Annotated in this window: 42 protein-coding genes and 2 pseudogenes (1 of these 44 running past the window's edge); 29 read left to right on the top strand and 15 right to left on the bottom strand. The window is 70.3% G+C overall.

The window, feature by feature from the left end; translation table 11 throughout:
* The 3 genes from CcI49_RS29760 to CcI49_RS42750 all read right to left on the bottom strand — a co-directional run.
* Positions 1–148, bottom strand: the 5' portion of a protein-coding gene (locus tag CcI49_RS29760; RefSeq protein WP_241840313.1) for a hypothetical protein. It extends 695 nt beyond the left edge of the window; the window shows 148 of its 843 coding nt (coding positions 1–148); the start codon lies at positions 146–148; its stop codon lies off the left edge, out of view.
* Positions 149–1,178: 1,030 nt separating this feature from the next.
* Complete coding sequence (locus CcI49_RS29755; protein ID WP_241840312.1) at positions 1,179–2,186, bottom strand: serine hydrolase; 1,008 nt, start codon at positions 2,184–2,186, stop codon at positions 1,179–1,181.
* 413 nt (positions 2,187–2,599) lie between these two features.
* Positions 2,600–2,743, bottom strand: a complete 144-nt coding sequence (locus CcI49_RS42750) for a hypothetical protein (RefSeq protein WP_006541121.1) — start codon at positions 2,741–2,743, stop codon at positions 2,600–2,602.
* Positions 2,744–3,206: 463 nt separating this feature from the next.
* On the opposite strand from CcI49_RS42750, the gene CcI49_RS29750 reads away from it, so the two are divergent.
* The 4 genes from CcI49_RS29750 (at position 3,207) to lysS (ending at position 9,371) form a co-directional block, all read left to right on the top strand.
* Complete coding sequence (locus CcI49_RS29750) at positions 3,207–3,674, top strand: hypothetical protein (RefSeq protein ID WP_076831980.1); 468 nt, start codon at positions 3,207–3,209, stop codon at positions 3,672–3,674.
* A gap of 307 nt (positions 3,675–3,981) precedes the next feature.
* On the top strand, positions 3,982–5,718 hold the full coding sequence (locus CcI49_RS29745; RefSeq protein ID WP_054568206.1) for an ABC transporter ATP-binding protein: 1,737 nt from the start codon (positions 3,982–3,984) through the stop codon (positions 5,716–5,718).
* Positions 5,715–7,664: an ABC transporter ATP-binding protein gene (locus CcI49_RS29740; protein ID WP_076831977.1), complete on the top strand. Its 1,950-nt coding sequence runs from the start codon at positions 5,715–5,717 to the stop codon at positions 7,662–7,664. Before CcI49_RS29745 ends, CcI49_RS29740 begins: the two co-directional genes overlap by 4 nt.
* A 171-nt stretch (positions 7,665–7,835) precedes the next feature.
* The gene (gene lysS, locus CcI49_RS29735) at positions 7,836–9,371 is read left to right on the top strand and encodes a lysine--tRNA ligase (protein WP_076831973.1); all 1,536 of its coding nucleotides are present in this window, start codon (positions 7,836–7,838) and stop codon (positions 9,369–9,371) included.
* 58 nt (positions 9,372–9,429) lie between these two features.
* Here lysS and CcI49_RS29730 read toward each other — a convergent pair whose 3' ends face one another.
* Positions 9,430–9,882, bottom strand: a complete 453-nt coding sequence (locus CcI49_RS29730) for a hypothetical protein (protein WP_131831242.1) — start codon at positions 9,880–9,882, stop codon at positions 9,430–9,432.
* 61 nt (positions 9,883–9,943) lie between these two features.
* Here CcI49_RS29730 and CcI49_RS29725 point away from each other — a divergent pair, with 61 nt between their 5' ends.
* The 4 genes from CcI49_RS29725 to CcI49_RS29710 all read left to right on the top strand — a co-directional run bounded on the left by CcI49_RS29725 (position 9,944) and on the right by CcI49_RS29710 (position 15,155).
* Positions 9,944–10,876: a hypothetical protein gene (locus CcI49_RS29725; RefSeq protein WP_054568201.1), complete on the top strand. Its 933-nt coding sequence runs from the start codon at positions 9,944–9,946 to the stop codon at positions 10,874–10,876.
* 808 nt (positions 10,877–11,684) lie between these two features.
* Positions 11,685–12,410 (top strand): class I SAM-dependent methyltransferase, encoded by a 726-nt coding sequence (locus CcI49_RS29720; RefSeq protein ID WP_241840311.1) that lies wholly within the window; start codon positions 11,685–11,687, stop codon positions 12,408–12,410.
* A gap of 121 nt (positions 12,411–12,531) precedes the next feature.
* Positions 12,532–13,353, top strand: coding sequence for an SDR family oxidoreductase (locus CcI49_RS29715; RefSeq protein WP_054568200.1), 822 nt, complete (start codon positions 12,532–12,534; stop codon positions 13,351–13,353).
* A gap of 167 nt (positions 13,354–13,520) precedes the next feature.
* Positions 13,521–15,155: a DHA2 family efflux MFS transporter permease subunit gene (locus CcI49_RS29710; RefSeq protein ID WP_241840310.1), complete on the top strand. Its 1,635-nt coding sequence runs from the start codon at positions 13,521–13,523 to the stop codon at positions 15,153–15,155.
* On the opposite strand, the gene CcI49_RS29705 is transcribed toward CcI49_RS29710, so the two are convergent.
* Positions 15,132–16,682: a hypothetical protein gene (locus CcI49_RS29705; protein WP_198955673.1), complete on the bottom strand. Its 1,551-nt coding sequence runs from the start codon at positions 16,680–16,682 to the stop codon at positions 15,132–15,134. The two genes, CcI49_RS29710 and CcI49_RS29705, sit on opposite strands and share 24 nt — an antisense overlap.
* Positions 16,679–17,191 carry a hypothetical protein gene (locus CcI49_RS29700; protein ID WP_152991492.1) on the bottom strand — a complete coding sequence of 171 codons (513 nt, stop codon included), beginning with the start codon at positions 17,189–17,191 and terminating at the stop codon, positions 16,679–16,681. Before CcI49_RS29700 ends, CcI49_RS29705 begins: the two co-directional genes overlap by 4 nt.
* Before the next feature lie 330 nt (positions 17,192–17,521).
* On the opposite strand from CcI49_RS29700, the gene CcI49_RS29695 reads away from it, so the two are divergent.
* Positions 17,522–17,890, top strand: coding sequence for a S4 domain-containing protein (locus tag CcI49_RS29695; RefSeq protein WP_054568197.1), 369 nt, complete (start codon positions 17,522–17,524; stop codon positions 17,888–17,890).
* 24 nt (positions 17,891–17,914) lie between these two features.
* Here the strand turns inward: CcI49_RS29695 and CcI49_RS29690 are convergent, their stop codons facing one another.
* Positions 17,915–18,400, bottom strand: coding sequence for an HIT domain-containing protein (locus CcI49_RS29690; protein WP_076831961.1), 486 nt, complete (start codon positions 18,398–18,400; stop codon positions 17,915–17,917).
* Positions 18,401–18,952: 552 nt separating this feature from the next.
* Between CcI49_RS29690 and CcI49_RS29685 the strand changes: the two genes are divergently transcribed.
* The 3 genes from CcI49_RS29685 to CcI49_RS29675 all read left to right on the top strand — a co-directional run bounded on the left by CcI49_RS29685 (position 18,953) and on the right by CcI49_RS29675 (position 24,325).
* Positions 18,953–21,358, top strand: coding sequence for a hypothetical protein (locus CcI49_RS29685; RefSeq protein ID WP_076831957.1), 2,406 nt, complete (start codon positions 18,953–18,955; stop codon positions 21,356–21,358).
* 206 nt (positions 21,359–21,564) lie between these two features.
* Positions 21,565–22,980, top strand: coding sequence for a glycosyltransferase family 4 protein (locus CcI49_RS29680; protein WP_054568194.1), 1,416 nt, complete (start codon positions 21,565–21,567; stop codon positions 22,978–22,980).
* A gap of 157 nt (positions 22,981–23,137) precedes the next feature.
* The gene (locus tag CcI49_RS29675; protein WP_347280148.1) at positions 23,138–24,325 is read left to right on the top strand and encodes an ABC transporter substrate-binding protein; all 1,188 of its coding nucleotides are present in this window, start codon (positions 23,138–23,140) and stop codon (positions 24,323–24,325) included.
* A gap of 91 nt (positions 24,326–24,416) precedes the next feature.
* On the opposite strand, the gene CcI49_RS29670 is transcribed toward CcI49_RS29675, so the two are convergent.
* Entirely contained in the window at positions 24,417–25,124 is a 708-nt protein-coding gene (locus CcI49_RS29670) for a DUF2599 domain-containing protein (RefSeq protein ID WP_076831954.1), read from the bottom strand.
* A 272-nt stretch (positions 25,125–25,396) separates the two neighbouring features.
* On the opposite strand from CcI49_RS29670, the gene CcI49_RS29665 reads away from it, so the two are divergent.
* The 3 genes from CcI49_RS29665 (at position 25,397) to CcI49_RS29660 (ending at position 29,202) form a co-directional block, all read left to right on the top strand.
* Positions 25,397–26,962 carry an acyl-CoA synthetase gene (locus CcI49_RS29665; RefSeq protein ID WP_076831951.1) on the top strand — a complete coding sequence of 522 codons (1,566 nt, stop codon included), beginning with the start codon at positions 25,397–25,399 and terminating at the stop codon, positions 26,960–26,962.
* Between the two features lie 360 nt (positions 26,963–27,322).
* Complete coding sequence (locus CcI49_RS42280) at positions 27,323–27,499, top strand: hypothetical protein (RefSeq protein ID WP_158230837.1); 177 nt, start codon at positions 27,323–27,325, stop codon at positions 27,497–27,499.
* Complete coding sequence (locus CcI49_RS29660; RefSeq protein WP_241840309.1) at positions 27,490–29,202, top strand: HEXXH motif domain-containing protein; 1,713 nt, start codon at positions 27,490–27,492, stop codon at positions 29,200–29,202. The genes CcI49_RS42280 and CcI49_RS29660 overlap by 10 nt, the downstream gene beginning before the upstream one ends.
* A 129-nt stretch (positions 29,203–29,331) precedes the next feature.
* Here CcI49_RS29660 and fxsT read toward each other — a convergent pair whose 3' ends face one another.
* From fxsT to CcI49_RS29640, 4 genes are all read right to left on the bottom strand, one after another.
* Entirely contained in the window at positions 29,332–34,128 is a 4,797-nt protein-coding gene (gene fxsT, locus CcI49_RS29655; protein ID WP_076831948.1) for an FxSxx-COOH system tetratricopeptide repeat protein, read from the bottom strand.
* On the bottom strand, positions 34,125–35,207 hold the full coding sequence (locus tag CcI49_RS29650; RefSeq protein WP_076831945.1) for a MoxR family ATPase: 1,083 nt from the start codon (positions 35,205–35,207) through the stop codon (positions 34,125–34,127). Before CcI49_RS29650 ends, fxsT begins: the two co-directional genes overlap by 4 nt.
* Before the next feature lie 142 nt (positions 35,208–35,349).
* A complete protein-coding gene (locus CcI49_RS29645; protein ID WP_076831942.1) occupies positions 35,350–36,942 on the bottom strand; it encodes a hypothetical protein in 1,593 nt (530 codons plus the stop codon).
* A gap of 107 nt (positions 36,943–37,049) precedes the next feature.
* Positions 37,050–37,754: an effector-associated domain EAD1-containing protein gene (locus tag CcI49_RS29640; protein ID WP_054568187.1), complete on the bottom strand. Its 705-nt coding sequence runs from the start codon at positions 37,752–37,754 to the stop codon at positions 37,050–37,052.
* Positions 37,755–38,085: 331 nt separating this feature from the next.
* On the opposite strand from CcI49_RS29640, the gene CcI49_RS29635 reads away from it, so the two are divergent.
* Positions 38,086–38,946 (top strand): Sir2 family NAD-dependent protein deacetylase, encoded by an 861-nt coding sequence (locus tag CcI49_RS29635; RefSeq protein ID WP_076832089.1) that lies wholly within the window; start codon positions 38,086–38,088, stop codon positions 38,944–38,946.
* On the opposite strand, the gene CcI49_RS29630 is transcribed toward CcI49_RS29635, so the two are convergent.
* Complete coding sequence (locus tag CcI49_RS29630) at positions 38,890–39,744, bottom strand: TetR/AcrR family transcriptional regulator (RefSeq protein WP_076831939.1); 855 nt, start codon at positions 39,742–39,744, stop codon at positions 38,890–38,892. The two genes, CcI49_RS29635 and CcI49_RS29630, sit on opposite strands and share 57 nt — an antisense overlap.
* A 230-nt stretch (positions 39,745–39,974) precedes the next feature.
* On the opposite strand from CcI49_RS29630, the gene CcI49_RS29625 reads away from it, so the two are divergent.
* The 6 genes and pseudogenes from CcI49_RS29625 to CcI49_RS29600 all read left to right on the top strand — a co-directional run bounded on the left by CcI49_RS29625 (position 39,975) and on the right by CcI49_RS29600 (position 45,896).
* Positions 39,975–40,775, top strand: coding sequence for an SDR family oxidoreductase (locus tag CcI49_RS29625; RefSeq protein ID WP_054568184.1), 801 nt, complete (start codon positions 39,975–39,977; stop codon positions 40,773–40,775).
* Positions 40,776–40,855: 80 nt separating this feature from the next.
* A pseudogene (locus CcI49_RS44570) lies at positions 40,856–41,038 on the top strand (cytochrome P450); the annotation flags it as partial.
* Positions 41,039–41,390: 352 nt separating this feature from the next.
* Positions 41,391–42,221, top strand: a complete 831-nt coding sequence (locus tag CcI49_RS29615) for a nitroreductase family protein (protein WP_241840307.1) — start codon at positions 41,391–41,393, stop codon at positions 42,219–42,221.
* Between the two features lie 62 nt (positions 42,222–42,283).
* On the top strand, positions 42,284–43,186 hold the full coding sequence (cysD, locus tag CcI49_RS29610) for a sulfate adenylyltransferase subunit CysD (RefSeq protein ID WP_054568563.1): 903 nt from the start codon (positions 42,284–42,286) through the stop codon (positions 43,184–43,186).
* A complete protein-coding gene (gene cysN / locus CcI49_RS29605) occupies positions 43,186–45,108 on the top strand; it encodes a sulfate adenylyltransferase subunit CysN (protein WP_076831932.1) in 1,923 nt (640 codons plus the stop codon). The genes cysD and cysN overlap by 1 nt, the downstream gene beginning before the upstream one ends.
* Before the next feature lie 71 nt (positions 45,109–45,179).
* Positions 45,180–45,896 carry a 3'(2'),5'-bisphosphate nucleotidase CysQ gene (locus tag CcI49_RS29600; RefSeq protein ID WP_076832086.1) on the top strand — a complete coding sequence of 239 codons (717 nt, stop codon included), beginning with the start codon at positions 45,180–45,182 and terminating at the stop codon, positions 45,894–45,896.
* Positions 45,897–45,992: 96 nt separating this feature from the next.
* Here CcI49_RS29600 and CcI49_RS42745 read toward each other — a convergent pair whose 3' ends face one another.
* Both CcI49_RS42745 and CcI49_RS29590 read right to left on the bottom strand, forming a co-directional pair.
* Positions 45,993–49,664 carry a toll/interleukin-1 receptor domain-containing protein gene (locus tag CcI49_RS42745; RefSeq protein ID WP_076831929.1) on the bottom strand — a complete coding sequence of 1,224 codons (3,672 nt, stop codon included), beginning with the start codon at positions 49,662–49,664 and terminating at the stop codon, positions 45,993–45,995.
* A 132-nt stretch (positions 49,665–49,796) separates the two neighbouring features.
* Positions 49,797–50,252 (bottom strand): helix-turn-helix domain-containing protein, encoded by a 456-nt coding sequence (locus CcI49_RS29590; RefSeq protein WP_198955671.1) that lies wholly within the window; start codon positions 50,250–50,252, stop codon positions 49,797–49,799.
* 145 nt (positions 50,253–50,397) lie between these two features.
* Between CcI49_RS29590 and CcI49_RS29585 the strand changes: the two genes are divergently transcribed.
* From CcI49_RS29585 to CcI49_RS29560, 7 genes and pseudogenes are all read left to right on the top strand, one after another.
* The gene (locus CcI49_RS29585; protein ID WP_076831925.1) at positions 50,398–51,351 is read left to right on the top strand and encodes an NmrA family NAD(P)-binding protein; all 954 of its coding nucleotides are present in this window, start codon (positions 50,398–50,400) and stop codon (positions 51,349–51,351) included.
* A gap of 99 nt (positions 51,352–51,450) precedes the next feature.
* Positions 51,451–52,572, top strand: a complete 1,122-nt coding sequence (locus CcI49_RS29580; RefSeq protein WP_235498093.1) for an NADH:flavin oxidoreductase — start codon at positions 51,451–51,453, stop codon at positions 52,570–52,572.
* A gap of 206 nt (positions 52,573–52,778) precedes the next feature.
* Positions 52,779–54,023, top strand: coding sequence for a toxic anion resistance protein (locus CcI49_RS29575; protein WP_054568178.1), 1,245 nt, complete (start codon positions 52,779–52,781; stop codon positions 54,021–54,023).
* A 47-nt stretch (positions 54,024–54,070) separates the two neighbouring features.
* Entirely contained in the window at positions 54,071–54,562 is a 492-nt protein-coding gene (locus CcI49_RS29570; RefSeq protein ID WP_054568177.1) for a hypothetical protein, read from the top strand.
* A gap of 26 nt (positions 54,563–54,588) precedes the next feature.
* Positions 54,589–55,227: pseudogene (locus CcI49_RS44565) on the top strand (TerD family protein); the annotation flags it as partial.
* A gap of 576 nt (positions 55,228–55,803) precedes the next feature.
* Entirely contained in the window at positions 55,804–56,427 is a 624-nt protein-coding gene (locus tag CcI49_RS43690) for a hypothetical protein (protein WP_241840325.1), read from the top strand.
* A gap of 117 nt (positions 56,428–56,544) precedes the next feature.
* Positions 56,545–57,671 (top strand): DUF222 domain-containing protein (locus CcI49_RS29560; protein ID WP_158230836.1); only part of this gene is annotated, 1,127 nt, incomplete at its 3' end.

Raw genomic sequence — 57,671 nt, 5'->3', positions numbered from 1 at the left:
CGGGGTCGGGGAACAGCAGGTGGACGTAAATCTCGACGACCTGCCACTYGATCGCCTTCTCGCCGCGGAACTGGCGGCTCAGGTCCCTGGTCCGCGACCTCTGGATCTTCGAGGGATCCGTGTCGGCCCAGAGCTCGCGCGCAACCATTTCGTAACTGACGCGATAGGGGTTGTTCAGCTCATTTAAGCGCGTCAGAAGAACTTTCTGTGGCCCGTCCTTGAGGTCTGCGCGCGGCCCTTTGGGGCGGGCCCCCGCGAGAGTCACCCACACCCCGTCCGGGCGAGGGGCGGCATGTCGGCCGGCGGGCGAGTTCGCGGCACTGCGCGGATCCTCTCTCTGCTTCGTTCGCCCGCGTGCTCTCGGCGCATCGGGCGGTGGGGCGGTGGGACGGGCACGTTCCCCGGCGATCCACTCTGATTGTTGCGCATGATACGGCTCGGGTGCGCCTGATGTGGACGCGCGCTGAATCTGCGCGGTTTCGTTGTACAGCGAACGATCATGCCTGGTGAAGCGTGGGCCCTTGTGCGGTCCGCGGGGCCGGTTAGCTGGTGCCGGGTCGGCCTCGTTCGCGCGGCGTGAAGTGCGACTCCTGGTCGCGTCGCCGTGTAAGCGCTCCCGCATCTCCTTTACCCCTTTTCCGAGCGGCGGCCTGTTGCCGGTGGGCTCTGGGAGACGAGGAAACTGGGTGGCGAGATGCGCGGCAAGTTCGCACAACCAGCTGACCGAGAAAACTTCGGGTCGGTCTCGGTGGGTGCCTGTGTCGCGGAAGGCCGGCGCAACCGGACTGCCCGATCATCGGCGTCGGCGCAACTGTCGCAGCTGGTCGGATCGAGACGGTGTCGTGTTGACGACGGGCGTCGTGGCGGCGGCGGCGCCGGTGCTGGACCGGCTGGTGCTGGCCGGTCCAGGGCGAGGGCCCAGGTCGCGTCGGCGGTGTCGCAGTCCCCGTGGGTTCGCCGTGGGTTCGTCGGTTCGCCGTGCCGTGGGTGCCGCCGAACCACGGCCGAAGAACGTTCTCGTGTTCCGCATCGTGATTGTGTCGGTCCTGGAACTCCGCTCCCTGCTCGGGGAGCGGCGTTCCTCGGCGCTGCTGGTCCACCTGGATCGAATGGGTGATCTTATTCATCTCACGGTACGACCGAGGTTGCCGCTGGTCCGAGTCGACGATGGGGAAGGATCAGCCGACAAGCGCTTCGGTCACGACCCGGGCCGCTTCCGCGGTGCCGAATGTCGGCGGTACTGGTCGGGCCTCGGGCGTACCCAGCCGCACCACGACTGTTCCCGACCCCGGATCGATCTGCAGGATCTGGTTTCCGAGCCCGATTGCCCAGAACATGTCCGCAGGGGCGCCCGGCACGAGACTACCGTTCTTCTTTGTCGTATCGGCCGCGGCGGAAATGTCGGAAGCCGCGAGCGGCTGGGCGAGAACACCTTCGCGATTGAGCCACCAAAGATATCCGTAGGCTGCGTTCATCTCCGTCGACGAGGCGCCGGTGGCGGCGTCGACCCAGTCGCCGGAGACAATCTGCTCGCCGTTCCAGTTTCCATGCGCCAACATAAGATACCCAAGCCTGGCGATGTCACGGCAGGTCGACTGCAGCCCCATGAAGGTCAGGGTGTTGCCGGCCGCGTCGGTCGTCATCCGGCTGTCGTCCATGCCGAGCGGTTCGAAGAGCCRCTCACGGGCGAAGTCGGTCACCTCCTCGCCGGTGGCCGTGCGCAGCACCTCCTCGAGCGTCTGGACGGCCGAGTTGTTGTAGGCCCAGACCTGCCCGGGCGCCTTCTCCTGCGGCAGCGCCACGGCGTACGCGGTCTTGTCCGGGGCCCGGATCAGATCCTGGTAGTCGATCTTCAGGCTCCACTGCCGGCCCGAGTCGTTGCTGACCAGGTCACGGATGGTCACGGCCTCGGACTCCGTGCCCTTCCACTGCGGGATCCAGGTGGCAGCGGAGTCGTCCAGCCGCAGGTCACCGTCGTCCTGGGCGATGCCGACCAGCGTGGAGGTGAGCGATTTGGTCACGGAATACACCGCGCTGGGAGTGCTCGGCGTGCTGCCCCGAAAGTACCATTCGCCAGCGATTTTCCCGTTTCGGGATACCAGTAAACAGGTTGACTTGCCCCGCTCCGCGGTGTCGGCGATCTCGTCGAGCTTTGCCGGGTCGAGACCGACCTCGGCCGGATCCACCGTCTCCCAGGTATCGCCGGGAACGGTGACCCGCTTCGTCGGCGCGGTCGCGGCCGCCGTCGGCGTACCCGGGTCGGTGGCTGTGCGACCGTCGGGTGACCCGTCACTGGTACAGCTCGCGGCCAGGACCGCGACGCACGCGGCCGTCGCAATACCGATGGCGGGGCGGAAAAGGCGTCGCATCGCTGAACCTCGCTCGGGCCGAAAGCTGCGGATCGCGGGGGTGCGACCGTATACGTCCCGATGCGGAGTGAAAACCCGGAATCCGGATCGCGGGTCCGGATTCCGGCTGACGTGATGGGTTCGTCGCGCGGTCGGAGGCGTCAGGCGGACGCCGCCGACCGCGCGACGGACGCGACGGACGCGACGGACGCGACGGACGCGATCGAACGGCGTCGCGTCGGATCATCGGATCAGCAGTGGCTCCGGTGCTTGCCGGGCGGATACGGGCAGGGCTCTCCGGGCTGGCAGCCGGCCGCGGTGGTGAGCAGCGCGAGTGATCCGGCGGCGAGGATCGCCAGAACGGTTCTGCGTAGGTTGCGGACGGAGCGCTTCATGGGTGATGCCTCTCTCAAGCCAGCCCCGATCCGGTTTTTCCTACCGGCTGCGCCGCGTGGGGGTGGTGTGCCACGCCACGATGTTCCGTGGCAGCCACGGAGGGTGCTGTTTCGAGCACTTCGTGTGGATGTCCCTGGGGCGGACGTCGCTGGAAGCGGATGTCACCCGGGCAGCCGCCCGCCCGTCCTGGATTGTGACGATCGGCGGATGTAGGTCGGCTGCGGGTGGGTATCCGTGATACTGGGTGTGTCCGGGTTGGTGGAAGTCGGGCAATCAGGTCAGGTGCTTGCGGGTTCCTCCCAAGGTGGCGGATCCGGCCGCGATGGCGGTCGTTTCTGAAGGACGATGCGAAGGTGCGCACCTGCAACCGGGGGTGCACGGTCCGCGAGGTCCGGGCGTCGCGGGCCGTGGGGAGTTCAGCGGGTCAGGACGGACTGGGGGCCGTCGAAGGAGGAAAGGTCGATGGTCAACATGAACCCAGGTGACGGCGCTTGGCAGGGAGAGCGCTTCGCGCAGGCCCGCCGGTTCGCCGGGCAGGCCCGGCAGGACCGCACGACCGGTTGGTACATCCCGCTGGCGATCACGGTGGTCGGAGCAGGTTCCTCGTTCGACGCGTTCGGGCGGGGTCTCGGCTTCCTCTACGGGTGGGGCCTGGCGATCGCGTTCGTCGCGCTGACCTGGTCCACCATCAGGGCGATTCCGATCATGATCGATGATCTCAACGTGGCGCGGGAGAGCTGGCCGCGCAAGATCACCACCCTTCTCAACACTCCGGTACGCAGCCGCGGGATCTTCCTGCTCGCGGCCGCGCTACCGATCCTCGTCGCGTTGGTGAAGACGGTGGGCTTCTACACGTTCGGCGGTCTGCTGATCGTCGGTGTGGTCCTGGCGGTGGCTCTTGGAGTCTCCTGGTTCCTCGAGCGTCGCTGACGTCGCGATCTGATCGGCCCCGGTCCCGGGCAGCCGACGCCTCCCGTTGCCGGAGGCGGGGCTGTTCGGGCCGGGGCCGACTCACTTCCTGATCCGTCCGGAACCTGCTGCTCGCCAGCCGTCGGCCGGGTCGGCCGAGCGGGCCGACGCCGGCCGGTTGAGGTCGGGTACGCCCCGTGGCCGCGAAAACGGTCGTACTCTCCGTATCGGTCGCACTCGCGGATCCGATCGACCTGCGCGTACCGGTCGTACAGTTCCAGTTGGCTGCGGTGGCCGCCGACCGGGACTATTCGCCGACGGAGATCACATGCTTGTCAGACTTCTGCGGAGTCACCTCGCCCCTTACCGGCGGCTGGTGTCCCTGCTGGTGGCGCTGCAGTTCACGGCCACGCTGGCCATGCTCTACCTGCCGACGCTGAACGCGGACATCATCGACAACGGGGTCGTCCCGGGCGATACCGGCTACATCTTCCGCCTCGGTGGGCTGATGCTCGGGGTGACGCTGGTGCAGGCCGCCTGCTCGGCCGCCGCGGTCCTGTTCGGCGCGCGCACCGCCATGGGCATCGGCCGCGACCTCCGCGCCTCGGTGTTCGCCCGGGTCCAGTCCTTCTCGGCCCGCGAGGTCGGGCGGTTCGGGGCGCCGTCGCTCATCACCCGGGCGACGAACGACGTCCAGCAGGTCCAGATGGTCGTGCTGATGGCGTTCACCATGATGATCTCGGCCCCGATCATGTGCCTGGGCGGGATCGCGCTGGCCGTGCACCAGGACGCCAAGCTCTCGCTGCTCCTCGTCGTGATCGTGCCGGTGCTGACGGCGACGGTCGTCCTGATCGTCCGGCGCATGGCGCCGCTCGGCCGCCGTATGCAGGACCGCCTCGACGAGGTGAACCGGATCCTGCGCGAGCAGATCACCGGTCTGCGGGTGATCCGCGCCTTCGTTCGGGACGGGCACGAGAAGCGGCGTTTCGCCACCGCCAACACCGAGCTCACCGACGTCTCGCTGCGCATCGGGCGCCTCATGGCGCTGATGTTCCCGCTGGTCATGGCGGTGGTGAACGTCTCCAGCATCGCGGTCATCTGGTTCGGCGCGCACCGCATCGCCAGCGGCGGCATGGAGGTCGGCGCACTGACCGCGTTCCTCAGCTATCTGATGCAGATCCTGATGGCGGTGATGATGGCGACCTTCATGTTCGCGATGCTCCCGCGGGCCGAGGTGTGCGCGGAGCGCATCCAGGAGGTCCTGGACACGCAGTCCACGCTCGCCCCGCCCGTGCGGCCCGTGCGGGAGCTGGCCGGGCGCGGCGAGCTGGAACTGCGCGACGTCGGCTTCCGCTACCCGGGCGCCGAGGAGCCGGTGCTGCGCGGAGTCGACATCACGGCCCGCCAGGGGCAGACCGTGGCGATCATCGGCAGCACCGGCAGTGGCAAGTCCACCCTGCTCGGCCTCGTTCCCAGGCTGTCGGACGTCTCCGAGGGCGCCGTCCTGATCGACGGGGTGGACGTCCGCGAGCTCGACCCGGCGCTGCTGGCCCGGGTGGTCGGGCTCGTCCCGCAGAAGCCCTATCTGTTCACCGGCACGATCGCGTCGAACCTGCGGTACGGCAACCCGGAGGCCACCGACGACGACCTGTGGTGGGCGCTCGACATCGCGCAGGCCCGGGAGTTCGTCACCGCGATGCCGGACGGGCTTGCGACCCGGGTCGCCCAGGGCGGCACCAATGTCTCCGGCGGTCAGCGCCAGCGCCTCGCGATCGCCCGGGCGCTGGTCCGGCGTCCGGAGATCTACCTGTTCGACGACTCGTTCTCGGCGCTGGACTATGCCACCGACGCCCGGCTGCGGGCCGCGCTGGCCCGGGAGACCGCCGACGCCACGAAACTGATCGTCGCCCAGCGGGTGGCGACCATCCGGGACGCCGACCAGATCATCGTCCTGGAGGACGGCGAGATTGTCGGTACCGGGACCCATCATGAGCTCCTGGCCGAGAACCCGACCTACCAGGAGATCGTCTTCTCGCAGCTGACCGAGGAGGAAGCGGCGGCATGACGCGCCCACCGGCGGGTGGACCCCGCCCGATGGTCGGCCCCGCCCGTTTCATGGGCGGCGGCGGAGAGAAGGCCGGCGACTTCGCCGCCTCGACCAGGCGGCTGCTCGGGCTGCTGAGCCGCCAGCGGGGCCTGCTGGTGCCCGCGGTCATCCTTGCCGTGATCAGCGTCGGCCTCACCGTCACCGGGCCACGGCTGCTCGGGCACGCCACCGACCTGGTGTTCGCCGGTCTGCTCAGCTCGCGGCTGCCCGCGGGCACGACGAAGGCCGAGGCGATCGCGCGGCTGCGGGCCGAGGGGCACGGCACCCAGGCCGACCTGCTCGCGTCCGTCGACGTGACCCCCGGAAAGGGAATGGACTTCACGGCGATCGGGATGGTGCTGCTGGCCGTGCTGATCGTCTACCTGGTCGCCACGGCCTGCGCCGTCGCACAGGCCCGCCTGGTGAACAAGGCCCTGCAACGCATGCTGAGCGACCTGCGGTCCGAGGTGCAGGCGAAGATCACTCGGCTGCCGCTGCGGTACTTCGACCGCAGCCAGCGCGGCGAGGTGCTCAGCCGGGTCACCAACGACATCGACAACCTGGGCCAGACCCTGCAGCAGAGCTTCTCCCAGATCCTCGCCTCGGTGCTGACCATCATCGGAGTGCTGGCGATGATGATCTGGATCTCCCCGCTGCTCGCGCTGATCGCGGTCGTCACCGTCCCGGTGTCGATCCTCGTGACCGCGCGGGTCGGCAAGCTCGCCCAGCCGCAGTTCGTGAAGCAGTGGAAGACGACCGGGCAGCTCAACGGTCACATCGAGGAGATGTACACCGGGCACATGCTGGTGCGGGCGTTCGGCCGGCAGGACGAGGCCGCCGAGATCTTCCGCGAGCACAACGAGCGGCTTTACGAGGCGAGCTGGCGGGCCCAGTCCATCTCCGGCCTCATGCAGCCGGCGATGATGTTCATCGGCAACCTGAACTACGTGCTGGTGGCGGTCGTCGGTGGCCTTCGGGTGGCCTCCGGGTCATTGTCCATCGGCGACGTCCAGGCGTTCATCCAGTACTCGCGGCAGTTCAGCCAGCCGCTGACGCAGCTGGCCAGCATGGCGAACATGGCGCAGTCCGGGGTCGCCTCGGCGGAGCGCGTCTTCGACCTGCTCGACGCCGCCGAGCAGGAGCCCGACCCGCTGGTGCCCGCCATACCGGAGCAGACCTGCGGCCGGGTCGCGTTCGAGCACGTCTCCTTCCGCTACGAGCCGGACAAGCCGCTGATCGACGACCTGTCGCTCGTCGCGGAACCAGGCCACACCGTCGCCATCGTCGGCCCGACCGGTGCCGGCAAGACCACCCTCATCAACCTGCTGATGCGGTTCTACGAGGTCACCGGCGGGCGGATCACGCTGGACGGCGCGGACATCGCGGGGATGTCCCGGGCCGACCTGCGCTCCTCCATCGGCATGGTCCTGCAGGACACCTGGCTGTTCGGCGGGACGATCGCGGAGAACATCGCCTACGGCGCCGAGGGCGCCACCCACGAGCAGGTCGTCGAGGCGGCGCGCGCCGCGCACGTCGACCGGTTCGTGCGCACCCTGCCAGACGGCTACGACACCGTGCTCGACGACGAGGGCGTCGGCGTCAGCGGCGGCGAGAAGCAGCTCATCACCATCGCCCGCGCCTTCCTCGCCGAGCCGCTGATCCTCGTCCTGGACGAGGCGACCAGCTCCGTTGACACCCGGACGGAGGTCCTCATCCAGCGGGCCATGTCCCGGCTGCGCCACGGGCGCACCGCCTTCGTCATCGCCCATCGGCTGTCCACCATTCGTGACGCCGACACAATCCTCGTCATGGAGAACGGCGCGATCGTCGAACAGGGCGACCACGCCAGCCTGCTGGCGGCGGACGGGGCGTACGCCCGGCTCTACCAGGCCCAGTTCGCGCAGGCCGTCGCGGAAGCCGGGTGAGAGCCGGGTGAGACCAGCCGCCGCGGGCACGGAACACGGGCAGGGTGGAGGCGGCCAGTAGGCTTGTGGGTGCGGGCCGTCGGCGCTCCCGCGGAGGCGTCGGGCCGTGACGACGTCCGGGTTCCCCCGGGCAGCGAACCTCTCGGAACCTCTCGCAAAAGGGTGTTGTGCATGGCGACGGACGAGTTCACAGCCGGTCCCCGTTCCGGGTATCGCACCGACTCGGTGACCGCCGCCGCCGGCGCCGCCGAGGACGGCGAGGTCGTTCGCCTCGCCGGCCGTGTCGTGCTGTGGCGGCGGATGGGCGGCCTGGTCTTCGGGCACATTCAGGACCGTGCCGGGCGCGTCCAGGTCTCGCTCTCGCGTGACGAGCTGGGCGTCGACACCTTCCAGGAATGGGCCCGCGCCGTCAAGATCGGCGATTTCGTCGGCGTCACCGGGAAGCTTTACACCACCCGCCGCGGCGAGCGGACGGTCGGCGCGTCCGAACTCGTCGTGCTGAACCGGACGGTGYGCGCTCTGCCGGACAAGTGGCTGGGCCTGTCGAACRTCGAAGCCCGGCTACGGCGCCGCTACCTCGACCTGCTGGTGAACAACGACTCCCGGGAACGGTTCCGCATCCGGGCCCGGACCATCTCCCGTATCCGTCGCTTCCTCGACGACAACGACTTTCTCGAGGTTGAGACGCCGATGCTGCAGGAGGCCGCCTCCGGAGCCGCCGCCCGGCCGTTCATCACGCATCACAACGCCCTCGGCGAGGACTTCTACCTGCGCATCTCACCGGAGACGTTCCTCAAGCGGGTCGTCGTCGGTTCGCTGGACCGTGTGTACGAGCTCGGCCGGAACTTCCGCAACGAGGGCATGGACCCCTCGCACCTGCAGGAGTTCACGATGCTCGAGTGGTACGCGGCCTACTGGGACTACCGCGACAACATGCGTTTCGTCCGGGAGATGATCCTCGCTGTTCTCGACGACGTCTTCGGGTCCCGGACGGTCACCTACGGCGGGGTGAAGCTCGACTTCGGCGCCGAATGGCCGGAGCTGGACTACCGCGCCGAGGTCGCCCGGCACAGCGGTATCGACCTGACGGTCGTTCGTGATCTGCCGACGCTGCGCGCGCGGATCGCCGAGCTCGGCCTCGAGGTCGACGACGCGGCCTCCTACGCGGGGCTCGTCGACCTGCTCTACAAGAAGACCGTCCGCCCGCATCTGATCCAGCCGTGTTTCCTGCTGCACCACCCGGCGGAGCTGGTCCCGCTGGCCCGGCGCAGCGACTCCGATCCGTCCCAGCTGGACATGTTCCAGGTGGTGGTGAACGGCTGGGAGCTGGTGAAGGCCTACTCGGAGCTGGTTGACCCGGTCGAGCAGCGCCGCAGGCTGGAGGAACAGGCCGAGCTGCGCGCGGCCGGCGACGACGAGACGATGATGCTCGAAGAGGACTTCATCGAGGCGATGGAGTACGGCATGCCGCCGATGTCGGGGCTCGGCATCGGCATCGACCGGCTCATCGCTCTTCTCACCGACGCCCCGACGTTGCGGGAGGTGGTCCTCTTCCCACTGATGCGCGACTCGCGCCGAGGCCGGACCGACCCGACCGCGGCCGGCGCGGACGACTCCGCTGACGGGGATGACTCCGCCGACGGGAAGGACTCCGCCACCTCGGCTGACATCGCGGGTGCGGCCGTCGAGGCGGCGGATCCGGTCTAGGCGCAGCTTCGCCGGTGGGCCCCGGCCCCCGCGGTCCTCAAACGGCGTGGACAGATGGTTACGCTCGGCAGCCGAGGACGCACATCGCGCGGCCGCTGCCGGCGAGGTCCTGCGGCCCGGCGGCGGTCGCCGTCGTGGTGGGCCAGCCAGCGCCGTCGCCGGCGAGCTGTTGCAGGTAGGTCCAGGGCTGAACCAGAGACGGGTTGACGGGGCGCCAGGAGACGGCCAGCGGCGGGCTGGTGATCTCGCGGCGCTTCGCCTCGTCTGCCCACTGCTTGCGCACGGCGGCGGCGAGCCGGTCGGCGACCATCTTGATGTCCAGGTCGCCGGCGCGGGAGGCCTCGCGGTCGAGGAGGATTGGGAGCACCGTCAGCAGGACCCCTGCCGCGACCAGCACCGCGGCCCAGCCACCCTGCCCGGCGGGCCATGCCACCGCGCCGGCGAGCACGGCCGCAGCGCCAGCTATCAGCCAGATCGACTGCGGTCTCCCGCGCCCCCCGTTGACGCTCATAGCGAGCAATCATCCACACTGTGCGAGCATGTGCGCATGGGGGTAGGCCGGGGAGTGGCGTGTGGTTGCCACTGAGGGCGCGCCGTCGTGGCAGCGAGCGCTGGAGTTGGCAGCGCTCGCGGTAGTCCCGGTTCCGCTGCTGACTGCATTGCTCTACTACTTCGGGTACGTACGGACCCAGGTGGTCTGTGACTACTTCGGGATCTCAATCAGCCGGCTTGGGCTCTCCAGCCAGGACTACGTTGTACGCAGCTCCCGACTGGTGTTCGACCGGCTTGTCGTGCTCGCGGTGCTGGCGCTGGTCGGCATTGTCGTGCACCTGCTGATGACCCGGGGGCTACACAAGTTGTCGCCCCAGAGCCGGTGGTGTCGAGCTGCGGCGCCTGCGGTGGCGGTGGGTTCCGCGCTGTCGTTCCTGGCCGCGCTCGACGGATTCGGTCGCCTTCCAGGCAGCCCATGGTGGTTCACGCGAGAGGAGGTAGCGGTCCCGCTGGGGCTAGGCGCGATCCTGGCTGAGTACGCCGTCCACCTGGCCGAGGGGCAACGGCTACGCCGCTGGCGGCAACGCCGTCGCCGGCGGCGCGGTGAGCCCCCGTCTCCGTTGATGAGTTCCGGGGGCACCCTCGCGCGGCGCGCGTTGCTGGGATCGGTCGTGCTCATCGCTGTGTTCTGGGGCTTCGCGGTCCAGGCGGCCAGCGAAGGAGCGAAGGTCACCTACGCGGTTGCCAGTGACGTTCCGCACCAGCCGGAAGCCATCGTCTACACCAAGGAGCGGCTGCAGCTCGACGGCTACGGCATAAATGTCACCTCGCTTCCCCTGGGGGAGAGCGACTGGCGCTTCCGCTATACCGGACTGCACGTGCTGTTTTACAGCGAGGGCCGTTGGTTCCTGCTTCCCGCGGACTGGCGCCGTGACAACGGAGCTCCTGTCGTCGTCCTCGACGACAACCCCGCTACCTACCGCGTGGACACGAGGCCCCGCTCGCTCGCCTAGCGACCACCGGCCCCGTTCACGCCCTCAGGCGGAAGCGTGGAAGACGGCGACGGTGGGGTCGAAGTCGGGTCGAGTGTTTGGGTAAACGTTGGTGGTTCCCCTGGCGAGGTTGTCGGCGTTTCCACATCGGTCGTCTTGGGAGGTCTAGGGGTATGTGCGGCTGTTGGCACTGTGCTTTCTACCGGTGGGACCGGCGTTCGAACCGGTGAGGTCACACGCGGCCCTCGGGCCGTATCAAGCGGCGGGATGCTCGGATCTCCGCCGCCAGGCGCCCCGGCGGGCAGGACGGCGCCGTCGCTGGGTGGTGACGGCTCCGCTGGGGCCGTCGGCGCCGAACACGCTCCCGTCCCTGCGAGTACGACGACCGCAAATACTACGCGGAGCAAATTGGTGGCGACCACAGCGTAATCATGGCCCTTGCGTCATCGCGGTGTGCACGGATGTCTGGATGGCTGGGCCCGAGGCTGCGACGCTGCGGCGTAGAAGCGCAGAAACTACGCGGATTTGACTTTCCGGTCGTCGTTACAGGTTGTAGTGCCTACGATCTAGGAGATACCGCGGCCTCCCCGGAGGGTGACCCGCCATGCCGAAGACTGTCGCCCCGTCTCGGAGCGCCGTTCGTCGCGTGGTGCGGATGCGGATGCGGATGCGGGCCCAGTTACGTGAGTTCCCCATCTCACCGCCCCGCTTGTTTGCCGATTCGGCAAAGATTTTTGTCAGCTCCATGGACGTTCGCGCAGGGTCGCCAGCAGGCGGTTGCCGACCCTGACCGGCACCGCCCTCATCGAGGGATCCGAGGAGCAGGCGGATGGACGCGACAGGTCACGGTCATGATCACTCCCATGGCCGCGGGCATGCGCACGGGCACGGGCACAGTGATCACGACTGGGAGAGCGAGTTCAGTGAGGAGGCCTGGGACGAGCGGTACCGGGCCCGGCCGAAGATCTGGAGCGGCCGGGCGAATCCGGTGCTGGTCACCGAGGTCGCCGAGCTGCCCGCGGGCACCGCGCTCGACGCCGGGTCCGGGGAGGGCGGGGACGCGTTCTGGCTGGCCGCCCGTGGCTGGAAGGTGACCGGCGCCGACCTGTCGACCCTCGCGCTGAGCCGCGCGGCCGCGACGGCCGAGGAGCTCGGGCATGACATCGCCTGGCTGCACATCGACCTGTCGGAGCACGAAGCGCCGGGGACGTTCGACCTGGTCACCGCGCACTACCTGCATCTGCCACCGGCCCGTCGCCCGGCGCTGTTCGCCCACCTCGCGGCCGCCGTCGGGTCCGGTGGAACGCTGCTGGTCGTCGGCCACGACCTGAACGACCTCGGTATCCCGACACCTCGCCCGGGGGTGGCGGAGACGGGCTGGACCGCCGCCGATGTCGCCGCCTCGCTGGGCGCGGGCTGGGCCGTCGAGGTGGCGGAGCGCCGGCCACGGCGCCTCACCGCCCCGGACGGGCGGGAGATCGACGCCCACGACGTCGTCCTGCGGGCCCGCCGCGCTGGTTCGACGGCCCGTCCGCTGCCGGTGGCGGGCCCCTGACCTGCGCGGCTTCCGAACGCGGACTGGTCGTCGTTCGGCGCCGGGCGTCCAGCCCGGCACCGTACGGGGCGCAGCCGTATAGTCCCCACCGTTCTGGGAGCGGCAAGACGGAGGTCGTCAGGTGGACAAGGACATCGTTGTCGTTATCGGCGTGGGCGGGATGGGGCGGGCGATCGCTCGCCGGATCGGCAACGGCCGCAAGATCCTGCTGGCCGATGTCAGCGAGGGCGCGCTCAGCGTGGCCGACGTGCTGCTGGGCGAGGGGCAGGACGTCGTCACCCAGGTCGTCGACGTCTCCAGCCGTGACTCGGTGGCCGCGCTCGCCGACACCGCCGCCGGGCTCGGGCGGGTGACCCAGATCGCGCACACCGCCGGCCTGTCCCCGACGCAGGCGTCGACCGAGGCGATCCTGCGGGTCGACCTGCTCGGCGTCGCGCTGGTGCTCGACGAGTTCGCCCGGGTCGTCGCCCCCGGTGGTGCCGGAGTYGTCATCGCGAGCATGGCCGGCCACATGGGCGGCCTCACACCGGAGGAGGAGCGGATCGTCGCCGTGACACCCACGGACGAGCTGCTCGCCCTGCCCTTCTTCGAACCCGACGTCCTCGGCTCGCCGGGTGCTGCCTACTCCAGGTCGAAGCGGGCCAACATCGTGCGGGTGCAGGCCGCGGCCGGGCCCTGGGGGGACCGCGGCGCACGGGTCAACTCGATCAGCCCGGGGGTCATCTCCACTCCCATGGGCCAGGAAGAGCTGGCCGGGGAGTCGGGGGAGCAGATGCGGATGATGGTGTCGATGTCCGCGGCGAAGCGTCTCGGCACCCCGGACGACATCGCCGCCGCCGCGGCCTTCCTGCTCGGCCAGGACGCCAGTTTCGTCAGCGGCACCGACCTGCTGGTCGACGGCGGCACCGTCGCCGCCATCCGGCCGCTGCTGCCGGTGGGCTGAGCTGCCGGTGGGCTGAGCTGCCGATGGGCTGGGCTGCCGGTGGGCTGGGCTGGGCTGCTGGCGGGCTGATCAGGACGGCTTGACCTGAACCTCGGTTGAGGAAGGAGGCTGGCCCGACTGACGTGCCGGCCGGGTCCTCCCCGCTGGCCTCGCGGGAGGAGACAGCAGTGGCCGTGCTGCCAGCCAGGCCGCCGAGCGCGGACGACGGGTCCGCTCCATCTCCGGACACATCGGGAGGCGCAGCGGGCGGTGCCTCGTCCGCGGGAACGCCCGGGATCCGGCCCCGGATGGTCTTCGCCGCGCTGATCCTCGGCGGTCTGCTCGTCGTCCTGGACATCACGATCATCAACGTGGCCATCCGGACGCTGGCTCGGGACCTGGAGGTCTCGCTGCCGGTCATCCAGTGGGTCTCGACCGGCTACACGCTGGCTCTCGCGATGACGGTGCCGACCAGTGCCTGGCTGGTGGGCCGGTTCGGGGTCCGTCGCGTGTACGTCGGTGCGCTCGGCGGCTTCGTGCTGGGATCGGTGCTGTGCGGGCTGGCGTGGGACATCGGATCGCTCATCGCCTTCCGGGTGCTCCAGGGCGTCGGCGGCGGCCTGGTGCAACCGGTCGGGATGATGATCGTTTTGCGGGCGACGCCCCCCGAACGGCGGGGGCGTGCGATGGGCCTGCTGGGGCTCCCGGTTCTCGTCGGGCCGGTGCTGGGGCCGACCCTCGGCGGTTGGCTGGTCGAAACCTCCTGGCGATGGATCTTCCTGGTGAACCTGCCCGTGGGCCTGGCCGCGCTGCTGCTTGCCGCGCGGGCGCTGCGCCCCTTCACCGGCTCGGCGGGTGATGCCGCCGCGGCAGCCGGTGGTGCTGTCGGTGATCGTGCGACCGGCCCACGACTTGATGTCGCCGGTCTCGCCCTGGTCGCGCCCGGCCTGGCCCTGTTCGTCTTCGGGCTGGCCGAGAGCGGTCGCCTGGGCACGGTCGCGTCCAGCTCCGTGGTCGTGCCCGCCCTGGTCGGCATCGCGATGGTGGCCGGATTTGTGGTCCGTGCCCTGAAGACACCGGCTCCGCTGGTCCGGATCACGTTGCTGGGGCGGCGGGCGGTCGCCTCCGGCGCGGTCACACTGGTGCTGTTCTCGTCGGCCTACTTCGGATCGATGCTCGTCCTGCCGCTGTACTGGCAGGTCGCACGGGGGCTCAGCCCGGCGGAGACGGGCATGCTCGGGATACCGCAGGCTCTGGCCACCGGCCTTTCGCTGCAGGTGGCAAGCCGGCTGGTCGATCGGCTGCAACCGGCGCGGGTCGTCGGATTCGGTATCACCCTGGCGGCGTCCGGGCTGCTCGCCGCGGTGCTCCTGCTCGACGCCAACACTCCGTACTGGCAGCTCATGCTCGCGATGTCGGTCACGGGTGTCGGGGCCGGTTCGACGATCATGCCGACCATCACCACCGCGCTGCGTAACCTCGATGATCGGGACTCCCCGTCGGGGAGCACGCTGCTGAACATCACCAGCCAGGTCGGCGTGTCGATCGGCACCGCCGCGACCTCGGTCGTGCTGGCCTCCGGCCTCGCCTCGCGAGGGCTCGCCGCGGTGCTCGCCGGAGGAGACACCGGCGGTGGATCTGACACCGCTGTACCAGGCGCAGGCCCGGCGCAGGCGGCTGTCGACGTCGCAGCGGGCTTCGCGGCCGCCTGCCGCACCACCCTCGGCGTGCCTTTGGTTCTCATGGCAGGCGCTCTGGTCGCGGCCCTGACGGTGCTCCCTCGCCGCGCCAGCCGGACCTCAACAGCCGTCGTCGAAGGGTAGCCGGCCCAGCTCCCAACCGGTGTCCTCCCAGGTGTCCTCCCGGCCGGCGCCCACCGCGGCCTGGCCGCCGCCCGCAAGCTCGCCGGTTGCCGGCGGCGGCAGCCGCACGGTCGAGTGGTCGGTCATGGCCTCCTTCCCGGCGGCCGATTCGAGGATCACGGAGAGCTCGGTCGTTTCGGCGCTGGTGAGCTCGTGCAGCAGCGGAAGGCAGACCAGCAGCTCCGACATCGGCACCTTGCTCGGGCCTCGGGGCGCGACGATCTGCGCGGTGAAGTCACAGACGAGATTTCTGTCCCGGGTGACCGGAATCCGCGCTCTGGTGACACGTGCGTCCGGGCCGAGCGACGCGGCGAGCGCGGCGAGGCGCTCGTCACGGGTGATGTCGATGCTCTCGTCCGACCGGTAGACGATGCTTCGACGGTCGGCGGTGATCTCCAGCTCGGCCACCACGGTGCCGGCGGCCCGCTCGAGCAGGACCGCCAGACTGATTCCGCGGGTGCGCGCCCCGGATGTTTTCCGGCGCAGCTCCTCGACGGAGGTGTCGAAATATGCGGAGAAACCCGCGGAACGCAGTGAGAGGAGCTTTCTCTCGATCGCCCATTCCAGGGCGGCCGGCTCCTCGGTCGGGCTGTCCGTTGTTTGCTGGAGGTGGAACGCGCGGGCCCAGAGGACGTCGATGTTGTGCGTGATGAAATGCTGAAGGTTTCGGGTCGAGCGGCCGATCTTCAGCCGGGTGAGCTGCTCCAGTGTCGCGTGCCGGCCCAGCCGCCGCCAGAACTCCGGGTCGACGATCTCGTCGCCGCTGAGAAGGAACTCCAGTGCGCTGTCCGCGATCTCGCCGGACAGGTCGCGGACACCCGGAAACCGTTCGATACTTCCGCCGGACCCGACCCACACCGCCTGGAGGAACTGGTTCAGCAGGCGGGACTGCCGCCGACGAAGCCTGGCGGTGACGATGTCCGTCGCGTGCCTGGTGCCCTCGACCGCCAATGAGCGTGCCGCGTCGATACCCTGGCTGAACCCGTCGGCGATGAGGGATGCGTTCTCGGCGTCGAGGAATCCGCGCCCGTCCTGGGTGAGAGCCGTGGAGATGATCCGGACGTCGGGCGAGCGGTCCCGCCGCTCGATCATCGTGGCGAGGCCGTCGGCGTCGGTGAGAAGCGTGTTGACGGCGCCGGTCTCCGCCGCGAGGCGGGCCTGGGCCGCGCGGGCGTTGCGGTGGTGCCCGATGCTGAAGACGATCGGCTCACGGTCCTCGACAAGGGCGACATCGCGGGCGAAGTAGTCGGCATCGCCGCTGAACTTCAGGTACATGAATCGCTGGCCGGCGGCCTCGTCGTCCGGCCATTCCAGTACGAAGTCGGGCATGTACGAGTGATTGAAATATCCTGTGTCGCGGATTCGCGCCGACGTGTCGGTCGCCTCGATCTCGCGCGCGACGACGGATTTTATGCCCTGGATGCTTTCCCGGGTGCTTGATATGCCGAGTGCTGCTTCCAGTGCGGCGGCGTAGGTCGGGGTGGTCATCCGGCTCCCCTCTCGATGCCTACCGCCCGAAGTATACTTAGGTTCTCGGTGGAGATCACCAGCTTCTCCTGTCGTTCGGAGAGCACGATGATCCACAGGCGTTCCGCCAGGAGCTCGCAGGTCTCGTCCGAGATCTGGTCCACCGGGTGGTTCGACGGGTGGTTCGACGGGCTTCCGAAGACCCGTCTGCGGTGCAGCTTCACAGCCGATCGGATCTCTCCGGGTGAGCGGAGGTCTGACCAGCGGGTCACCAGGAAGGGGGCCCAGGTGATCCACATGAAGTGGTCTATTCGCGTGGGCTGCAGCGTCAGCGCGCGGTAGCATTTCGCGAGGAACTCCACATAGAGGGTTCCCTGGTCGTGATGGCCGTCGTAGAACTTGGACTCGGCCACGAACTCGTGGCCCTGGAACTCGCCGCCCAGCAGAACTCCGCCGAGGTCGTAGGAGAAGCTTCCACCATCAGCCCACCGGTAGCTCAGCTTCGCCACTGCCACTGGCTCGGGAGTCACATAGTAGACGTTCGCACGGGTCGTGGCCTCGAGCCAGAGCTTTGCCCGGCGGGCTCCATCCGCTCCACGCTGGTGCAGCTGCTCCCCCGCCACGGTTGTCGAGGGTATCCGACCCAGGTGGGCGTAAAGGCCGTCAACCGGGGCCTCTGGTGGCCGTTGGCGACCGGGATTCCTGGCCGCTGCCCGTCCCGGCCGTGTTGACCAATGTGTTTTCGCAGGTGGTGGACTTGTCCGTGGCGAAAGTGATTGTCTTCGGTCGCGTTGGCGGCTCGGCTGGCGGTTTCACGATCAGGCTCGCCACCAGCGCTGTCGGTTCGTAGCATCCTCTCCATGACGTCGGAGGAAGGGACCACACGGGTTGACATCTGGATCTGGTCGGTCCGGCTCGTCAAGACCCGCACGATGGCGGGGGATGCCTGCCGGGGTGGTCACGTCCGGCTCAACGGTGAGCGGGTGAAACCGGCCCGGCCCGTGCGGGTCGGGGACGAGGTCCGGCTCCGGCAGGACGGCCACGAACGTGTCGTGGTGGTGACCAAGGTGCTCACGAAGCGGGTCGGCGCCGCTGTCGCGGCGGAGTGCTACCTCGACAACAGCCCGCCACCACCGGAGCGCCAGCCGCTGATGGCAGTGCGTGATCGGGGTACGGGGCGCCCGACCAAGCGGGACCGCCGAGCGGTGGAACGGCTCCGTAACCGCTGAAAGTCACGGAAAGGATCACTCGGCCTACGCGGTGGTCGTGATCCGTGCGGCGAGCGCTCGGGCGAGGTCGTTCATCGCCGCCTCGGGCACCCAGGCTGCCGAAGGCTCGCGCAGGTATCGGAAGATCGACGGGCCGCGCTCCTCGACGGGAACGTCGTGCGCCCGGGGAATGACATGCACGTGCAGGTGGTCGAATCCCGGGGCCTCGGAAAACGCCGCGACGTAGGTTTTCGCGCACCCTGTCACGTCGGTCAGCGCCAGGCTCAGCGTGCGGCACAGAACGCCGAGTTCGGCGGCCGCGGCCGCGTCCAGATCGGCGATCGTGGTGATGTGTCGACGGGCGACGAGCACCAGCCAGCCCGGAAGCGCGCAACGGATGGCGTGTGCCGCGCGCCATCCCGCACCGACCAGGATTCGCTCGCGGATCGGCAAGGTGGCCAGCGAAGCCTCCTGCTTGCATGAATAGCAGCTGTCCGAACCAGTTGCTTGGTCGTCGAGCACGATCGTCATCCTAGGAGAGCCGGACCCCTCGCCGGCCCGTATTCGACAATGAGCCTCGGTACTCGGTACTCGGTACTCGGCGACGGCAGCCTGAAGCCGCGGCTCGAAGATCCGGGGATTTTCGTCGTTCCAACGACCGGGATCCTCATGTCCTGCCACCCGGGTGTCACGGGAGGCCGTGAACACCTGGTTTGGCGGTGGTGCCCCGGTCGGTGCGGCTTGCCTGTGGGCGCCGCGGGCCACCAGCGAGATCGGCCAGCGGCGTGGCGTGGCGACATGACGGCGTGGCGTGGCGACGCGGCGGCGCGGCCGGCTGATCCGCATTGGCCTATGTGGCCAGCTCAGGGCACTGAAGTGACACTTTTCCGACCCCGTTGCAGGAACCCGTCAATGGTTTTCTATCATTCCAGGTACTGCATACGGATCATTTGTTGCAAACGGCTGGGTGCGAGCAATCCGCCCAGCGGCCTTGGATGGGGTCGGGCAGGTACATGATCGGAAAAGGTTCGCACCGCACCGTGGCCTGCGCGTGACAAACGCCGCCAACTCCCACCGCGGCCGATGACCATCGAGCCGATGACCGTCGACACCACGGTCGACGAGTCGACCGTCCACGTGTCGACGGTGCGCGAGGCGCCCCTCGACGAGGCGCCCCTCGACGAGGCGGCACTCGACAAGGCTGCCGTGGTGGGGGCGTCCCGCAGCCTCGGCGTACGTGGGCGGGTGGTGTCGCGACCCGCACGCACGAGGCGGACCCGCCTGCGGCTCTCGCGTCCGGCGATCGCCGTCACCGTGCTCGCACTGCTGTCGTTCGTCGGCAGCGTGCTCCTGCAGAAGATCCTCTTCCCGGACGGTTCCGGTGACGCGGACGAAGCCGCCTACGTCCTGCAGGCCCGGATGTTGCTCCAGGGGCGGCTGACCCTGGACGCCACGGTGGTCGAGCCGTTCTTCCGGCCCTGGCTCACCGGTGAGCACGACGGCAGGGTGTTCACGAAGTATCTGCCTGGCTGGCCGGCGATGCTCGCCGCGTCGCAGGCGCTGTTCGGGACGATGGTGGTCGCGCCCGCGGCGGTGGCGGCCGGTTGGGTCGTCGGGACGTTCCGGCTGGCCAGAGAGCTGTTCGCCGATGTGCGCACGGCGCTCATGGCGGCGGCGGGCGTGGCCCTGTCGCCGATTGTGCTGCTGCACACCGCACTTCCGCTTGCGTACGCCGCGGGTGCGGCGACGCTCGTGTTCGCGGCTGCCGAGCTTCTGCGCGGGGCCCGGACCGGTTCGCGGCCAGCACTGCTCCTGGGCGGTGCCAGCGCGGGCTTCGCGCTGCTCATCCGGCCGTTCGACGCGGTCCTGGTACTTCTCCCGGTGCTCGGGCTGGTGCTGCTGCGGGCACGGCAGCTGACCGGCTCGGAATGGTCAGAGCCGGTGGTACGGCGGGGGGCGCTGTCGGGGGCCCGGGCGTGGGTGCGGGTCCGGGCGCGGACGATGGCGCATCGCGCGGGCTGGGCCGGGATCGGTGCGCTGCCGTTCGTGCTGGTGGCGGCGGCCTACTGCTGGTACGTCACGGGATCACCGCTGCGCATGCCCCTGTCGGCCTCTGATCCGCTGGACCGCTTCGGCTTCGGGCCGCGGCGCATCCTGCCGTCCGAGTCGAGTTTTCTGTTCACCCGCCGGCTGGCGCTGGACGCGCTACGCGAGACCCTCGCTGCCGCCCCCAGCTGGTTGTTCGGTGGCACCGTCCTGGTGGGGTTGGCGGCCGCTGGCCTGTTCGCGCCACGGCGCCGGCCCGAACGGATCATGCTTCTGGCCGCGGCCGGCATGGTGCTCGGTGGCTATTCCTTCTGGTGGGGCTCCGCGTTCGCGATGCCGGGCCTGCGTAACGGGCTCGGGCCGCATTACCACCTCGCCGCGTTCACCCCGGTCGTCATCCTCGCGGCCGAGGGCGCGCGGTGGCTCTGGGGCCTGTCGCGGCGCCTCACCGAGTGGCTGGGCCTGGCCGGGCGTGCGGTCGGCGAGCGTGCGGTGGCCGGGCGCGCGGTGGGCCGGCGCGCGACGGCCGGGCAGGTGATGGCCGGGCGGGCGGGGGACTGGTGGGCGGCGGGGTTGCACCTGGCCCGGCCGGGGGTGGCCGTGGTCGCCGGGGTGGGACTCCTCGCGATCACCTGGTCGAGTCTGCCGGGGCGCATCGACGTCCAGCGTGGTGTCAACGAGAGCAATCATTTTGTGGACGAGTTGATCCCTGACGAGCTCGACACACCCGCGGTGATCCTGGTGACGCCGCAGACCCCGAGCCGGTACACCCAGATCCCGTACCACACGCTGCGGAACTCCCCAGATCTTGATGATCCGGTCGTCTACGCGGCGGACATCGGTCCCGGCTCGGCTGCGCTGCCCGACCGGATGCCCGGCCGGACGATCTACCGGCTGCGGCCGGAGGAGATTGTCGACCCGACCGTTCCCGGCAGCTTCCGTGGCTCCTTCGAAGCGTTGCGGCGGGTCACCGGCACTCGTATCGAGATCCAGGTGAACGTGCGGGCACCCGTTGGCGCGGGCCAGGGCCAGGGCCAGGGGCTGGGGCAGGAGCCGCGACTGTACGTGCGGCTCGGTGGTGCGCTGCGGGCGCTCGACGGTGCCACCAGCCACACCTTTGTTCTCACCACGAGCGATCTGGCGACCGGTCCGGACGAGATCGGAATCTCGCCGGCGTCGCCGCCCGAGGAACTCGTCGTGGGTTACGCGGACGGCTCCGGCGCCGGGGCCGCCGTCTGGGAGGAACGGATCCCGATGGTCCAGCGCTCAGACGGCGAGCTCGCGCTGCTCGCTCCCGGGCTCGGCTGGCGGCGGCTGCCCACGGCCTCCGGTACCGAGTGGATCGCGGCGGCGACCCGGCCGGTGCTGCAGGTCTCACTGAACCGGCTCGATCCGGGCCTTTCGGGCCTTTCGGGCCGGGCCGCCACCGGTGGCGGCCGGTAGAGGTCCGACATCCAGGTCGTATCAGGTACACAGCGAGAGCTTGGCGACAGCTCGCGTCGAATTCCGCCGGGCGCTCACGCAGGTGACAAGGAAGGTTGTCGTGCGACCGGCCGGGCCGGCCGACCCAAGTAGCCTTTGCATGCTCTTTCCGGTACTTGACTTCTTCCGGTACCTGATCCGCTCCCAGGTCCGGGTCTGGGGATGCGATGGGGCTACTCGGAACATTCAGGAACCTAACGGTTCTCTTCTTCTGCGAGCAGTATCCACCCATTGTCTGGGATGGTGCCGGAACGTACACGGCGGCTCTTGCCGCCGCCCTTGTCGGGCTCGGGCACAACGTGCACGTTCTATGTGCTCAGGGGCGGCGGATCTCGGACACCGTGGAAAACGGAGTGCACGTGCACCGGCGGCCGTTGCTGCAGGCTCCGGCGACCCGTGCGCTGGGCGGCCTCGGTTCCCGGCTGCGCGGCCCACTCCACCCGCGTGACTCGCTCGCGCTGCGGGCCAGCCTCGCGGTCTCCTACAGCTTCTGGATGCGCCAGCTCCAGCTTCGGCCGGATGTGATCGAAACACAGGACGGCGAGACCCGCGCCCTCATCGAGGCGGTCTGCCACACCCGGCCGCTGGCCATCCACCTGCACTGCCCGACGATGCTCGCGGTCCGCCTCGCCGGGCAGCCGATCGGCACCCGCGGCCTGGTCGCGGACCGGCTCGACCAGGTCTCGGCGCGGCGGGCCGCCGTCGTGACCGCACCGTCCCAGCTGCTCGTCGACGAACTGCGCCGGGACGGCTGGCTGGGCGACCGTGCGGTCGAGGTGATCCCCAACCTCTTCGACGCCACGCCGTGGCGTGGGCTGCCGGACGCCGGGGCGACCGAGCCGACGATCGCCGTCGTGGGTCGGCTGGAACCGTTCAAGGGCGTCGACGTGCTCCTGGACGCAGCCGCCCGGCTGCGGGCCGCAGGCGTGACGCACCGCCTCGTCGTCGTGGGTCGGTCGGCGGGTGCGATCGGCGGGGTGGAGTCCGGCACCTGGCTGCGGGGCCGGGCCCGTGAGCTGGGTGTTGACGCCGAGTTCACCGGTCACCTGACGGCCGCGCAGATCCGTGAGGTCTTCGGCCGGGCCCGGGTCGTGGCGGTGCCCAGCCGGTTCGAGAGCTTCTCCCTCGTCGCCGTGGAGGCGATCGCGGCTGGACGTCCCGTCGTCGTCACGAGCCGGACGGGAGTCGCGCCGTTCGTGCAGCGCTGGAACGCGGGAACTGTGGTCCCGACCGGTGACCCGGCCGCCCTGGCAGACGCGCTGGCGCCCTTCCTGCTCGACGCCGGCTGGGCGGCCGCGGTCGGCGAGCACGGCCGGCACGGTGTCACCGAGCTCGAACCCGAAGCCATCGCCCGCCGCAAGGAGGCCGCCTACCTGCGCGGAATCAAGGAATTTCGCGCGCGGCAACGGGGCGCCACGACGATTCGTCCCGGTCTCCGTCTCCGTCCTCACCGTCGGCCGGCTGGCTGGCTCCCGGAGCCGAGACCGCCCGCCGCGGACGTTCGGAGCCGAGATGGCGCAGCGAGCCGGCCGGAACACAGATCTCGTATCGACATGCCGGAGTCGCCAGCCCGGACCCGCTGAGCGGCGGCGTGGCCTGACCACGTGACGCACTGAGAACGGGTCTGTGTCGAAGGTGCCTTTTTCGTTAGAATTTTGCCGATATAGGGGATGTGCTGCTGTCTGTGAATAAGCGAGAGGGCCCATCATGCGCTTGTGTCGTCAGGCTGGCCTGTTAGGTATGGCGGCCGCCGTCCTTGTCGCCGCGAGTGCTGGCTGCTCGGCTACCAGCACTGTCGACAGCCAGGGTGGCGCCGCCGAAATCTGCACGAGCCCCGGGGTATCGGCGGACCAGATCACGTTGGGCTTTGTCTACCCCGACTCCGGCCCGGGCAGCGACGCACTGTCCTCGACCCGTGCCGGTGTCGACGCCCGGCTCGGCCTCGCCAACGAGCAGGGCGGAATCCACGGCCGGCGGATCGTCTATGACTGGCGGGACGACGCCACCTCGCTGACCCAGAACGTTCAGGTCGTCACGAGCCTTGTTCACGACGAGTCCGTCTTCGGCCTTCTCACGGCTTCGGTGACGATGGGCGACTCGATGGCCGCTCTTTCCGCGGACGGAGTACCCGTGGTCGGGCTTGCCGCCGAGTCGTCCTGGTCGAACTATCTGAACATGTTCAGCTTCGTCTACGCGGACTCGCCCGAAGTCGTCGCGCAGTATGTCGCTACAAGCGGCGCGGTCAGAGCGGGCATTGTCATCACCGGCGACGCGCCCTCGACGCTGCAACTGGCGGCCAGGTACACCTCCGCGCTGGCGTCGGTGGGCATTGCGTCGGAGTCGGTCCCCTTCAACCCGGCGGTCGACAGCGCCACCCAGACGGCGCGGCGCCTCGCGGCGTCGGGCGTGAACGCACTTGTCGGCCTGTCGAGCCTGGACGATCTCGCCACCATCATGCAGGCCGCTCACACCACGGGAATGGAGATCGCCGCCAGTGTCGCGCTGAGCGGGTACGACCAGCGATTGCTTGCGGCCAAGGGGAAGCAGCTCGCCGGTGTTTCCTTTCCCGTCGCCTTCCGCCCGTTCGAGTCCGGCGGCCCCGCCATCGACCGCTATCGGCAGGCCATGAACGCGTTCGCGCCACAGGCCGGCGGGCCCGACCAGCAGTTGGCGATGTTCGCGTACATCTACACCGACATGTTCCTGCGCGGCCTGGAGCTGGCCGGCTCCTGCCCCACCCGCCAGGGATTCATCAACGCGTTGCGAGGGGTCACCGACTACGACGCGGGCGGCCTCATCTCCCCGGTGAGCCTGCGTGACAACATGGGCAAACCGAGCCCCTGTTCGGCGATCGTCCAGATAAATCCCGCCGGCGATGCCTTCGACGTCGTCAGGCAACGCGTCTGCGCCGACGGGACGAGCAGCTGATCCGGTTCCCGGCGCCGGTGTTCGGGCAGCGCTGTGCCGGGTAACGCTGCGCCGGGCAGCGCTGTGCCGGGCAGCGCTGTGCCGGGCGGCGCTAGGCGTGCTCGCCGGTGGGCTGCGAACGGGGCGGGACGCCGTCCGGGCGGTAGGCCTTCATCGGGGTGGTGGTCGGGTCGGTGCCCAGGGTGTTGCCGCAGCGGGTGGAGATCCACCGCCGGCGCCCCGGAGTCGGCCGCCAGCTCTCGATGTCGAACGTCGTGCCGGTCGCGTACTGCTCCCCGCCGGACCCGGGGACCAGGGCGAGGAACTCGTGGCAGCGGAGCTGGTCCTGCAGGCTCTCGGTCACCGTGGAGTCCAGCGTCCCGACGCACCTGTTGATCGCCGCCCACATCTCCGAGACTGCTCCGTCGCGGTCATCGGCGTGCCGCGCCGCGTCGGTGGGCCACAACGAGATCCGGAAGTCGCCGCCGGCCCACCGCTGCACGGTGATCTCCTCGGCGTAGTGGCTCGCACCGCAGTAGGGCGCCGCGCCCGCGGCGTCGGGCCGGGCCGCGGGCGCGGAGGTGGCGGCTGAGGCCGGCCCGGTTGCCGACGCTGTGGCGGTCGGGTCGCGGTCCGACGAACCGGCGCCGGTCGAGTCGCGCGGTGTGCCGGTGGCCGGCCCGGTGGTCCGCTGGTCGCCGGGCGCTTCGGCGTCGGAGGCTTTGTCGCTGCCCCCGGCATTGGCCACCGTGATCGCCACAGCGGCCAGCAGCCCGGCAGTGCCGATCAGGCCCACCGTCGATCGGCGCTGCTGTGTCATTTGTTGAGCGTAGGGCCTGCCTGGAGGATTGCCCGCCGGATCGGCGACAGGGCGCCGGGGGTGTCCTGACCTCGATGTCAACACCTATCTCCGGTTCGGAGAATCTGATATTACGTCTAGAAGAGCGTCGTTCTGCTCGGCACGAATGCTGCTTCCGCAGCGGAAGGTGGCCGTGGGTCTGGTGGGTGGCGGTCTGCCGGCGGTGCCCCTGCGCCGCGGGGAACCGCCGGTTGCCCGCGGCGGTCACCCGCACCGCAGGAACCGGAGGATCCATGTACCCGCCCGACTTCGTGACACTGACCCCCGACAAGCCCGCGGTGATCCTGACCGGTGGCCCCGGCGGTGCGGACCGCGTCCAGACCTACCGTGAGCTGGCCGAGGGTTCCGCGCGGTTGTCCCGCTTACTCGTCCACTCGGGCCTGCGCCCGGGTGACTGCCTGGCGATTCTCGCCGAGAATCATCTGCGCTACTTCGAGCTGGTGTGGGCGGGTCTCAACTGTGGCCTCTACATCACTCCGATCAACTCCCACCTCACCGCACCCGAGGTCGCCCACCTGGTCAACGACAGCGGTGCGAAGGCACTGGTCACCACGCAGAAGCTGGCCGGTGTCGCGGAGGGGATCGTGGCGGAGACGCCAGGGGTCCTGCGCCGGCTCATGCTCGACGGGTCGTCCGAGCACCACGAGGATCTCGACGTCGCCACCGCCGGCTACGACAGCGGGCCCCGCGAGGACGAGATCCGCGGCTCGTTCATGCTCTACAGCTCGGGGACCACCGGCCGCCCGAAGGGCATCCGTTTCCCGCTGCCGGACACTCCCGCCTCCGCCGGCGACGTCCAGCTGCTGAACGGGACGGTGCGGATGTACGGCCTCGACGCCGACTCCGTCTACCTGTCGCCCGCGCCGCTGTACCACGCGGCACCACTGAGGGTGTCGGCCGTGTTGCACAGCATTGGGGGAACCGTCGTGGTGCTCCCGAAGTTCGACGCGCAGGAGGCGTTGAGCGCGATCGAGCGGTACCGGGTTCTCGCCGCGCAGTGGGTGCCGACGATGTTCGTCCGGATGCTCAAGCTCGCCCCGGAGATCCGGAACCGTTACGACCTGTCGAGCATGCGCATCGCCCTGCACGCCGCGGCGCCCTGCCCGGTCGACGTGAAGCGCCGGATGATCGAATGGTGGGGGCCGATCGTCTACGAGTACTACTCCGGCTCGGAGAACTTCGGCAGCACCGGTATCTCCAGCGAGGAATGGCTCGCCCACCCAGGCTCGGTCGGGCGCGCCCAGGGCGGCGGTGTGCTGCACATCTGCRCCGAGGACGGCACCGAGCTGCCCGCCGGCGAGACCGGGGCGGTCTACTTCGAGAGCCCAGGTGCCGGCTTCAGCTACCACAAGGATCCCGGGCGGACCAAGGCCGTGAGCCACCCCGCCTATCCGGGCTGGCGCACACTGGGCGATGTCGGTCATGTCGACGAGGACGGCTATCTCTACCTGAGCGACCGGCGTGACTTCACGATCATCGCCGGCGGTGTCAACATCTACCCGCGGGAGATCGAGGACGTCCTGGTCATGCACGACGAGGTGGCGGACGTCGCCGTGTTCGGAGTCCCGCACCCGGAGCTCGGTGAGCAGGTCAAGGCCGTCGTCCAGCCGGCGACCATGGCCGACGCGGGGGACGCGCTGGCGGCCCGCCTGCTGGACTACTGCCGGGACAGGCTGGCCCCGTTCAAATGGCCGCGCTCGATCGACTTCGTGCCTGAGCTGCCCCGTCTCGACAACGGCAAGCTCTACAAGAAGGCGCTTCGGGACGTCTACTGGGCTACCGAGTCGTCCAGCGTGTAGCGGCGGCCCGTCCGCGTGGTGCGGCCTGTCGGAGGCACCTGGAACGCGGCCTCGGGTTGTGGACGAGCAAAATCGCCGGATGATTCGAAATCCGTACGTAATGGGCTCCTGGGCGATTGTCATCGTTGGCTGATCGGTGCGGGGCAACGGACTCCTCTGGATACGGCCAGTGGGATCCAAGGCCCCATTCCTCGGCGGTGGTTCGTCCTTTCCAGGTGGGGCCAGAACCGGCCGCGTGTGCGGCGACGCCGTGCGACACTTCTGGCAGCGAAGCCAGCTACGTTCCCGCGGCGTGCCGTCGTGATAGCGGCCGTCGCCTCGCACCGGTGGTCAGCCATGCCCGAAAGGAGACCGACGGTGATGACCCAAGGCCCGGTCAACATCCAGAGCTCATTCCTGGACCTGAGCGAACTCAGCCTTCGTGACCTGCGTCATCGCCACGACGTCGAGTTCGATGACCGACTGCGCCGGATCCTGGCGGTCATCGACGAACCGGACAGTCGGCTGATCGGGGGCATTCGGGCCGGGTGGGTGTGACCTACCGCCCAGCAACGGGCGTCGACGGGCCGCGGGGGCCCATGGCCGGTGGGGCGCACGCACAGCAGGAGCTGTCGGCCGCTGCGTTCGACGCGCTGGCCGCGGGGACGGACGACGGCGCGCCCAGCCGGATCCTGTGGCGAGCCGAGCGGAGCCGGCGGCGGCTGCTGCTGCGGGCGCTCCTGGACCAGACCCGGGCCCGGGCCGGTGTCTACGGGCCGTTACCGTCGCTGGACGTCGCCTGGGAGCTGCTGGAGGCCGCGGAGGCCCGGGCCCCCGCCGAGGCCCGGGCGGTGCTCGAGCACCCGACCGTCGGGCGCTGGGTCGCCCATGTGCTGCGTCGCCTGCGCGGTGTGGCCCATTCCGACACGCCGCTGTGGGTGGATCTCGGCTATCTGCACACCGTCGCCGCGTCCGCCGCCGTGCGCGCCGGGCTTGACTTCGTGCTCCGGGTGCCCCTGCGCCATCGCCTTCTGGTGCTGCCGACGTTGGGCTCGGGTAACGTGCCCGGCCACGGGATCTGGGCTGTCGTGGCCCTGCGCCACGAGGCCGGTCGGCTGCGCGCCGATCCCGGTGGGGAGATCTGCCTGGATGTCACGGTGGCCGGCGCCGGATGGCGGCCGCTGCCGGTGCTGCGCGCTGAATACGGGGACCGTGTCCTGACCGTGGCCCTTGACGACACGGACCCGTTCCGCCATATCGCCACCCCGGCACGTCCGCTGCGGCTGGAAACCTCTTCGGTACGGCACTGGGAGAAAACCCTCGCCGCCGCGTGGGAGATTCTGGTGACTCGTTTTCCGCAACAGGCCGTGCTGCTGTCACAGGCTCCGCTGATGTTGGCCCCGATACCGAACAGGCAGCGCTTCCGGATCAACAGCGCGTCGGATGGCGACGCGGTCGGCTCGATCGGCCTCGCCGAGACGAATCACGGGCCGTGGCTGGCGGAGACGTTGTTGCACGAGCTGGCGCACGCCCGTCTCGGTGCTTTGTTCAACCTGACGGAGCTGCTGGTCCGCCGGCCGGGACCGGTCGGCTACGCACCCTGGCGCGATGATCCGCGTCCGCTTCAGGGAATGCTGCACGGGATATACGCCTTTCTTGAGGTCACCGCGTTCTGGCGCACCTGGCGGAGTTCGCTGGACGGCGCGGCGCGCCTGCACGCCGACTTCGAGTTCGCGCTGGCGCGCGGGCAGGTCGACGAGGCGCTCCGCCAGGTGCGGGTGCACCCGGATCTGACCCAGGCCGGTCACCGTTTCGTCACCGGCCTCGTGCTGCGCCTGGAGAGCTGGCTGGGGGAACCGGTGGCCTCGGAGGCCGAGCGGTTCGCCGGTCTGGCACGGCACGTGCACCGGACGCGCTGGCGCCTGCGGCACCGCACCGCGGACGTCGTCCGGCCGCTGCCGTTGCAGGGGCTGACCGACCTGTGCCGGCTCCAGCTGCTCGAGCCGCGCGAGTTCCGCACCCGGGCGGCACAGACGACCGCCGGGGCCACCCGCCCCGGCGACGCACTGCTGCCCGCCGACTGGCTGCTGGTGGCAGGCGATCTCGCGGGTGCCCGCGACGGCTATGAGCGGGCGGCCCGGGCGGATCCGGCGGATGACCGGGCCGTCGCCGGTCTCGCCGCCTGCCGCATCCTGGAGGCCCGGCCCGGGCCGACGAACTGGGATGACGGCGTCGGCGATCTCAGCGGCCTCCCGGTCTGACACCGCCGCGGCTCGGACACGCCAGCCTCCTGATCACACCAGCCTCCCTCCTGACAACGCCAGCCTCCTGATCACACCGGCCTCCTGGTAACGACGTGGCGCCGCTCGTCGCTCGCCGGGAGGCCGGCGTCACAGTGGCATCGGATCGACGTCGCAGTCGGAGCGCACCCAGCTCATCGCCGACTGGGTCGCCAGATGACTGACGCCGAGCGCGTGGTCCAGCTGCGAGACGACCTGGGCGTGCAGCTCCTCCGCCCGCTCCCGCTCGCCCAGCGCCCGCAGGTCCATGGCCAGGTTGGACAGCACGGCGAGGGTGGACGGGTGGTCGGCACCGAGATGGACGCGTGACCGCTCCAGCGTGTCCTCGTCGAGCCCACGGGCCTCCCCCGGCCGCCCGAGCGCGTAGTGGTCGCTCGCCAGGTTCGTCGCCGAGATCAGGGCCAGCGGATGGTCGGGGCCGATCGTCGCCGCGAGCGCGGCGCAGGACCGGAGGTCGATCTCGAACGCGGTCTCCGCGTCGCCGGCGAGCCGGTAGACGACGGCCAGGTTGGTCTCGGCGCCCAGAGTGTGCGGGTGGGTGTCGCCGAAGCTGTTCCGGTAACGCCGGTGGGCGTCCTCGCACAGGCGGCGCGCCTCGTCGAGATCACCGTTGTGGCGCAGGTCCATCGAGTAGCAGAGGATCGCGGCGAGGGTGTCGGGATGGTCCGGCCCGTACCGGGACAGGAGCCGCTCCCAGGCGAGGCGTGAGGTCTGCAGCGCCACGTCGTGGTCGCCGGCCTTGCGCTGGTCGATGGCCAGATTGCGCAGTGCCCGCAACAGGTCGGGGTGGTACTCGTTGCCCAACAGCGCACGGAGCCGCGCGACCAGCTCCTCCTGCCGAGCCCGCGCACCCAGGTAGTCACCCAGCTCGCGCAGGTTGAGGTTCTGGCTGCTGTGGGACTCCAGGCTGGTGACGTTGTCCTCGCCGAGCAGGGCGCAACGTCGGCGCCAGGTGTCGTCGTCGATCTCCTGCGCGCGCCGGAAGTCACCCACCAGCCGAAGCGCGGCCGCCAGGTTGTGCGCGGCGTTCAGGGACTGTGGCTGGTCGGCGCCGTAGACGTTGACCGCGCGCTCGCGCGCCGTCTCGCTCAGCTCGACCGCGCCCGCGAAGTCGCCGCTGACCTTGCGATCCATCGTGACGTTCGCGAACGCGGCCAGGGTCTCGGGATGCCGCGGGCCGTGTACCTGTTCGCACAGCTCCAGCATCCGGGTGTTGATGGGCGCGGCCTCGGAGTAGTTGCCGACCACCTGGAGCAGCCAGCCGTACCAGCCACCGACGGAGAGCGTGTGGGGGTGCTCCTCGCCGAGGGTGACCCGCCAGCTCTCGTAGGCCTGGCGCGCCAGGTCCACGCCGACCTCATGGTCGCCCCACTTCCACAGGTAGCGCACCTCGTTGACGAGCAGGTCCCGGATGAGGGGATCGTGGCCCTCCACCGCGCCCGCCGCGATCACATGCGGATACAGCTCCGCGTAGACGCTCCACCATTCGGGGTTCATCGGCTCGTCCGGGTCGCTGGCCGCGAGCAGGCGGTGCGCCCCGTGGCGCATCGTCTCCTGCTCGTCGGGGCTCATCCGGCCGATGAGGACGGCCTGGACCAGGCGGTGCATCTGCAGGGAGTTGGTGCGGTGGTCGATGCGGGCCAGCGCGTACTGGTTGATCTCGCGGATGGCCTCGTTCAGCCGGAACGAGTCGCGCAGCGCCGCGTCGAGCTCGGGAACGATCGAGATGTGCCGGCCGCGGCGGAACACCTGCCGGGAGATCGGGTCGGGCGCGAAATAGGCACAGACCTGCAGCAGCCGCAGGGCGGCGGGGTTGGACTGCGCAAGGCGGTCCAGCGAGACGTTCCAGGCCGCCCGGACGGGCATCCGGTAGTCCAGCGGCGGCGCGGTGCCCAGCAGTTCCTGACGTTTGTCCTCGAAGAGCCGCAGATACTCGTCGGCGGGCATGCCCGTCTCCGCGAGCCAGGTCGCCGCCTGCTCGATGGCCAGCGGCAGGTCGCCGAGCGCGGCGGCGACCCGGTCGGCGTCCACCTCGCCGATCGACGTCGTTCGCCGGCGGAGCAGCTCGACGCTCTCGCCGCGCTGGAACACGTCGACCTCCAGCGCACGGGCGGCCCCCGCCCACTGCGCGTTCCGGGACGTGATCAGGATGCGGCCGGTGCCGCTCGCCGGGAAGAAGTCGCGCACCGCCCGTGGGTCGTCGGCGTTGTCGAAGATCAACAGCCAGTTGCTGAAGGGCTTGCCGACGCGCAGCGCCTCGATGACGGCGGGCACCGCGGCATTGGCCTCCTGACCGACGCCCAGGCCGAGACGTTGGGCCAGCTCCACGAGCGCCTGGTTGATCTGGGTGGTCCGCTCGGACGGGATCCACCAGACGACGTCGTAGTCGGCCAGCTGCCGGTACACGTACTCGATGGCGAGCTGCGACTTGCCGACTCCACCCATGCCGTGGAGCGCCTCGGGCAGCACGGCCGTGGTCCCGGTCTGCAGCCGCTCGTGCAGGGCGTCGAGCAGCTCCGCACGTCCGGTGAAGTTCGGGTTCCGCTGGGGCATGTTGCCCCAGACCGCGGGCTGCCCCCCGGGCCGCCGTGCCGGGGGACGTATTTCCGGCGCGATGCCTGCCGCGGTCGGGCTGGTCACGATTGTCGGCGCGTCGTACTGCGCCACATTCCCTCCTCCAGGGTCAGCGGAAGCAACCTCGGCCGCGGTGGGCTGGTCATCTATGGGCGTCCGTGCGGCCGGCGCGCGTGATGTCGAGTCGTTACTGTGGGTCACAGGCTCTACCTCATGTCGACGGCCACGCCTGTGCGTGCCAGACACGCCGGCCTGCGCGGCGCCGGCCTGCGCGGCGCCGGCCTGCGCGGAGCCGGCAGACCGGGGCGCCGGGCCGCCATCCGTCCGGACCTCACGCTCCGCTGTCCGAAGGGCGTCGCGAAGCATCAGTGCGCGGGATCGGTAGGGCCCTGACAGGGCGCTCAGGACGACCTCCTCGACCCGGATGAAGGGCGCGCTGTGCGGAGTGATCACGGGCAGCGGGGCGCCCACCGGGTCGTCCAGGACGACGTCGACGTGCCGGAGCGCCGCCACCGCCGGACTCAGCAGACGTCCGGCGGAACGCCACGTCCGGATCGTCTGGGACTGCCTGCCGCAGGCGAGAAGTTCGGCGGGAACCCCCTCGCCGAACTCGAAGGCGACCTCGTCGGCGGCCGTGGGCAGGGCGGCGGCAGCCGTGACCGGACGCAGCAGGCGGTGGACGAGGATCTCGCCGAGCTCGGCCCGGCCGGCCTGTGAGACCTGGTCACAGACCATGTGGATCGCGTCCCGGGTCAACGGGACCGCCGCGAGCCGCACCGCGAGGTCGAAGGCCGCGGGGCTCAGCGTCGCGCGGGCGCGGCGCACGATCTCCAGCGGCGTCAGCTTCGTCAGCGTCACCCCGACGCCATCCGTCACGCGGGCGCCGGCCCCATCTGTTCCGGCCCCCGCGTTCCGGCCAGCGGCTGTGCCTTCCCCGGTGTCCCGCCCCGCGGCCGCCCCTGCGCCAGCACCGGTGCCGCCGGGTCCTACCAGCACAGCCGGCGCGTCCAGCCGGCGCTCGTGCTCCGCCGACTGGAAGCGGGCCCAGCTGGCGATGCTGCCTCCGTCCACGCCCAGCATCGGAATCGGCGCCACGGCGGCCTGATCCGACACCGCGCCACCGGTCAGACCGGCCCAGGCATCCTGGAACCGCCAGCGCACCGCCACCGAGCCCGGCCCGGCGGCGGCGAAGATGCTCACCTGGTGCGGGGCGAGGCCGGTCAGATGCCACAGGTGGGCCGGCAGCGGGTTCATCACCGCCACCGGAAGGCGGCGGCTCCACCACCAGAGCTGCCTGTGTAGCGCCCCGTTGTGCCAGCCTCGCCCGACGCCGTCGGTGAGGACCCAGATGATCCTCCGGCCGCTCGGATCGATGATTTCCCGTGGGGACCGGTGCAGGGCGCCGGCCCGGGACTCGGGCCGGAGCGTGACCTGGCCCGCCTCCGCGGCCTCTCCGTCGACGAAACAGACACGGATGTCGCGGAAGACGCCCTCGCGGACGAGGTAGCCGCGCAGCAGCGGCACCAGGTCGAGCCAGGCCACCTGCATGGACGGACTGTCGTCCACCAGGAGGACAAGGTCCCAGCGGCGCTCCGGGGCTGGTCTGCGGACCGGAACAGGCGCCGGCCCGCGCAGAAGACGTTCCGCGGTGGCCTCCTCGTCCAGCACCATTTGGACCTTTGAGGCGACAGTCTGCCGTAGCGGCCGCAGGCTGCGACGGGCACCCGATAATTGCCTCTCCAGCGACGCGAAACCACTACGGGGCCGCATCCAGGGGAGGGGTGTCCATAAGGACTCCGCGTCATCCTCCGGGGCACCCTGAAGGCGTCGGGTGTTCGTCGATACGGGAGCTGCGAGCGCAATGTCCCGGTCAGTCCGCGGAAATGGCGGAAATTGTTCTTCGGCGTCGGTGTTTCCGGCATTGTCGCCGCGGGTGTCGGGGTCGGGTGCCGGGAGGGAAACCGGTCCGGTCGGGCGCCCCTCGCCGAGGGCGGCGCCGTCCCTGGGACCGGCGCCCGACGGTGACGGCGCCGGTGGTGGATCGCCAGTGGTGGAGCCCTGCGCGTTCGAACCGCTCGAACCGCTCGAACCGGTGCTGGCCATGAGGCCGTAGAGCCAGAGCGCCTCGGCGTGCTCGCGGGCCGTGATTTCCACCGTGGCCGCGGTCGCGGCCGCGGCCCGGCCGACCGCGGAAACGGCGGAGGCTCCAGCGGCGGAGCCGGCGGACGAGCCGGTGATCGGCCCGGCTTCCACGGAAGCCGCCGGGGGCGGCAGCCGTGCGGATGGGGCAGGGTCGGACCCCTCGCTGGTCATCCCGGGTCCGTGTCTGGGGCGAGGCGGTGCCAGAGCTGTTCGCGCAGATCTGGCCAGGCCTGGGCGCCGTCCGTGTCGGCGCCGAGCGTCAGCAGGTAGGCCGCGTTGAGGAGCTGGTCCGCGGCGAGCGGCCCGGCGAGGGTCCGCTGCCGGGTGAACTGTTCGACCAGCTCGGCACGCCCGGCGACGCCGTGTGGGAAGTGCGCGGCGATCAGCGCCGCCAGCCGTTCGGTGTCGGGCGGCGGGATGTCCAGGCGGGTGCATCGGCGCAGCAGCGCCGGCGGGAACTCGCGCTCCCCGTTGCTTGTGATGACGACGACCGGGAACTCGTGGCACTCGACGATGCCGGCGTGGACCGTCGCCGTGCCACCTGGGTCCGCGGTGTGGACCCGAACCTCGGGYGTGGCGTCTCGAGCCCGGACCAGCTCGGGGATGGAGAACTGCCCATCCTCGAAGACGTTCAGCAGATCGTTGGGCAGATCGATGTCGCTTTTGTCGAACTCGTCGACAAGGAGCACCCGCGGCCGGCGATGCGGGAGCAGCGCTGTGCCGAGAGGCCCGAGATGCACGAAGTCCCCGACCGGCGGGATGGCGGCAGGCGCGGGACGTTCGGCGTCGGCGACATCCTTGGCGCGTATCGGCGACCGAGCCCGCGTTCCGGTGGGTCGGCCCGACGGCGCCGCCTGGGCACGGCCGAACACCTCGTACTGGGCGCGGCCGATCGCGTCGTAGTCGTAGAGGCCCTGTGCCAGGGTGCTGCGGCTGGTGATGGGCCAGCGCAGCACCCGGCCCAGCCCCAGGCTCGCCGCGATCTGATACGCCAGGCTCGACTTCCCGCTGCCCGGGCTGCCTGTCACCAGCAACGGCCGGCGCAGCACGAGAGCGGCGTTCACCATCGCGAGCGCGGAGTGGTCGAGCAGGCGGACACCGCCGAGGCCGAGTCGCCGGGTGGTTTCGCGTTGCTCTTCCGGGGGCTCCGGTTGGTCGGGACCCCCGGAGAACGTCCGCCACGGTGGTGGCGGAGGCCATTCCCGGACCTCGGACCGGATTCCACCGTCGAACAGCCACCAGCCCGGCACTGACGGTGCCTGCGCAGGTCGCGTGCCCGGCGCGGGGTCCGTGCTCCCCGGCCCACTGGGCCGGGGAGGGCTCGTGGGCGCGGGATCACCGGCGCGTGCGCCACCATCGGCGGAATCCGGCCGATCGCGGCCCGGGGCATCGTCAGTCACGGTGGTGTCCCCCCTCGGGGTGGCTGGGCGAACCGGCCAACCCCCGTTCCGGCAGCCTGTCGGGGTCATCCCATAGCAGCGCAAGATACCCGCCGAGGCTATTGTCCGGTGCGGTTTCCAGGAAAGCCGCACGGCGGGCGGAGGTGACCCGGTCGGGAAGGGTGTCAACTTTCTGGGTGCCGGCGAACTCATGGATCCCCGAGGCGGCGTCCGTCGCATCTGGGGAATACGACCAGAGAATTCCCGGAATTCCGCAGCGTAGGGCTATGATGAGCTGTTCGTGCGGTGGTGTGGGATGGTGGGCCGCAGGCACCCGGGCCACGGGCACGCGGCTCGTCGGCGCCTGGCCCACGGGCACGCGGCCCGCCGGCATGTGACTCGCCGGCACGCTGTCGAACACCACCGCGACCACTCCCTCGTCCGAGAGCAGCCGTGCCTCCAGCCGGCGCAGGCTGCCGTCGGCGGGCTCGCCACGCACGACGGCGGCCCGCGCCGGTTCCCGGGTGAGGATCCGCCACCGCAGGCGCCACGCCCGGTGCCATTCCCGCTGGCGCATCCGGTCGAGGCTGCGCAGCACGACCGGATAGCGCAGCGCGAGGGGGAGCGGCACACCGGTAGCCCACTCCACGCGGAAGGACTCAACCCGCAGGCCCAGCAGGTCCAGCGGCAGGATGAACTCGATGCGCGCGTCGACACCGTCGCTCGCGAGCGAGCGTTCGAACCGCTGCACCGCCGCCTCGACCTGCCATTCCAGGGCTTGGCGGGTGATCTGCACCGGTGGCGCCGCCGGGTGGAAGACGGTCTCCCGGCCGTCCCACTGCTGCCAGGTGCGCAGCAGATAGAGATCGGGGCTGGTGGTGATCCTTTCCAGCTGCAGTGTCAGGATCGCCTGTCGGCTTCGGCCATCGGCACCATTGCGACCGCTGTCGGGGCTGCCGCGGCCCAGCCGCAGCGCACGCAGCGCTGCCGTCGCCTTCCAGTCGTCGGCGCAGGACTGGTGCCAGGCCTCGACCCGGCGTGCCACCCGCTGATCGATGTCGTGCACCAGATGCTCGAGGAACTCGATGCGGGGACCGAGCCGGCTGCCCGGAGCCGACCTGTCGCAGAGGAAGACGAACAGTTCCCAGGCGGTCCTGCAGTGGTCGGACTCCGGCCCGCTGTGCCGGCCCTCGGTGACCTGGTGCAGGACGTCCGCGACCCGCGACGCCGGCACGGAGCTGAGCTCGCGTTGGAGCTCCTCCCACAGGCCCTCGGGAGCGTCGGCGGCGACCTCGGCTGCCTGCCAGGCGTCGTCCAGCCGCAGCAGTGCCGCGCGCAGCTCGCCGTCACCGGTCAGGTCGTTGACGGCCTCGGCCAGGAAATCGAAGCGGCCTTCGCGGCTGAAGGAGCCCACGAGGTCGACGAACCAGTGCCGGGCGTGGGGCAGGTCACTGATCGGCAGCCGTGTTCCCGACCAGGCGGCGCATCTGCGCAGCAGCACCGGTCGGCTTCCGGCCCCGTGCAGGTCCGGGTGGTCGTCGAGGGTATCGACGATCTGCCGTTCGATCGCGGACCGGTATCGGTGCAGGAAAGCATCCCGAGTCATACGGTTGCGAGGCTCATCCGCACCGGTCACGGCCCCCCGAACCTCTCGCGCCGGCCGCGCAGGTAGATCTGCCGGGCGCGGCTGAGCCTTCTTCAGAGTGTCCTACATCAGCACAAACAAGGTGGCTGGAAACCCCCGAAATGCGGGTTTTCGGGTAGGCGCTCGGCCGCTGCGGCCAAAATTTTCCGCCGGCCGTCCACCAACGCGCCGGCGGTGAGGAGCTGATTCACTTCGGTCCAGAACTCCAGGGCGCTGCGTGCGGCCCAGGACGGCTGCTGCTCCGGCGCGAGACCGGCGGCGGTGAGAAGGCTCTGTGACGCGGACCGGGCAGGAAAGGCGGCGGCCAGAGCCTGCACCTCGGCGACGGAGAGTCCGTGCACGTTCGGAGCGCCGGTGATCCTTTCCGGTGCGGGGCTCTCCCGTGCCGGCCTGATGCGCGGTCCTGCGGTTTCCGCTGCGGTGGCGTGATTTCCGCGTGGAGTTCCGAGCTGCTCCCAGCGTGCGGCGAGCTGTGCGACGTCCTTCGCGGTGACTCCGCCGGGCTCCATCTGCGCGACGGCCACGGCGAGTGCGGCCATTCCGCCGGGGCGCTCGGCGCAGATCTCCAGCAGTCGGATGAACCACTGCCGCGAGAGGGGAAGGTCGGTCACCCGGACGCGGGTGTTCAGTTCCCGCTCGACCTGGCGGGCCAGCAGCAGGCGGCTGCGTTCCGAATGCAGATCGGCGGCGTCGTCGAGCACCTCGACCAGACGCCGTTCGATGAGTCGGCGCGAACTCGGGCCGGACTGCTCCCGATCTTGATTCGTGCACATCCGCGCCCCCGAAGAGATCAAGGGGGTCACTTCGCCGGGTGGTAAGGCGGACAGCGCCCGAAATGGGCACGCAGAATCCGTCCGAGAGTGTCCCTCCGAATGAAACTCTGCCAGGACTGTACGACGGGCCGGCATGGCACGGGCTGGAATTGTGAATCCGGTCGCGGTGATGGGGCGTCCGGCGTGGGCTCGGCGGCGTGGCGGCGCGGCGGCGCGGCGGCGGTGGGACCGGGGCCGGGGACGCCCCGATCGAGGGGGCGGGACCGTGAGTGGTCCGCCCCCGGCCGAGATGATGGGGACGCCGATGACCTGACGGGTGCTGGAGGCGAAGATGACGGCGTCGCGGGAACTTCCGCCGGCCGAGGTCCGCGATGCCCTGGACCGGGCGGCCGAGCTTCTGGGCGAGGCGGACGCGCTGCTGGTGTGCGCCGGAGCGGGCATGGGGGTGGATTCCGGGTTGCCCGACTTCCGTGGCGACACCGGGTTCTGGCGGGCGTACCCGCCCTACGCGCGCCTCGGCCTGTCCTTCGTCGAGCTCGCCGATCCGGCCCACTTCGGCACCGACCCCGCCCTGGCGTGGGGCTTCTACGGGCATAGGCTCGCCCTTTACCGCGAGACCGTGCCGCATGCCGGCTTCGGCATCCTGCGCCGGTGGGGCGCTCGGCTGCCCGCAGGCATGTGGGTGTTCACCTCCAACGTCGACGGCCAGTTCCAGCGGGCCGGTATCGCCGAGGTGGCCGAGGTGCACGGTTCGATCCATCACCTTCAGTGCGTGCGGCCCTGCACCTCGGACATCTGGTCGGCGCAGGGGGTCGACGTCGCGGTCGACCAGGAGTCGATGCGGGCGCGGGAACCGCTGCCCCGCTGCCCGCGCTGTGGCTCGCTCGCCCGCCCGAACATCCTGATGTTCGGTGACTGGAACTGGGTCGGGCTACGCACCGAGCGGGCGACGCGTGCCTGCATGTCCTGGCTCGACGGGCATTTCGCCGGGGGTGGCGATGCCCGGCTGGCCGTGATCGAGCTCGGTGCCGGCACCGCGGTGCCGACCGTGCGGCGGCTGGCCGAGTCGGTCGCGGGCAGCCGGCTGATCCGGGTCAACCCGGTGGAGGCCGGTGTCCGTGCCGGCGGCGGCGTCTCACTCCCGCTCGGCGCCCTGACCGCCCTGACCGAGCTTGACGCCCGCCTGCCCTGACACCGCCTGCCCCGGCTCGGTCTGCCCCGGCTCGGTCTGCCCCGGCTCGGTCTGCCCCGGCTCGGTCTGCCCCGGCTCGGTCTGCTCTGGCCCGGCTTGAGTGGGGTCTGTCGGTGCTGAGCTGGCCTGCTGGTGCCGGTCTGCCTCGAGCCGGCCGGCACCGGGACGGTGGCCGGCGCGGATCGCCTCCACAACCAGATCAAGGACCCAGCTGACGGCCTCGGTCGCGGTGCTGGGCGTGAGGTTCCAGGTCCGGACCAGTCGTTCGTAGGTCGGCACGTTCCACAGGACGTCGAGCATGCCCGCCGCCGCCGCGCGCTCGTCGTCGCTCCAGCCGACGCTGTGCGGGGCAACGGCGGCGAGGAGCGCGTCCCGGCGCCGCCGGTCCTCGGCGACGAGTGCCGGCTGGTGCGGCTCGGTGCGGTCCCAGCGCGCCACCGCATAGGACGAGAGTGTCGCGAAGGATCGCGCGGTGATCTCGGTGAGCCGGTCGAGACCGAGATTGTCGTAGGTGACGCCGGCCTCCTCCTGCAGCCGGCGCATGACGGCACCGTGCAGGTCGACCTCGGTGGGGAAATGGCGGTACACGGTGCGCTCGCCGACTCCGGCCCGCTCGGCGACCGCACGGAAGGTGAGGTCGCTCCAGTCCCAGACCGGGAACCCGTGGACCAGTTCGGAGCCGGCGGTGACGATGCGTTCCCGCGTCTGGATGGCTCGCTCGCGGCGGACCGGGCTGTTGTAGCGCCGACGGGCTCGTGCCTGGCCCCCGTTCTCGGCGGGTGTTGCGGGCACGCTCATATTGGTGTCATCATGCTGTCGCGAAATTCATTCGGGTGAACCGGTCCTCGGGTGTCGGTCGGCGGGCGCATCGGTCGTCAGGCGAATCGGTCGTCAGGCGAATCGGTCGTCAGGCGAATCGGTCGTCAGGCGGATGGTTCGTCCGGGCGGATCGCTCGCCGGAGAGATCGTTCGTCACGCGCATTGTTCGTCGGCGAATCGTTCGATTGTCGGATGGGAGAGCGGTCAAGGTGGATCTTGGCTTAGCCGGTGCCGCGGTCGTGGTGCAGGGCGGTACCCAGGGAATGGGCCTGGCCGCCGCGGAGTGCTTCGCGGCCGAAGGCGCGAAGGTCGGAGTGCTCGCCCGCGGCCGGGCGAACCTCGACCGAACTGTCGCGCGGCTGCTGGAGCTCGGGGCGGCCGACGCGGTCGCCCTGCAGGCCGACATCACCCGGGCGGACGAGGTGACCGCCGCGTTCGACGTGGTCCGGGGCCGCTGGGGTGTGCTGAACAGCCTGGTGAACGCCACCGGTCCGAAGGGCGACCGGATGGGCCCGTTCGAGGAGCTCACCGACGACGACTGGCTCGCCGCCGTCGATGTGGGCGTCCTGGGCATGGTGCGCTGCGTACGTGCAGCCCTCCCGCTCCTGCGCGCTGCCGAATGGGCCCGCATCGTGAACATCTCAGCGCATTCGACCAAGCGTCAGACCGCCTCCCTGATCGCCTACACGGCGGCCAAGTCGATGGTGACCAGCATCAGCAAGAACCTGTCGCTGACCCTGGCTGACGACGAGATTCTGGTCAACACCGTGTCGCCCGGAAGTTTCGCCTCCGAGGGGCTGGCCACCTGGGCGCGCGGTGTCGGCATCGATCCCGGGGACCTGCGGGCCGTCATGAGCGGTATTGCCGAGCATTTCGGTCACCCCGCGCACCTGCCGCGGGCTGGGGCGCCATCCGAGATAGGTGCGGTGATCGCTTTTGTCGCCTCACGTCGCAACACCTACATGACCGGCGCGAATGTCAATGTCGACGGCGGCTCCGACTTCTGCTGATCGCCGCAGCCGCAGCCGCAGCGGCCGCCTCTGGGGGCTTACCCGCGACGAGGCGCTGCGGTTCGGGTCGCGGGTCGCCGGTGCGGGCCCCGGTCTCCCGCGTGGTCGAGCACCGCGGTCAGACCGTCCCCGCGGGCAGCGCCGCGCCGCTGCTCAATTCCGCTGCGAACCGTGATGAACGCCACTTCGTGGGCCCGGACTCGTTCGACATCCACCGGCGGATCGACCGTCACCTGGCCTTCGGGTGTGGCTCGAACCTCTGCCTGGGCACCTCGCCGGCAGGCATGGAAGGCCGGGTGGTGCTCGGCGAGGTGCTGTGGCGTTGGACCGACCGGGGCATCGACCACGAAGGCACGGTGTTGGACCACACATCCACGCCGAGGGATGGAAGTGCCTGCCCGTGGTTGCTTCATAACAACGAACCAGTCGGACGGGCGCGGCGACCGAGCGGGAGGATGGACGGATGCACCGCGAGCGGACAGGTGGGTCTGACCGATGACCACGGGGGAGAGCCCGGCGCCTACGGCGCCCCCGGGGCTTCCGGCGGGCACCGTGTTTCAGACGGGCACTGTGTTTCAGGCGGACACCGTGTTTCAGGCGGGCACCGAGCTTCCGGTGGACACGGTGGGCCTGCTGGAGGGCCTGACGACGACGCGGGCCATCCGTCGCTACACCGACGAACCGGTGCCCCGGGAGGCCCTGCGGACCATCCTGTTCGCGGCCACCCGGGCCCCCAGCGGGTCCAACCGCCAGCCGTTCCGGTTCGTCGTGCTGACAGACGGCCCGAAGGCCCAGGCCGCGAAGGCGCTGATCGGGCAGGCCGCCCGGCGGGCCTGGGGTGGGAAGCGCCAGGCGGACGGTTACGACCGCGGCTCCGGCGGCGTCGCCGACTCGCCGAAGGCCCGGACGGCCCGTGCCCTCCAGCAGTTCGTCGACGGGTTCGAGCGGATTCCGGTGCTGATCCTGCCGTGCCTGGTGCGTTACCGTGAGCCGACGCCGTCCGAGGGCGCGTCGGTGTATCCGGCCTGTCAGAATCTTCTGCTCGCCGCCCGCGCGCTCGGATATGGTGGCGCGTTCACTGGTTGGAACTTCGCCGTCGATGCCGAGCTGCGGGCCCTGCTGGGGGTTCCCGACGGCACGTTCATCGCCGGCACCATCACGCTGGGCCGGCCGGCGGGCCGGCATGGCCCGGTGCGCCGGAGGCCGTTGGCCGAGCTTGTGTACGAGGAGGAATGGGGCTGCCCCGCGGACTGGGCCGTGGATCCGGCTGGGACGAGGTTCACCACAGCCGGCCCACCCCGGCCGGCTGCTGGTTCGCTGGGATCGGCTGCCGATCCTGGACCGGCCGCCGATCCCGGACCGGCCGCCGACGCCGATCCGCCTCGACAGCCCCGACAGCCTCGACCGGCAACGGTCACCGGACGTGACGAAGGACCGCAGCGATGAGCCAGACCGACCGCGTGGACGCGCCGGCACGGAGAGCACGGACGGAGAAGGGCAACCCCGGCATGGGCCGACTGACACACCTGCAGCGCCTTGAGGCGGAGAGCATTCAGATCTTCCGGGAGGCGGTCGCCGAGAGCGAGCGACCGGTGATGCTCTATTCCGTCGGCAAGGACAGCTCCGTGCTGCTCCACCTGGCGATGAAGGCCTTCTATCCGTCCCGGCCGCCGTTCCCGCTGCTGCATGTGGACACGACCTGGAAGTTCCGGGCGATGTACGAGTTCCGCGACAAGATCGCGGCCGACCTCGGTGTCGATCTGCTGGTCCACCAGAACCCCGAATGCGTCGAGCGGGGGATCAACCCGTTCGACCACGGCTCCGCGACGCACACGGACATGTGGAAGACGGAGGGTCTCAAGCAGGCCCTCGACAAGCACGGTTTCGACCTGGCGTTCGGCGGGGCCCGCCGGGACGAGGAGAAGTCCCGGGCGAAGGAGCGGGTCTTCTCGATCCGGTCGGCGCAGCACCGGTGGGATCCGAAGGCGCAGCGCCCCGAGCTGTGGCGCCTCTACAACGCGAGCAAGGCCCCGGGCCAGAGCGTGCGGGTGTTCCCGCTGTCGAACTGGACCGAGCTGGATGTGTGGCAGTACATCTACCGTGAGCAGATCCCGATCGTCCCGCTGTACTTCGCCGCCCAGCGGCCGGTGGTGGAACGCGACGGAGCGCTGATCATGGTTGATGACGACCGGATGCCGCTGGCCCCGGGTGAGGTTCCCGAGCAGCGCAGCGTCCGGTTCCGCACCCTGGGCTGCTACCCGCTCACCGGCGCGGTGGAAAGCAATGCCGCAACCCTGCCGGAGATCATCCAGGAAATGCTGCTGACGACGAGCTCGGAGCGGCAGGGCCGGGTTATCGACCACGACTCCTCCGGGTCGATGGAGAAGAAGAAGCAGGAGGGGTACTTCTGATGGCGCACGCGACCAACGACCTCGTCGCGGCCGACATCGAGGGCTATCTGCGCGCGCACGAGAACAAGTCGATGCTGCGGTTCATCACCTGCGGCAGCGTCGACGACGGCAAGAGCACGCTGATCGGCCGGCTGCTCTACGACTCGAAGCTGGTCTTCTCCGACCATCTCGCCGCGCTGGAGAACGACTCGAAGAAGGTCGGAACCCAGGGCGACGGGCTCGATTTCGCGCTGCTCGTCGACGGGCTCGCCGCGGAACGCGAACAGGGCATCACGATCGACGTCGCCTACCGGTTCTTCTCCACCGAGCGGCGCAAGTTCATCGTCGCGGACACCCCCGGGCACGAGCAGTACACCCGGAACATGGTGACCGGCGCGTCCACCGCCGATCTCGCCGTCATCCTCATCGACGCCCGCAGGGGCGTGCTCACCCAGACCCGCCGGCACAGCTATCTGGTGTCGCTGCTCGGAATCCGCAACGTCGTCCTGGCGGTGAACAAGCTCGACCTCGTCGACTACTCGCAGGACGTCTTCGACGCCATCGAGGCGGACTACCGCGAGTTCGCCGCCCAGATCGGCCTCACCGACATCGTCGCGATCCCGATGTCGGCGCTGCGCGGGGACAACATCACCGAGCTGAGTCCGAACATCCCCTGGTACACCGGGCCGACGCTGGTCGGGCACCTGGAGACCGTGGAGATCGCCGACGATCTGCACGCCGGCCCGTTCCGGCTGCCGGTGCAGTGGGTCAACCGCCCGAACCTGGACTTCCGCGGCTTCTCCGGCCAGATCGCCGGCGGCAGAGTGCGTCCCGGCGACCGGGTCCGGGTGCTGCCGTCGGGCCAGGAGAGCACCGTCGAGCGGATCGTCACCGCCGACGGCGACCTCGACGAGGCGATCGCCGGCCAGTCGATCACCCTCACCCTCACCGACGAGATCGACGTCAGCCGCGGCGACATCATCGCCACCGCCGGCGACCCGCCGGGCATCGCCGACCAGTTCGAATGCCACCTGGTCTGGATGAGCGAGGAGCCGATGCTGCCGGGCCGGCCCTACCTGCTCAAGATCGGCAGCCGCACCACCAGCGTGACCATCGCGCAGCCCAAGTACAAGGTCAACGTCAACACCCTGGAACGCACCGCGGCCCGCACGCTCGAGCTCAACGAGATCGGCGTCGCCAACATCAACCTCGACCGGCAGATCCCGTTCGACCCGTACACGGCCAACCGTGACACCGGCGGTTTCATCCTCGTCGACCGCTTCACCCGGGCGACGGTGGCGGCTGGGCTGCTGCACTTCGCGCTGCGCCGCGCCGACAACGTCCACTGGCAGGCCGTCGAGGTCGACAAGACCGCGCGGGCCCGGCAGAAGGGCCAGCGGCCGGCGCTGCTGTGGTTCACCGGGCTTTCCGGCGCCGGCAAGTCGACGATCGCCAACCTCGTCGAGAAGCGCCTGCACGACCAGGGCTTCCACACCTATCTGCTGGACGGCGACAACGTCCGCCACGGCCTCAACAAGGACCTCGGCTTCACCGACGCCGACCGGGTGGAGAACATCCGCCGGGTCGCCGAGGTCGCGAAGCTGATGGTCGACGCCGGCACCATCGTCCTGGCCTCGTTCATCTCCCCGTTCCGGGCCGAGCGGCAGATGGCCCGCGAGCTGCTCGGCGCGGGCGAGTTCATCGAGATCTTCGTCGACACGCCGCTGTCGGTGGCGGAGTCCCGCGACCGCAAGGGGCTCTACGCCAAGGCCCGCCGCGGCGACCTGGTGAACTTCACCGGCATCGACTCGCCGTACGAGGCGCCCGAGAACGCGGAGATCGTGCTCGACGCCAGCGGGTCCGTCTCGGCCGAGACCGCGGCTGAGACGGTCGTGGACTACCTGCGCGGCACCGGCATCCTGACCCCACCGGAGGCATCGTGAGCACACCCCCGACCTCGGCCGCCAACCTGGCCGGCCTGACTCACCTGGCTGACCTGGCTGACCTGGCTGACCTGGACGACCACGGCCTCGCCGCGGCCCTCGCCGCCCAGGCCGGCACGCATCTGGTTGCCATCCGCGATCAGGGTGGCGCCGAGGGTGACCGGCAGTCGAACGAGCTGCTGCTGGCCGGGCTGGCGGCGGCCCGGCCGGCCGACGCCGTCCTCTCCGAGGAGAGCGCCGACAGCCCCGAACGGCTCCAGCGCGAGCGGGTCTGGATCATCGACCCGCTCGACGGCACCCGCGAGTACGGTGAGCCGCCCCGCGAGGACTGGGCCGTCCACGTCGCCCTCGCCGTCGGTGGCCGGGCAGTCCTCGGAGCCGTGGCGCTGCCGGCCGCCGGCGGTCTCGTCCTGCACACCGGTGAACCCCCGATGCTGCCGCCGCGGCAGCCCGGGCCGATTCGCCTGGTCGTGTCCCGGACCCGTCCGCCGGCCTGCGTCGACCACCTGCTCAGCCGGCTGGACGCCACCCTGGTGCCCATGGGCTCCGCCGGGGCGAAGGCGATGGCCGTCGTACGGGGCGAGGCGGACGTCTACGCCCACTCCGGCGGCCAGTACGAGTGGGACTCGGCCGCCCCCGTCGCGGTCGCCGCCGCCGCGGGCCTGCACACCTCCCGCCTCGACGGTTCCCCGCTGGTCTACAACCAGGCCAACCCGTACCTGCCCGACCTGCTCATCTGCCGCCCCGAGCTGGCTGAGGACGTCCTCGCCGCCCTGCGCGACCAGTAGCCCTGCGCGGAACACACCGCAGGATTCTCCAGCGGCGTGGCATGTTGCCGGAGTCTCCTCGAAGTTCATGCCGGCAGTGCGGCGAGTGCGCTGGGGCTATTCCAGGTCATCCCATGACCAGGGGGCGGCGGGGCTGTGATCGGGCTCCCGCCCAAACCGGAAGCGCTCCCGGTGATCCCTGACGGTAAGGAACTGATCGAAATGCCCCGCGGCGGGTAGCTGTTCGGTCAACGTGGCTACCTCCTCCTCGGCCCCCAGCTGGTGCAGCTGGTCCAGCAGCTGGGCGAGGGCGTATGGGTTGTCGAGGGGGGTGTGGGTGGCGGCTCGGGTGGCGAGTGTGGCTGTCTGTTCCTCGCCTCCGAGTTGGTGGAGCCTGCCCAGTAGTTGGGCTACGGCGACCGGGTTGCCGAGAGCGACATGTGCGGCGGCTCGGGTGGCCAGCGTGGCTGCATGTTCCCTCGCTCGCACCTGGTGTAGCCGGTCCAGCAGCTGGGCGAGGGCGTATGGGTTGTCGAGGGGGGTGTGGGTGGCGGCTCGGGTGGCGAGTGTGGCTGTCTGTTCCTCGGCTCCGAGTTGGTGGAGCCTGGTCAGTAGTTGGGCTACAGCGACCGGATTACTGAGGGTGACGTGTGCGGCGGCTCGTTCGGCCAACATGCATGCCTGTTCCGTCGCGGCCAGTTGATGCAGCCGATCCAGCAGCCGGGCGAGGGCATACGGGTTGTCGAGGGGGGTGTGGGTAGCGGCCCGGGTGGCGAGCGTGTCCGTCTGTTCCGTCGCGGCCAGTTGGTGCAGTGTCTCCAGCAGCCGGGCGAGGGCGTCCGGGTTGCCCAGGGTGACGTGTGCGGCGGCTCGGGTGGCCAGCGTGGCTACCTCCTCCTCGGCTCCCAGCTGGTGCAGTGTGTCCAGTAGTCGGGCTACGGCGACCGGGTCGTCGAGGGTGACGTGTGTGGCGGGGTTGCGGGCCAGCAGTGTGGCCATCTGTTCGTCCGCTGGCAGCTCGTCCAGTCTGTCGAGCAGTCGGGCCACGGCATCCGGGTTGTCGAGGGCGATGTGTGCGGCGGCTCGTTCGGCCAGGACGGCTGTCTGATTTGCGGCCCGCGCCGCGTTCAGGCCGTCGAGTAGCCGGGCGAGGGCGTCCGGGTTGTCGATCGGCACGTGTGTGGCGGCTCGTTCGGCGAGTGTGGCTGTCTGTTCCTCGGCTCCCAGCTGGTGCAGTGTGTCCAGTAGTCGGGCTACGGCGACCGGGTCGTCGAGGGTGACGTGTGTGGCGGGGTTGCGGGCCAGCAGTGTGGCCATCTGTTCGTCCGCTGGCAGCTCGTCCAGTCTGTCGAGCAGTCGGGCCACGGCGTCCGGGTTGTCGAGGGCGATGTGTGCGGCGGCTCGGGTGGCGAGTGTGGCAGCCTGTTCCGCTGCCCCCAGCCGGTGCAGCCTTTCCAGCAGCTGGGCCATGGCGTAGGTGTTGTCGAGCGCGATGTGTGCGGCGGCTCGTTCGGCCAGGGCGGCTGTCTGTTCCGCCGCTGCCACCTCGTCCAGTCCGTCGAGCAGTCGGGCCACGGCGTCCGGGTTGTCGAGCGCTGCGTGTGTGGCGGCTCGGGTGGCGAGCGTGGCTGTCTGATCCGCCGCACCCAGCCGGTGCAACCTGTGTAACAGCTGGGCCACGGCGTCCGGGTCGTCGAGGGTGACATGCGCGGCGGGGTCGCGGACCAGCAGCATGAGTGTCTGTCTTCCCGCCCCCGCCTCCTCCAGCCCATCCAGCAGACCGGCAACGGCGACCGGGTCGTCGACAGCGATGTGCGCGGCGGGGTCGCGGGCCAGCAGCATGGCCATCTGTCGCGCCGTTCCCAGCTCGCGCAGCCTTTCCAGCAGTCGGGCCACGGCGTACGGGTTGTCGAGGGCCACGTGTGCGGCGGCTCGCGTGGCCAGTGTCGCTGTCTGCTCCCTCGCCCCCAGTTGATGCAGCCTGTCCAGCAGCGCGGCAACGGCGGCCGGGTCGTCGAGAGCGACGTGGGCGGCGGCGTGACCGGCGGGGCGGTGGTCGGTGGGGTGCAGGGTGTTCAGGTGAGTGATGAGGGCATGGGCGGCGTGCGGGTTGCCGTGGGTGGTGGCGTCTTTGTGGAGCTGCGTGGCGTCGCGGTAGAGGCCACGGTTCCAGGCGGCGTAGGCGAGGGTGTCGAGGTCGGAGCGGCGGGCGTGGGCGGCCGCGGCGGTCCAGAAGTCGATCGGCGGGAGGTGGCCGGCACGGTGACGGCGTCCGTGCTGGTCGAGGTAGTCGGCCAGCCGGTACCTCCGTTCCGGCCCAGTGCTGCTGCTCGTGCGGGGCGTGCGCTGGTTACGGGCAGTGTTGCTGAGGACAGGGGTGAGAACGCCGGGGATGCCGTTGGCGGGGGTGGTGACGTAGTCCAGGGCATGGTCGAGCCAGTCGACGCCGGTCCTCTCGGCCGCGAGCAGCGCCTGTTCCCAGGCGGTGTCGGTGAGGTAGCCGGGGGCGGCCTGGGCCAGCCAGGCCAGGGGAAGATGCGGGCCGGCGCCGAGACGACGGGCGTCCATCGCGGCGTGGATTAACGCCTGGGTGGCGGGTTGTGCCTGCTGGTAGCGGTCGAGCAGGGCCGGGGCCCCGGCCAGGTACTGGACGATCTGCCCGTCACGGGCATGTGTGGCGGCCTCGGCCAGGCGAGGGTCGCTGCCGGCCAGACCGGCCAGCGTTTCCCAGTCGGCTCCGGCGAAAGCGTCTGGTAGGCGGATGATGTGGGCCCCGTCGAGGAGCTCTCGGGCATGGGCGTGCGGGTCGGGTCGGCCGGCGTGCGGACGGGTGGTCAGGGCGTCCCAATGCTCAGGCCACAGGGTGGACAGGATCAGTAGCGGGCCGTGCCCTGGCTCGCGGAGCAGGTTCCGCAGCCCTGCGGCGACCTGGTCGCCGCCAGCGTCCGGGGCCAGGTAGAACTGGGCCTCGTTCAGCCAGATCACGGTGTACGGGGCGATCCGCGCCAGGTCCGCGAGGGCTGCCTCGGGTCGGGTCGGGTCGATGGGATGCCACAACCGCCACGGTTCGCCACGACCCCGCAGCAGGCCGACCGCCTCCCAGCAGGCGCGGGTCTTCCCGGTGGAGGATCCGCCGACCAGCACTGCGATCTGGCTGATCTTCTCGTCGGCGGTCCGGGCCACCACCTCGGCGAGCTGGCGGTCATGCTCACGGGGCACATACACCGGCAGAACCGGCACACCGGCGGCGGTCGTGGCGACGGCGCGATGGACTTCCAGCCTGAACGGGTCGCTCACCTCCTCCAGCGGCCACCCCGGCCCCATCGGAGTGTTCCCCGGCGGGGTCCCGCCGGGGAACACGGCCCCAACCTGCGGAGCGGCGTGCCCAGGGAAGCCGTCAGAGCGGCGGGCCGGGCGGGCCAGGCCCGCGGCTTCGATCAGCCGGCGCCGAGCGGTGGCTTCGTCGACACCGTGCAGATCGCGACAGGCGATGGGGGCCAGCACCGGTGGCATCGCACAGTTTTCCACTCGCAGTGGGGTGAGGCCGTTGCCGGCGAGGGCACCAGTCCATTCCTGGGTGCACCAGTGGGAGGTGAAATAGGCCTGCGAGCAGACCGCGATCGTGCGGGTCGCGATGGTCATCTGCTCGTTGACCCAGGCGACGACATTCGCCCCGGCCGGCGAGTCCCACGCCTGCAGCCGGACCGCCTGACCTTCGGCTTCCAGGACAGCGGCGATCCAGGTCGCCCATGCCTCGTCTGCCCCTGTGTAGGAGACAAACACATCCACGCCACCGCCTGGGGCCCCCGTGCCCATAGCTGTATAGCCTGCCACGAAACGCCACCAGACCGATACGTACAGCCTCAGCCTTTGCCTGGGTCTTCGCCTTCGCCGTGATCGCCGGTCCGCGCTGCCGAGATCTCAGTTGGGCTGCGCCGAACGGGCCACGATCTCGTCCGCGTGCCGCGCGATCCAGGTCATCAGTGGTGCCAGGCGGAGCACGAGATCGTTCCCGAGGTCGGTGAGGCTGTACTCGACATGCGGTGGGATGACGGGGAACGCCTCGCGGTGGACCAGCCCGTCCTGTTCCAGTGTCCGAAGGGTCTGGGCGAGCATCTTCTCGCTCACCCCCTGGACAGCGCGGCGCAGCTCACCCCAGCGCAGGGTGCGCTCGGYCAGAGTCAGCAGGACGAGGACGCCCCACCTGCTCATCACATGATCCAGGACAGTCCTGGTCGGGCATGACGAGGGAAAGACGCCGTCCGCGAAGTAGGACCGGAGCTCGCCGAAATGGTCGCTGGTGTGTTCGGCGCTCTGGCTTGGCTCGCCGGTCCGGATCTGTCCGTCGGCCTGGTCGGTGAGCTGTGTGCTAACCATAAGGTTAGTACCTTACCTGAAGGTGGGTACTGTGCGATGGGAAGTATCTGCGGGAGAGTCCGGATGGGCGCGGCCGCGCCCTGACAACGCAGCGATGCAGCGATGCGGTAACGCGGCAACGCAAACGCAGCCACCTGGAGATCTGATGTCCCTCGTCGTTACCGGAACCGGCGGCAACCTCGGCCGTCTCGTCGTGGAGAACCTGCTGGCGCGAGGCGTCGACCCTCGGCGGATCGTTGCGGGAACACGCGATGTGGGCGGGCTGTCGGCGCTGGCCGAGCAGGGTGTGGACGTCCGGCGGATCGACTTCGACGACGCGGCGTCGCTCACGGCCGGCTTCGCCGGCGCGGAGAAGGTGCTGATCGTCTCGGGGACGGACTTCGGCCGTCGGGTGGAACAGCACGTCGGTGCGGCCAGGGCCGCGCGCGACGCCGGTGCGGCGCTCGTCGCCTACACCAGCGCTCCCTACGCCGACACCACCGACCTGCTGCTGGCCGCGGAGCACCGAGGCACCGAGGAGGGCATCCGCGAGCTCGGTGTCCCGTTCACCTTCCTGCGTAACGGCTGGTACTTCGAGAACTACACCAGCCAGATCCCGGTCTACCTGGAGACCGGTGTGATCGTCGGCAGCGCCGGTGAGGGTCGGATCAGCGGGGCGGCCCGGTCCGACTACGCCGAGGCCGCCGCCGCGGTCCTCGCCGGCGAGGGGCACGAGGGTGCTGTGTACGAGCTGGGCGGCGACACGTCCTTCACACTTCCGGAGCTGGCCGAGCAGGTCGCCACGCACTCCGGCCGGCCGGTTGTGTACCGGGATGTCACCCAGGCGGAGCTGGAGGCAGTCCTGACCGGCGCCGGTGTTCCCGCGCCCGTCGCGGCCGTCCTCGCCGACGCGGACCGGGCCATCAGCGCCGGGCGGTTGCTGATCACCACCGGTGACCTGGCTCGGCTCATCGGCCATCCGACGGCCCCGCTGGCCACCGCCGTGTCTGCCGCCACCGCCGTGTCTGCCGCCACCGCCGTGTCTGCCGCCGCCGCCGTGTCTGCCGCCACCACCGTGTCCGCCGCCACCGTGTCTGCCGCCACGTCCGCGGCTTCGTGACGGAACACGGGGGCCCGCACCAACCTTGAACGCGATGTGACTCTGTCATCGAGCCCTGTCCCTGCCGCACCGAGCTCTGCGACGCAGCGCTTTTCCACCGTGGAGGCCAGCGCGCGACTGCTGGACGGAACCGATGCGGCGCCGCTGTTCACGCCGTTCTCGCTGGCGGGCGTCGAGCTGGCCAACCGCTTCGTGATGGCGCCGATGACCCGCCAGCACTCCCCGGGTGGTGTGCCCGGCGAGGACGTCGCCGCCTACTATGCGCGGCGGGCCGCGCACCTCGGCCTGATCGTCACCGAGGGCACCTACGTCGACCATCCCTCGGCCGGGACGAGCGACCGGGTGCCGCGCTTCTACGGCGACGACGCGTTGGCCGGCTGGCGCCGGGTCGTTGAAGCCGTGCACGGGGCGGGCGGGAGGATTGTGCCCCAGCTGTGGCATCTCGGGGCCGTTCGTGAGCCCGGGGCACCGCCGCATCCGCGGGCGCCGGTGCTCAGCCCGTCCGGCCTGCGGGCCGACGGCGCCGTGGCCGGGGAGCCGGCGACCACGGCGGAGATCGACGCGGTGATCGCCTCCTTCGCCCGTGCCGCGGCGGACGCGCGGCGGGTCGGTTTCGACGGCGTCGAGCTCCACGGTGCCCACGGCTACCTGCTGGACCAGTTCTTCTGGTCGCTCACCAACCGTCGCGCCGACGGCTACGGCGGGAGCCTGGCTGGCCGGGCCCGCCTCGGGGCGGAGGTCGTCGCGGCGGTCCGCGGCGAGGTCGGCCCGGACTACCCGGTGATCTACCGGTTCTCGCAGTGGAAGGGCGGGCACTACGACGCGGTCGTCGCCGAGACGCCCCACGATCTCGACACGCTGCTGACCCCGCTCGTCGGCGCCGGCGTCAGTGCCCTGCACGTGTCCACCCGCCGCTACTGGCTGCCGGCATTCGACGACTCACCGCGCACCCTCGCGGGCTGGACGAAACACCTGTCCGGCCTCCCGACCATCGCCATCGGTTCGGTCGGGGTGCCGACGGCCTTCCGCGGCGACCATGAGGGCGCGGCCGCGTCGCTGAGCCTCGCCCCGCTGCTGGAGCTGTTCGCCCGCGGCGAGTTCGACCTGGTCGGGCTCGGCCGGGCCGTGCTCTCCGAACCCGCCTGGACCACGAAACTGCGGGAAGGGCGCCTGGCGGAGATCCGTCCCTACGACAAGGCGGACGAGACCCGCCTCACCTGACGAGCACCGCCCGCGCGCCTTCCATCGGTACCTGGACGGACGTCGTGGCAGGGCTCGGGGGCATCGCCTGAGTCCGCTGGTCGACAAGGCATTTCGCGTAGGGTCGAAGGTGGCAGACACTTCGTGCGGCCCACTTCATCCGGTTTGTGGTGGGCCACGCCGGCCGAGCAGGGTTACTGCCCGGCGGATGTCGGGGAGGGGACGCCGTGTCGGACTCGTTGGACCTTGGTGGCACGCCGGCTTCGGGGGCCGGTGCCGCCTCCGCCGGGGCTGCTGCCACGGGTGGCGTGCTGGAGCTGGTGCCGCCTGCCCCGGTGCCCGTCGTCGCCGACGACCAGGTGGACAGCATGGTCCCGCTCGACGAGGCGACCAAGGTGGCGCTGCGGGAGCGCGCCGCGGCGTTCGCGGCCGATCTCGCGGCGCAGGACCCGCGCAGCCCCGCCTTCCAGTCCAAGATCAACGACATCACCCGGATGGGCGAGCGGGAGATCGTGGCGAGCGCGCGGGTGTCCAGCCGGATGCTGGACCGGCCGGCGGCGGCGCTGCAGTCGAGCCGCGGGTCCCGGGGCGGTCGGGCCGGGGCGGACGCCCAGGCCCGGGTCGCCGGCACCCTGGTCGAGCTGCGCCAGACGGTCACCGACCTCGATCCGGGGAAGGCGGACCTGAAGGGCGCCCGCAAGCTGCTGGGCGTGGTCCCGATGGGGAACAAGATCGCCCGCTACTTCCAGCGCTACCAGTCCGCGCAGAAGCAGCTCGATGCGATCATCGGTGCCCTTGGCTCGGGTCAGGACGAGCTGCGCAAGGACAATGCAGCCATCGAGCACGAGAAGGCCACGCTCTGGGCCGCGATGGGCAAGATCACCGAGTATGCCACGCTCGCTCGCGCTCTCGACAGCGCCGTCTCGGCCCGGATCGACCAGATCAGGATCACCGACCCGGCGACGGCGGACGCCCTCACCTCCGACGCGCTGTTCCCCATCCGCCAGCGCCAGCAGGACCTGGTCACCCAGCTGGCCGTGAGCGTGCAGGGCTACCTGGCCCTCGACCTCGTCCGCAAGAACAACATCGAGYTGATCAAGGGCGTCGACCGGGCGCAGTCCACGACCGTCGCCGCCCTGCGCACCGCCGTGATGGTGGCTCAGGCCCTGGCCAACCAGCAGCTGGTCCTCGACCAGATCACGGCGCTCAACGCGACCACCAACAACATGATCCTGTCGACGAGCGAGCTGCTGCGCCAACAGTCCGGCCGCATCCAGGAACAGGCCTCATCCAGCACCGTGGACGTCGAGACGCTGCAGAAGGCGTTCGACAACGTCTTCGCGACGATGGACGCGATCGACACCTACAAGGTCAAGGCGGTCGACAGCCTCGCGACCACCGTCGCCGCGCTGGAAACGCAGGTCGGCCGTTCGAAGGCCTACCTGGAGCGGGCCCACAACGGCGAGGGCTGACCGGTGCCCGCCCCAGTGACGGCGGGCCCACGGCCGGGGCCGGAAGCATGATCTTCCGGCGGCGTGGCGGGCGCGCCGAAGAAGACACCGAACAGGACGCGCAGACGTCCCCCGCAGGGCGGGCAGCCGAGCTGCGCAAGGAGCTCGCGGCGATTGTCACCGGAGCGAACGCCGACGGGGGGCGGCTCCCGCCCGGCGCGGTGCCGACCGTGCGCGACATCGACGACGTCGTGCGGCCGTTGCTGGTATATGTCGAGGCCAGGTCGGCGAGCGACGAGGAGCTACGCTACCTGACCATGATCGTCCGTGACTACCTGCCGCGGGCGCTCGACGACTTCCTGGCGCTGCCATCGCAGTACACCGACCGCCCGGGCATCACCGGGACGACCCCCGCCGAGGACCTGGTGCGCCAGCTGCAGCTCCTCGACGAGGGTGCCATCGAACTCCAGGACTCCGTCTACTCCGGGGACGCCGCGAAACTGGCGATCCAGGCCCGGTTCCTGGAGGCGAAGTTCCGCCGATCGGATCTCGACTCTTGACGGCGACCCTGCCCCGCGGCGGCAACGTGCTGCTGGCGAAGGAGGCACCCGGGATTGAGCGTGTCCGTGTCGTGACCTCCTGGAGCGGCGCCGCACCCGAATTCGGGGCCCGGGCTGGGACCGGGGGCGGAGCTGGGGCTGGCGCCGGGGCTGGCTTCGGGAGCGGTGCTCAGGCTGATGGTGGTGCTCAGGCTGATGGTGGTGCTCGGGCTGGCAGTGGTGCTCGGGCTGACGGCGGGCCTGGCGCGTGGCTTGAGGTCGACGGCGTACTCGTCCTGGTGGATGACGCGGAGCCCACATCGCAGCTACTCCTCACCAGCCAGGTGCCGAATCCCACGGAGCCGATCGGGGTGTCGCCCCTGCCGAGGCAGCCCGCCGGCGGAGGGAGCGAGGAGGTCGTCGTCACCCTCGCCGCCGTGCCACGTACGGTCACCACACTCCAGTTCGCGGCCGCGATCTACGCCGCCTCCGGATCCGGCCGGAGCTTCCGTTCGGTGCCGCACGGTTCGATCCGGCTGTACGACGACGCCACCGGCACCGAGATCGTCAGCTACACCTTCACGGTCGAGACCGGCTACGAGACCGCGCTCGTCTTCGGAGAGCTGTACCGGCATCCGACCGGCTGGAAGTTCCGGGCGGTCGGCGAGGGCTACACGGACGGGATGGCGGGCCTGGCCGGCTCCCCGGGTGGTGCCGGCTCGCCGGGTGGCGTAGGTACCGCGGGTGGCGCCGGCTACCCGGATGAACTGCCAGTGGCCAGGCCGGGGGAGGTGGCCTCGTTCGTGAGTCGGCTTTCCCGATCCCACAGCCGACGGAAGGTGGCCGACCACCTGGAGGCGGCGAGACGTCCGCCAGCGGCCTCACCCCCGGCGGCCTCACCCCCAGCGCCGTCGCCCATACCACCGCGGCCCTCCGCGCCACCGCAGCCGGCCAGACCCACACCGCTCGCGTCTACGTCTGCGCCTGCTCCGTCTCCGCCCGCGCCTGCCCCGCAGCCGTCCGCACGGGCGACGCCTGCATCGCCGTCTGCGCCACCGCTGCCCGTATCCTCGCCTGCGCCGCCAGCCACGCTCCGTCCGTCGGGTACCGCGCAGGCACCTGCTGCGGGGCACCAGGGTCCGGCAGCCAGACCAAGTAGCGCCGTCCCAGCCGGCGCGCACCCGTCGTCACCGCGGGAGTCCGCGCCGTCGCCGCTCGACCTCAGCCAGAAGGACGGCGCCCCCAGGCCAGCGACCATCGAGGTGAGCGAGCGTTCGTCTCGTTACCGCCAGCGCCATGAGCGTGTCAGCACCTTGGACGAGGAGCATCCCGCCACCATCTGGACCGGCGAGCAACGGGGAACCGGCGGTGCCATGACGGTGTCGCTGAACTGGACCCCGCTGACGACGCGGACGGGCCTGCCCCGCCCCGGAAACATCCATTTCGGGTGCTTCTGGCAGGCGTTGGATGGCGAGACCGGGGTGATCCAGCAGTACGGCGCCGGTACGGCGACCGGCACTGGGCGTGCCGGTCGCCAGGTCCTGCGGCTCGTTGGGGGCGACGAGCGCGACGAGCAGACGATCTTCGCTGACCTCGGCACGCTCGCGACCTTCAAGCGGTTCTTCGTATACGCCTATGGCCTGCACCGTGCGCCAGAGTGGGCGCTGCTACGGCCGTCGGTGGTTGTCTCCGCGCGGACCGGTGAGCAGCTCACCATCCGGCTGGGCAATGCGCCGGAAAACGCGCGCACGTGCGTGGCGGCGTCGTTCCACATGGTGGGGGACGACCTGGTGATCCGCCGGGAGAACGACTTCGTCGAAGGCGCCCAGGCCGATGCCGCCGTGCGCTACGGCTGGCCGCGGGGTTGGGATACGGGCGGGCGTTGAAACCTGGGTGAAGAACCCGAGTTCTCGCCCGTGCCGTGCCTATTCTACTACTTCTATAATACATTGATTTCGCTGATTCTCTTGGTTTCATGATGCCTCTGGATGTCACGTCTGGGTATGGCTGGTGACCTCACAGTGCGGCATATCGGCCGCACGGATTTGCGGATAAACCGCTCGTCGGCGGTGGTCTTCTGGCTGATCTGGGAATGCGAGGTTGTCGGCTGGGGCGTCTGTCTGTCAAGGCGGTCTGGGTGGCCGGTGAACTCGTTGTGTCCTCCGTTCTCTGGCTCGGTCTTCACTCCCGCTTTCCGGTTTAGCATCGCCCTTGTGATCGAACGCCCGTTCGATCGCGTGGTGTGTGTTTCCGGACCGGAGGGCAGTGCCATGGCTTCCAGTACCCGCTCGACCCGCACCGACCCGGCCAGCGTGTCCCGTGTGCCGGTGGAAGGCGACGGCGAGGGGGTTCCGGTCGCTCATCGGGTGTTTGAGGGGTGGTTGAACGAGTGTCTGGAGCGGCTTCGGGTGGCGGTGGCGGGGATCGCGGCGGCGCAGGCGGTGGCGATCCGGGTGCAGGCGGAGCTTGCCGCGGCCTGGCCGCCGGAGGGCTATGACGAGCTGGGTCTGTTCGGTTCGGTGGTGGCGGGTGAGGTGGCGGGGGTGATGCGGATCTCGACGGGGTCGGCGGAGTGGCATCTGGATTTCGCCGATCAGGTGGTCCGCCGGATCCCGGCCGGGTTGGAGGCGTTGGCGGCGGGGGTGTTGGACCTGCCGCGGCTGACGTCGTTGGAGCGTGCGACCGCCCCGTTGGATGTCGGGCTTGCCGGCCGGGTCGTGGACCACGTCCTCGCGAAGGGGCCGCGGGCGCATCGGAGGTCGTTCACGGCGGCGTGCCGCCGGGGGGTGATCAAAATCGATCCGGAGGGTGCGGCGCGGCGGTCTGAGGAGCGGTGTCGGGAGCGGCGGGTGTGGGTGGAGCCGGAGGAGGACGGGATGGCGGTGTTGGGGGCGTTGCTGCCCGCGGRCGGCGCGTTGGCCTGCCGGAAGCGGATCGAACGGATCGCCGACGCGATGATCGTGGACAGGGCCGAAGAGGACGGTCGGAGTCGGGATGAGGTGCGTGCGGACACGTTGATGGATCTGATCCTGGGCCGGTACGGGCAGCCCGGGCCGGCGGGTGCGGCAGGTGCGGATGTGCAGGTGATCGTTCCGATCGGGACGTTGCTCGGTCTGGACGCCGATCCCGG

This window comes from Frankia sp. CcI49 (assembly GCF_001983215.1).
Classification (GTDB): domain Bacteria; phylum Actinomycetota; class Actinomycetes; order Frankiales; family Frankiaceae; genus Parafrankia; species Parafrankia irregularis.
This window is presented reverse-complemented; position numbering and strand designations above follow the sequence as displayed.

Excerpts from the sequence above, each read along its gene's own strand:
- CcI49_RS29705 (WP_198955673.1), bottom strand. The coding sequence starts at position 16,682 with ATGACCACCCCGACCTACGCCGCCGCACTGGAAGCAGCACTCGGCATA.
- CcI49_RS29675 (WP_347280148.1), top strand. The coding sequence starts at position 23,138 with ATGGCGGCCGCCGTCCTTGTCGCCGCGAGTGCTGGCTGCTCGGCTACC.
- CcI49_RS29640 (WP_054568187.1), bottom strand. The coding sequence starts at position 37,754 with ATGTGCACGAATCAAGATCGGGAGCAGTCCGGCCCGAGTTCGCGCCGA.
- CcI49_RS29740 (WP_076831977.1), top strand. The coding sequence starts at position 5,715 with ATGACGCGCCCACCGGCGGGTGGACCCCGCCCGATGGTCGGCCCCGCC.
- CcI49_RS29730 (WP_131831242.1), bottom strand. The coding sequence starts at position 9,882 with ATGAGCGTCAACGGGGGGCGCGGGAGACCGCAGTCGATCTGGCTGATA.
- CcI49_RS29645 (WP_076831942.1), bottom strand. The coding sequence starts at position 36,942 with ATGACTCGGGATGCTTTCCTGCACCGATACCGGTCCGCGATCGAACGG.
- CcI49_RS29720 (WP_241840311.1), top strand. The coding sequence starts at position 11,685 with ATGGACGCGACAGGTCACGGTCATGATCACTCCCATGGCCGCGGGCAT.
- CcI49_RS42280 (WP_158230837.1), top strand. The coding sequence starts at position 27,323 with ATGACCCAAGGCCCGGTCAACATCCAGAGCTCATTCCTGGACCTGAGC.
- CcI49_RS29570 (WP_054568177.1), top strand. The coding sequence starts at position 54,071 with ATGATCTTCCGGCGGCGTGGCGGGCGCGCCGAAGAAGACACCGAACAG.
- CcI49_RS29585 (WP_076831925.1), top strand. The coding sequence starts at position 50,398 with ATGTCCCTCGTCGTTACCGGAACCGGCGGCAACCTCGGCCGTCTCGTC.
- CcI49_RS29695 (WP_054568197.1), top strand. The coding sequence starts at position 17,522 with ATGACGTCGGAGGAAGGGACCACACGGGTTGACATCTGGATCTGGTCG.
- CcI49_RS29670 (WP_076831954.1), bottom strand. The coding sequence starts at position 25,124 with ATGACACAGCAGCGCCGATCGACGGTGGGCCTGATCGGCACTGCCGGG.
- CcI49_RS29630 (WP_076831939.1), bottom strand. The coding sequence starts at position 39,744 with ATGAGCGTGCCCGCAACACCCGCCGAGAACGGGGGCCAGGCACGAGCC.
- CcI49_RS29680 (WP_054568194.1), top strand. The coding sequence starts at position 21,565 with ATGGGGCTACTCGGAACATTCAGGAACCTAACGGTTCTCTTCTTCTGC.
- fxsT (WP_076831948.1), bottom strand. The coding sequence starts at position 34,128 with ATGACCAGCGAGGGGTCCGACCCTGCCCCATCCGCACGGCTGCCGCCC.
- CcI49_RS29745 (WP_054568206.1), top strand. The coding sequence starts at position 3,982 with ATGCTTGTCAGACTTCTGCGGAGTCACCTCGCCCCTTACCGGCGGCTG.
- cysD (WP_054568563.1), top strand. The coding sequence starts at position 42,284 with ATGGGCCGACTGACACACCTGCAGCGCCTTGAGGCGGAGAGCATTCAG.
- CcI49_RS29685 (WP_076831957.1), top strand. The coding sequence starts at position 18,953 with ATGACCATCGAGCCGATGACCGTCGACACCACGGTCGACGAGTCGACC.
- CcI49_RS29750 (WP_076831980.1), top strand. The coding sequence starts at position 3,207 with ATGGTCAACATGAACCCAGGTGACGGCGCTTGGCAGGGAGAGCGCTTC.
- CcI49_RS29690 (WP_076831961.1), bottom strand. The coding sequence starts at position 18,400 with ATGACGATCGTGCTCGACGACCAAGCAACTGGTTCGGACAGCTGCTAT.
- cysN (WP_076831932.1), top strand. The coding sequence starts at position 43,186 with ATGGCGCACGCGACCAACGACCTCGTCGCGGCCGACATCGAGGGCTAT.
- CcI49_RS42750 (WP_006541121.1), bottom strand. The coding sequence starts at position 2,743 with ATGAAGCGCTCCGTCCGCAACCTACGCAGAACCGTTCTGGCGATCCTC.
- CcI49_RS29635 (WP_076832089.1), top strand. The coding sequence starts at position 38,086 with ATGACGGCGTCGCGGGAACTTCCGCCGGCCGAGGTCCGCGATGCCCTG.